The organism is Micromonospora sp. NPDC049366 (assembly GCF_044466625.1).
Classification (GTDB): Bacteria; Actinomycetota; Actinomycetes; order Mycobacteriales; family Micromonosporaceae; genus Micromonospora.
On sequence record NZ_JBITMV010000007.1, the window covers coordinates 230,687 to 287,009 of the forward strand.

General features: G+C 72.9%; 51 protein-coding genes, 1 tRNA gene and 1 pseudogene (1 of these 53 only partly in view). 21 read left to right on the plus strand and 32 right to left on the minus strand.

Annotated elements, in window-relative coordinates; translation table 11 throughout:
• Positions 1-26: pseudogene (locus ACIBTV_RS12975) on the minus strand (IS630 family transposase); its annotated part reaches 573 nt to the left of the window's first position; the annotation flags it as partial.
• 78 nt (positions 27-104) lie between these two features.
• Between ACIBTV_RS12975 and ACIBTV_RS12980 the strand changes: the two are divergent.
• From ACIBTV_RS12980 to ACIBTV_RS12990, 3 genes are all read left to right on the plus strand, one after another.
• Positions 105-2,075 (plus strand): acyl-CoA dehydrogenase, encoded by a 1,971-nt coding sequence (locus ACIBTV_RS12980; RefSeq protein ID WP_396704339.1) that lies wholly within the window; start codon positions 105-107, stop codon positions 2,073-2,075.
• A gap of 168 nt (positions 2,076-2,243) precedes the next feature.
• Positions 2,244-3,017: a hypothetical protein gene (locus ACIBTV_RS12985; RefSeq protein ID WP_396704341.1), complete on the plus strand. Its 774-nt coding sequence runs from the start codon at positions 2,244-2,246 to the stop codon at positions 3,015-3,017.
• Positions 2,995-3,399, plus strand: a complete 405-nt coding sequence (locus ACIBTV_RS12990; RefSeq protein WP_396704343.1) for a zinc ribbon domain-containing protein — start codon at positions 2,995-2,997, stop codon at positions 3,397-3,399. Before ACIBTV_RS12985 ends, ACIBTV_RS12990 begins: the two co-directional genes overlap by 23 nt.
• Positions 3,400-3,552: 153 nt before the next feature.
• On the opposite strand, the gene ACIBTV_RS12995 is transcribed toward ACIBTV_RS12990, so the two are convergent.
• Positions 3,553-4,203 (minus strand): LysE family translocator, encoded by a 651-nt coding sequence (locus ACIBTV_RS12995; RefSeq protein ID WP_396704345.1) that lies wholly within the window; start codon positions 4,201-4,203, stop codon positions 3,553-3,555.
• Between the two features lie 2 nt (positions 4,204-4,205).
• The gene (locus ACIBTV_RS13000; protein ID WP_396704347.1) at positions 4,206-4,952 is read right to left on the minus strand and encodes a metallophosphoesterase; all 747 of its coding nucleotides are present in this window, start codon (positions 4,950-4,952) and stop codon (positions 4,206-4,208) included.
• 91 nt (positions 4,953-5,043) lie between these two features.
• Between ACIBTV_RS13000 and ACIBTV_RS13005 the strand changes: the two genes are divergently transcribed.
• From ACIBTV_RS13005 to ACIBTV_RS13015, 3 genes are all read left to right on the plus strand, one after another.
• On the plus strand, positions 5,044-5,697 hold the full coding sequence (locus ACIBTV_RS13005) for a CGNR zinc finger domain-containing protein (protein ID WP_396704349.1): 654 nt from the start codon (positions 5,044-5,046) through the stop codon (positions 5,695-5,697).
• Between the two features lie 281 nt (positions 5,698-5,978).
• Positions 5,979-6,107, plus strand: a complete 129-nt coding sequence (locus ACIBTV_RS13010) for a hypothetical protein (RefSeq protein WP_396704351.1) — start codon at positions 5,979-5,981, stop codon at positions 6,105-6,107.
• 191 nt (positions 6,108-6,298) lie between these two features.
• Positions 6,299-6,451, plus strand: coding sequence for a hypothetical protein (locus tag ACIBTV_RS13015; RefSeq protein ID WP_396704353.1), 153 nt, complete (start codon positions 6,299-6,301; stop codon positions 6,449-6,451).
• Between the two features lie 33 nt (positions 6,452-6,484).
• Here the strand turns inward: ACIBTV_RS13015 and ACIBTV_RS13020 are convergent, their stop codons facing one another.
• The 3 genes from ACIBTV_RS13020 to ACIBTV_RS13030 all read right to left on the minus strand — a co-directional run bounded on the left by ACIBTV_RS13020 (position 6,485) and on the right by ACIBTV_RS13030 (position 8,727).
• Positions 6,485-7,306 carry an alpha/beta fold hydrolase gene (locus tag ACIBTV_RS13020; protein WP_396704355.1) on the minus strand — a complete coding sequence of 274 codons (822 nt, stop codon included), beginning with the start codon at positions 7,304-7,306 and terminating at the stop codon, positions 6,485-6,487.
• 19 nt (positions 7,307-7,325) lie between these two features.
• On the minus strand, positions 7,326-7,895 hold the full coding sequence (locus ACIBTV_RS13025) for a DJ-1/PfpI family protein (RefSeq protein WP_396704357.1): 570 nt from the start codon (positions 7,893-7,895) through the stop codon (positions 7,326-7,328).
• Positions 7,896-7,983: 88 nt separating this feature from the next.
• Entirely contained in the window at positions 7,984-8,727 is a 744-nt protein-coding gene (locus ACIBTV_RS13030; RefSeq protein ID WP_396704359.1) for a GntR family transcriptional regulator, read from the minus strand.
• Positions 8,728-9,039: 312 nt separating this feature from the next.
• On the opposite strand from ACIBTV_RS13030, the gene ACIBTV_RS13035 reads away from it, so the two are divergent.
• The 8 genes from ACIBTV_RS13035 (at position 9,040) to ACIBTV_RS13070 (ending at position 17,445) form a co-directional block, all read left to right on the plus strand.
• Entirely contained in the window at positions 9,040-10,419 is a 1,380-nt protein-coding gene (locus tag ACIBTV_RS13035; protein WP_396704361.1) for an extracellular solute-binding protein, read from the plus strand.
• Positions 10,416-11,366, plus strand: coding sequence for a carbohydrate ABC transporter permease (locus ACIBTV_RS13040; RefSeq protein ID WP_396704363.1), 951 nt, complete (start codon positions 10,416-10,418; stop codon positions 11,364-11,366). The genes ACIBTV_RS13035 and ACIBTV_RS13040 overlap by 4 nt, the downstream gene beginning before the upstream one ends.
• On the plus strand, positions 11,366-12,277 hold the full coding sequence (locus tag ACIBTV_RS13045; protein WP_396704365.1) for a carbohydrate ABC transporter permease: 912 nt from the start codon (positions 11,366-11,368) through the stop codon (positions 12,275-12,277). Before ACIBTV_RS13040 ends, ACIBTV_RS13045 begins: the two co-directional genes overlap by 1 nt.
• On the plus strand, positions 12,277-13,344 hold the full coding sequence (locus ACIBTV_RS13050; RefSeq protein ID WP_396704367.1) for an ABC transporter ATP-binding protein: 1,068 nt from the start codon (positions 12,277-12,279) through the stop codon (positions 13,342-13,344). The genes ACIBTV_RS13045 and ACIBTV_RS13050 overlap by 1 nt, the downstream gene beginning before the upstream one ends.
• Positions 13,344-14,420: an ABC transporter ATP-binding protein gene (locus tag ACIBTV_RS13055; RefSeq protein WP_396704369.1), complete on the plus strand. Its 1,077-nt coding sequence runs from the start codon at positions 13,344-13,346 to the stop codon at positions 14,418-14,420. The genes ACIBTV_RS13050 and ACIBTV_RS13055 overlap by 1 nt, the downstream gene beginning before the upstream one ends.
• Positions 14,421-14,568: 148 nt before the next feature.
• Positions 14,569-16,029, plus strand: a complete 1,461-nt coding sequence (locus ACIBTV_RS13060) for an NAD-dependent succinate-semialdehyde dehydrogenase (RefSeq protein ID WP_396704371.1) — start codon at positions 14,569-14,571, stop codon at positions 16,027-16,029.
• Complete coding sequence (locus tag ACIBTV_RS13065; protein WP_396704373.1) at positions 16,026-16,214, plus strand: hypothetical protein; 189 nt, start codon at positions 16,026-16,028, stop codon at positions 16,212-16,214. Before ACIBTV_RS13060 ends, ACIBTV_RS13065 begins: the two co-directional genes overlap by 4 nt.
• A gap of 1 nt (position 16,215) precedes the next feature.
• The gene (locus tag ACIBTV_RS13070; protein ID WP_396704374.1) at positions 16,216-17,445 is read left to right on the plus strand and encodes an iron-containing alcohol dehydrogenase; all 1,230 of its coding nucleotides are present in this window, start codon (positions 16,216-16,218) and stop codon (positions 17,443-17,445) included.
• Between the two features lie 166 nt (positions 17,446-17,611).
• Here the strand turns inward: ACIBTV_RS13070 and ACIBTV_RS13075 are convergent, their stop codons facing one another.
• Complete coding sequence (locus tag ACIBTV_RS13075; RefSeq protein WP_396704376.1) at positions 17,612-18,484, minus strand: HAD hydrolase family protein; 873 nt, start codon at positions 18,482-18,484, stop codon at positions 17,612-17,614.
• A 390-nt stretch (positions 18,485-18,874) separates the two neighbouring features.
• Here ACIBTV_RS13075 and ACIBTV_RS13080 point away from each other — a divergent pair, with 390 nt between their 5' ends.
• The 3 genes from ACIBTV_RS13080 to ACIBTV_RS13090 all read left to right on the plus strand — a co-directional run bounded on the left by ACIBTV_RS13080 (position 18,875) and on the right by ACIBTV_RS13090 (position 21,696).
• A complete protein-coding gene (locus ACIBTV_RS13080; protein WP_396704378.1) occupies positions 18,875-19,459 on the plus strand; it encodes a hypothetical protein in 585 nt (194 codons plus the stop codon).
• Between the two features lie 277 nt (positions 19,460-19,736).
• The gene (locus ACIBTV_RS13085) at positions 19,737-20,204 is read left to right on the plus strand and encodes a hypothetical protein (protein WP_396704380.1); all 468 of its coding nucleotides are present in this window, start codon (positions 19,737-19,739) and stop codon (positions 20,202-20,204) included.
• 1,027 nt (positions 20,205-21,231) lie between these two features.
• The gene (locus tag ACIBTV_RS13090) at positions 21,232-21,696 is read left to right on the plus strand and encodes a DUF1801 domain-containing protein (RefSeq protein WP_396704382.1); all 465 of its coding nucleotides are present in this window, start codon (positions 21,232-21,234) and stop codon (positions 21,694-21,696) included.
• Positions 21,697-21,903: 207 nt separating this feature from the next.
• Here ACIBTV_RS13090 and ACIBTV_RS13095 read toward each other — a convergent pair.
• The 9 genes from ACIBTV_RS13095 to ald form a co-directional block, all read right to left on the minus strand.
• A tRNA-Pro gene (locus ACIBTV_RS13095) sits at positions 21,904-21,977 on the minus strand.
• Positions 21,978-22,194: 217 nt separating this feature from the next.
• A complete protein-coding gene (der, locus tag ACIBTV_RS13100) occupies positions 22,195-23,598 on the minus strand; it encodes a ribosome biogenesis GTPase Der (protein WP_396704384.1) in 1,404 nt (467 codons plus the stop codon).
• Positions 23,595-24,275, minus strand: a complete 681-nt coding sequence (gene cmk, locus ACIBTV_RS13105) for a (d)CMP kinase (RefSeq protein ID WP_396704386.1) — start codon at positions 24,273-24,275, stop codon at positions 23,595-23,597. Before cmk ends, der begins: the two co-directional genes overlap by 4 nt.
• A gap of 190 nt (positions 24,276-24,465) precedes the next feature.
• Positions 24,466-25,236, minus strand: a complete 771-nt coding sequence (locus tag ACIBTV_RS13110; protein WP_396704387.1) for a pseudouridine synthase — start codon at positions 25,234-25,236, stop codon at positions 24,466-24,468.
• Positions 25,223-26,218 (minus strand): SMC-Scp complex subunit ScpB, encoded by a 996-nt coding sequence (gene scpB / locus ACIBTV_RS13115; protein ID WP_396704389.1) that lies wholly within the window; start codon positions 26,216-26,218, stop codon positions 25,223-25,225. The genes ACIBTV_RS13110 and scpB overlap by 14 nt, the downstream gene beginning before the upstream one ends.
• A gap of 5 nt (positions 26,219-26,223) precedes the next feature.
• A complete protein-coding gene (locus ACIBTV_RS13120; protein ID WP_396704391.1) occupies positions 26,224-27,414 on the minus strand; it encodes a segregation/condensation protein A in 1,191 nt (396 codons plus the stop codon).
• Positions 27,415-27,625: 211 nt separating this feature from the next.
• A complete protein-coding gene (locus tag ACIBTV_RS13125; protein WP_091589586.1) occupies positions 27,626-28,549 on the minus strand; it encodes a ParA family protein in 924 nt (307 codons plus the stop codon).
• A 218-nt stretch (positions 28,550-28,767) separates the two neighbouring features.
• On the minus strand, positions 28,768-29,760 hold the full coding sequence (locus ACIBTV_RS13130) for a site-specific tyrosine recombinase XerD (RefSeq protein WP_396704443.1): 993 nt from the start codon (positions 29,758-29,760) through the stop codon (positions 28,768-28,770).
• Positions 29,761-29,772: 12 nt separating this feature from the next.
• Positions 29,773-30,888: an alanine dehydrogenase gene (gene ald / locus ACIBTV_RS13135; RefSeq protein WP_396704393.1), complete on the minus strand. Its 1,116-nt coding sequence runs from the start codon at positions 30,886-30,888 to the stop codon at positions 29,773-29,775.
• A 294-nt stretch (positions 30,889-31,182) separates the two neighbouring features.
• On the opposite strand from ald, the gene ACIBTV_RS13140 reads away from it, so the two are divergent.
• Positions 31,183-31,458: a TM2 domain-containing protein gene (locus tag ACIBTV_RS13140; protein WP_396704395.1), complete on the plus strand. Its 276-nt coding sequence runs from the start codon at positions 31,183-31,185 to the stop codon at positions 31,456-31,458.
• Between the two features lie 65 nt (positions 31,459-31,523).
• Here the strand turns inward: ACIBTV_RS13140 and ACIBTV_RS13145 are convergent, their stop codons facing one another.
• From ACIBTV_RS13145 to recN, 9 genes are all read right to left on the minus strand, one after another.
• The gene (locus ACIBTV_RS13145) at positions 31,524-32,129 is read right to left on the minus strand and encodes an NUDIX domain-containing protein (RefSeq protein WP_396704397.1); all 606 of its coding nucleotides are present in this window, start codon (positions 32,127-32,129) and stop codon (positions 31,524-31,526) included.
• A complete protein-coding gene (locus ACIBTV_RS13150; RefSeq protein WP_396704399.1) occupies positions 32,126-33,865 on the minus strand; it encodes a CTP synthase in 1,740 nt (579 codons plus the stop codon). Before ACIBTV_RS13150 ends, ACIBTV_RS13145 begins: the two co-directional genes overlap by 4 nt.
• A 158-nt stretch (positions 33,866-34,023) precedes the next feature.
• Positions 34,024-36,573: a hypothetical protein gene (locus ACIBTV_RS13155; RefSeq protein WP_396704401.1), complete on the minus strand. Its 2,550-nt coding sequence runs from the start codon at positions 36,571-36,573 to the stop codon at positions 34,024-34,026.
• Positions 36,573-37,739 carry a glycosyltransferase family 4 protein gene (locus ACIBTV_RS13160; RefSeq protein WP_396704403.1) on the minus strand — a complete coding sequence of 389 codons (1,167 nt, stop codon included), beginning with the start codon at positions 37,737-37,739 and terminating at the stop codon, positions 36,573-36,575. The genes ACIBTV_RS13155 and ACIBTV_RS13160 overlap by 1 nt, the downstream gene beginning before the upstream one ends.
• Positions 37,736-39,433 (minus strand): murein biosynthesis integral membrane protein MurJ, encoded by a 1,698-nt coding sequence (gene murJ, locus ACIBTV_RS13165; RefSeq protein ID WP_396704405.1) that lies wholly within the window; start codon positions 39,431-39,433, stop codon positions 37,736-37,738. The genes ACIBTV_RS13160 and murJ overlap by 4 nt, the downstream gene beginning before the upstream one ends.
• Position 39,434: 1 nt before the next feature.
• Complete coding sequence (locus ACIBTV_RS13170) at positions 39,435-40,301, minus strand: hypothetical protein (RefSeq protein ID WP_396704407.1); 867 nt, start codon at positions 40,299-40,301, stop codon at positions 39,435-39,437.
• A gap of 49 nt (positions 40,302-40,350) precedes the next feature.
• Positions 40,351-41,292: a copper transporter gene (locus tag ACIBTV_RS13175; protein WP_396704408.1), complete on the minus strand. Its 942-nt coding sequence runs from the start codon at positions 41,290-41,292 to the stop codon at positions 40,351-40,353.
• Between the two features lie 27 nt (positions 41,293-41,319).
• Complete coding sequence (gene steA / locus ACIBTV_RS13180; RefSeq protein ID WP_396704410.1) at positions 41,320-42,498, minus strand: putative cytokinetic ring protein SteA; 1,179 nt, start codon at positions 42,496-42,498, stop codon at positions 41,320-41,322.
• Between the two features lie 119 nt (positions 42,499-42,617).
• Positions 42,618-44,375 (minus strand): DNA repair protein RecN, encoded by a 1,758-nt coding sequence (recN, locus tag ACIBTV_RS13185; protein ID WP_396704412.1) that lies wholly within the window; start codon positions 44,373-44,375, stop codon positions 42,618-42,620.
• A gap of 90 nt (positions 44,376-44,465) precedes the next feature.
• On the opposite strand from recN, the gene ACIBTV_RS13190 reads away from it, so the two are divergent.
• The gene (locus ACIBTV_RS13190; protein WP_396704413.1) at positions 44,466-45,446 is read left to right on the plus strand and encodes a helix-turn-helix domain-containing protein; all 981 of its coding nucleotides are present in this window, start codon (positions 44,466-44,468) and stop codon (positions 45,444-45,446) included.
• A 52-nt stretch (positions 45,447-45,498) separates the two neighbouring features.
• Here ACIBTV_RS13190 and ACIBTV_RS13195 read toward each other — a convergent pair whose 3' ends face one another.
• The 5 genes from ACIBTV_RS13195 to ACIBTV_RS13215 all read right to left on the minus strand — a co-directional run bounded on the left by ACIBTV_RS13195 (position 45,499) and on the right by ACIBTV_RS13215 (position 52,186).
• Positions 45,499-49,221, minus strand: coding sequence for a S8 family serine peptidase (locus ACIBTV_RS13195; protein ID WP_396704415.1), 3,723 nt, complete (start codon positions 49,219-49,221; stop codon positions 45,499-45,501).
• Between the two features lie 189 nt (positions 49,222-49,410).
• Positions 49,411-50,295: an NAD kinase gene (locus tag ACIBTV_RS13200; protein WP_396704417.1), complete on the minus strand. Its 885-nt coding sequence runs from the start codon at positions 50,293-50,295 to the stop codon at positions 49,411-49,413.
• A gap of 67 nt (positions 50,296-50,362) precedes the next feature.
• Complete coding sequence (locus ACIBTV_RS13205) at positions 50,363-51,217, minus strand: TlyA family RNA methyltransferase (protein WP_396704419.1); 855 nt, start codon at positions 51,215-51,217, stop codon at positions 50,363-50,365.
• A 14-nt stretch (positions 51,218-51,231) separates the two neighbouring features.
• Positions 51,232-51,573 (minus strand): hypothetical protein, encoded by a 342-nt coding sequence (locus tag ACIBTV_RS13210; protein WP_396704421.1) that lies wholly within the window; start codon positions 51,571-51,573, stop codon positions 51,232-51,234.
• Positions 51,563-52,186: a phasin family protein gene (locus ACIBTV_RS13215; RefSeq protein ID WP_396704423.1), complete on the minus strand. Its 624-nt coding sequence runs from the start codon at positions 52,184-52,186 to the stop codon at positions 51,563-51,565. Before ACIBTV_RS13215 ends, ACIBTV_RS13210 begins: the two co-directional genes overlap by 11 nt.
• A gap of 115 nt (positions 52,187-52,301) precedes the next feature.
• Between ACIBTV_RS13215 and ACIBTV_RS13220 the strand changes: the two genes are divergently transcribed.
• The gene (locus ACIBTV_RS13220; RefSeq protein ID WP_396704424.1) at positions 52,302-52,640 is read left to right on the plus strand and encodes an SCP2 sterol-binding domain-containing protein; all 339 of its coding nucleotides are present in this window, start codon (positions 52,302-52,304) and stop codon (positions 52,638-52,640) included.
• Positions 52,641-52,710: 70 nt separating this feature from the next.
• Here ACIBTV_RS13220 and ACIBTV_RS13225 read toward each other — a convergent pair whose 3' ends face one another.
• Together ACIBTV_RS13225 and ACIBTV_RS13230 are read right to left on the minus strand one after the other, a co-directional pair.
• Positions 52,711-53,730, minus strand: coding sequence for an HAD-IIA family hydrolase (locus ACIBTV_RS13225; protein WP_396704426.1), 1,020 nt, complete (start codon positions 53,728-53,730; stop codon positions 52,711-52,713).
• A complete protein-coding gene (locus ACIBTV_RS13230; protein ID WP_396704445.1) occupies positions 53,727-54,725 on the minus strand; it encodes a Replicase polyprotein 1ab in 999 nt (332 codons plus the stop codon). Before ACIBTV_RS13230 ends, ACIBTV_RS13225 begins: the two co-directional genes overlap by 4 nt.
• Here ACIBTV_RS13230 and ACIBTV_RS13235 point away from each other — a divergent pair.
• Positions 54,690-56,183, plus strand: a complete 1,494-nt coding sequence (locus ACIBTV_RS13235; protein WP_396704429.1) for a hypothetical protein — start codon at positions 54,690-54,692, stop codon at positions 56,181-56,183. The two genes, ACIBTV_RS13230 and ACIBTV_RS13235, sit on opposite strands and share 36 nt — an antisense overlap.
• Positions 56,184-56,323: the final 140 nt, after the last annotated feature.

The following is a 56,323-nucleotide window of genomic DNA, read 5'->3' on the forward strand; positions in this document are numbered from 1 at the left end:
CTCCTACACCGATTCATGAGGCGAATTCCCGGCGCACCGCCCTAGCGGCTCGATACCTTGACTGGGTACGAGCTGTACCCATGACGCTGTCACCCGAGGTAGCCATGAGTAACGTGCCCGGCCCCGTCGACCCGGCCCGCCTTCAGGACGTGCTCGACGGACCGTGGGCACGGGTCCGCGACGGGCACCGGGCGAAGCTCGACGCCCGCTTCCTCCCGGTGTACGGCGAGAGCGGCGACGAGGCCCGCGAACGGGTCACCCGGCTGCTCACCCAACTGCCGACCGAGTTCGGGATGCCGTCGGCCTATCCCCCCGAATACGGCGGCCGGTCCGACGTCGGCGGCTCGATCGTGGCCAGCGAGATGCTGGCGCAGGTCGACCTGTCGCTCATGGTCAAGGCCGGCGTGCAGTGGGGCCTGTTCGGCGGCGCCGTGCTTGCCCTCGGCACGCGGCGGCACCACGACGCCCACCTGCGCGACATCGCGTCGGGAGCGCTTCTCGGATGCTTCGCCATGACCGAGACCGGTCACGGCTCCGACGTCCAGCAGCTGCGCACCACCTGCACGTACGACCCACGGACTCGGGCCTTCGACCTGCACACCCCGCACGAGGCGGCCCGCAAGGACTACATCGGCAACGCGGCGCGGGACGGACGGATGGCGGTGGTCTTCGCCCAGCTGATCACCGAGGGACGCGGCCACGGCGTGCACGCGTGGCTGGTCCCGATCCGCGACGCGCAGGGCAACCCGATGCCCGGCGTGACCATCGGCGACGCCGGCCCCAAGGGTGGCCTGCTCGGCGTGGACAACGGGCGGCTCAGCTTCGACCACGTGCGGGTGCCCCGGGACATGCTGCTGGACCGGTACGGCCAGGTCGCGGAGGACGGCACCTACTCCAGCCCGATCGAGAGCGACACCCGACGCTTCTTCACCATGCTCGGCACCCTGGTCCGCGGTCGGGTCAGCGTCGGCGGCGCCGCGTCCGCGGCCACCAAGTCCGCGCTGACCATCGCGGTCCGCTACGGCGACATCCGCCGCCAGTTCGGCACGCCCGACGCCGACCGGGAGGTGCCGCTCAACGACTACCTGGCCCACCAGCGCAAGCTGCTGCCCGCCCTGGCCACCACGTACGCCCTGCACTTCGCCCAGGCCGAGCTGGTCGCCGCGCTCGACGAGGTGCACCGCGGCGACGGGCCCCTCGACGAGCAGCGGCAGCGGGAGCTGGAGTCCCGCGCCGCCGGCCTCAAGGCGGCGCAGACCTGGCACGCCACCCGCACCATCCAGATGTGCCGTGAGGCGTGCGGCGGGGCCGGCTACCTGGCCGAGAACCGGCTGCCCGGCCTGAAGGCCGACACCGACGTCTTCACCACCTTCGAGGGTGACAACACGGTGCTGCTGCAACTCGTCGCCAAAGGGCTGCTCACCGGCTACCGCGACGAGTTCGGCTCGCTGGACGGCTGGGGGCGCGCCTCCTTCGTCGCCGAGCAGGTCCGCGCCATGGTGCTCGAACGCACCGCCGCGCGCTCGCTCATCGAGCGGCTCGTCGCCTCCGTGCCCGGCCGGGACGAGGAGGTCGCCGTCACCGACCGCGGGTGGCAGCTCAAGATCTTCGAGGACCGCGAGAAGCACCTGCTCGACGGCGCGGTGCGGCGCCTGCGCAACGGCGCGTCCGCCAAGAAGGACCAGCCCTTCGACATCTTCAACGACGTCCAGGACCACGTCCTGAGGGTCGCCGCCGCGCACATCGACCGGATCACCCTGGAGGCGTTCGTCGCCGGCATCGAGAACACGGCGGACCCGGCGGCCCGCGCGCTGCTCTCGCGCGTCTGCGACCTGTACGCGCTCAGCGTCATCGAGGCCGACACGGGGTGGTTCCTGGAGCACGGGCGGTTCACGCCGGCACGGTCGAAGGCGATCACCGCCGTGGTGAACGGCCTGCTCAAGGAGTTGCGGCCGCACCTGCGTACGCTCGTCGACGCCTTCGCCATCCCGGACAGCTGGCTGAACTGCGCCGTCCTGCGCGAGGAGGCCGGCCGGCAGGACACCATGGCGGCCCACGACGCCGCGACGTCCTGACCGCCACCGCAACCGCCACCGATCCCCGTCGACGGGGTCGATGATCCTGCCGGCCAGCATCGTGATCTCGTCCTCGCGCGGCCCGCGCCCCAGCCCGATGAGCGCGGCGGTCAGCGCTGGTCGATCCGATGAGGGACCCTGAGGGAGGGCAGGAGAGGAGGCAGGGAGATGAGACAGCACACTCTGGACGCCGGCGGGGCCCCGGTCCCTTTCGGTGCGGCCACCGCCGATGCGCTCCGGCGTGCCGTGGCGACGCGACCCCGGCGGTGGCTGGTGGCGACCACGCTGCTGCTGGGCCTGCTGGCCGCCGTGGCGACGACCGCGGCGCCGCCCGAGGACATCACCTTCTCCACCGTCTCGGACCTGGTGCAGAGCCTGATGTCGGTGACGGTGCCGTTCCTCGGCGTCCTGCTGGCGCACGACCTGCGTCGATCACCCCGGCCGGCACGGCCCGGCCCCACCCTCTTGGCGGCGGTGCTCCTGGCCGCCGCAGTCGGAGTCTTCGGGATCCTGGTCAGCGGCGCCGCGATCGCGCTCGCTCCGTCCGGCACCGCGACGACCCCGTGGCAGCACGCCGCCACCATCGCGGTCGGCGGCGTGCTCGTGCAGATCGTCGCCCAACTGGTCGGCACCGGACTGGGCCTGCTCCTGCGCTCCACTCTCGTCGCGTGCCTCGCCACCATCGTGCTGCCGCTGGGCCTCTGGGCTCTGCTGGGCGCGGTCGACGCCCTCTCTCCCGCGCAGGCCTTCACCCCGTACGCCACGGTCCGGAACCTGCTCTCCGGTGAGATGAACGTGGCGAAGTGGGCCCAGTGGCTCGCCGTACTCCTCATCTGGGGCGTGGGGCTGAACGCCCTCGGGGTGGCCTGGCACACGCGGCGGCAGCCGGGAGACGGCGCAAGGCCAGAGGCCACCAGGCGTGACTCCGCACCGGCAACGTGACCGGTCAAGACAGGTCCGGGAGCCGGTCGCGCGCCGTCCGGTCGCTCGTCACGGCGGTGGCGCTGCTGTCACCGCCGCATCCCGGCCGGGCGGCGGCACGACCTGCGGCTGCACCTCATCCACCTGCCCCGCCTGCCAGCGGCGGATACCGAAACCACGTGGGCGCACCCTGAACCGCCCACACTGCACGTACACCGGGCACCGTGACCTCGTCGCGGCGGCCATGATCGCCACCCGCACCCCGGGCGGCGGACCCACCACCCCCACCACAACCGTGCTGCCCGGGCTGATCACGCACCGTCGAGCCGGCCGGCACCTCCCCGGCGCCGGCCAGTCCCGACGTGACCCCCGCCGCCCACCTGCGACGGCGCGAGCGGCCTAGGTATTTGCTGTAGTCGGCGATCACCGTCAACTTGGCCTGCCAATCGCGAAGCATCTCGGTACGCGGTTCGGTCGGCCACTGCCGGCCGGCGATCCGGAGTAGGGCGGCGGTGATCGGCGAAACTTCCTCTCCTCCGCACGCCGATCGTTTGGGTCAACCTGCTGCGGCGCGGATACCGAGACCGACCAGGAGCGCGCCGGTCAGCCGATCGAGCGCCCGGCGCACCCGGAGGGTACGAAGCAGCCGGGCCGCCGCGCCCGAGACAACGGTCCAGCCAGCGAGCCAGCAGGTGTGTAGCGTCGCGTGCGCCGAGGCCAGCACCAGCATCGGAATCAGCACCGAGCGGTGTGAGTCGAGGAACTGCGGGGCAAGGGTCAGATACACGGCGGCAGCCTTGGGATTGAGCACATTGCCGAGCAGCCCTTGGGCGTACGGGTGGTGCCCGCGCCACGGCAACTGCCGGGGCCGGCGGGTTGCCAGGTCGTCCAGCTTGGCCGAGTCGGTCGGGTGTCGGCGACGGGTCGCCGACCAGAGCAGCCACAGACCGAGCCCGACCAGATAGCCGGCGCCGACCAGCTTCACGATCCAGAACGCCTGTGACGAGCGCAGCACCAGCGCGGCGAGGCCGACGGCTGCGAGAGTCGCGTGCACGTAGATCCCGGTGACCGTACCCAGGATCACCCACCAACCCTGCCGCCGCCCGCCCGCGGCGACCCGTGATACGACCAGGGCCAGGCTGGTCCCCGGCGTCATGGTGATCGGCGCGAGGGCGACCAGGAAGCCGAGTACGGAGATCCCCTGCATCCTCAGACCACCACCCGATAGTGGGTGCTCAGCAGCCCCGCGTCGTCGTACACGTGGAACGCCACCCCTGGCGGCTGTCGCACGTCGACCAGCGGCCCGTCACCCTCCCAGGGCAGCCGGAGCGTAGAGACGACGCCGGGCGCGATCCGCAGTGGCCGACCGGCGAAGGTGCTCGCGGCGGCGGTGTGGAAGTGCCCGGTGAGTACCGCGACGACCTGCGGATGGGCGGCCAGCAGTTCGGCCAGCGGCTCGGCGGGAAACAGCCGCATCGAATCGATGACGGGGTGGTGCAGTTCGACCGGTGGGTGGTGGAAGGAGACGAAGGCCGGTGTCCCGGCCGGCACCGAGCCGAGTTGATCGGCGAGCCAGTCCATAGTCTCCGCGTCGAGGCGACCGTCGTCCTCGCCCGGAATCGACGAGTCCGCGAGCAGGAAGACAGCGCCGGCGACGTCGTACCGGGTGTTGATCGGGCCGCTGCCGCCGCTCTCGTCGCCGAGTAGGCCCTTGCGGTACGCGTCGCGGACATCGTGGTTGCCGGGGCAGACCATGACCGGCAGTGGGGACGCGAAAAGCTTCGCGGCGGTCTGGTACTCGGCCACCTCGCCGTGGTCGGCGATGTCCCCGCTGATCAGGATCGCGTCAACCGGTCGTGGTAGGGCGTGCAGGTAGTCCATCACCCGGGCGGTCCGCTCGGCCGAGCGGGGATGGCTGTCGATGTGCGTGTCACTGAGGTGTGCGATGACGAGCAAGACGCCCCCTAATGGCTATCTCCACCGTAAGCATTAGGGAGGCTACACTCGATCAAGCCGGGCAAGTCAAGGACGTACCAGAGGAGGCCCGATGTCACAGCAGCTCGCGCTCGCCTTGGCCAGCACCATCCGGCACGACGGCAACGGGGGCGTCGCCGACGACCTCGTCGACGTCGCCGGACTGACGACCTGGATCCGGGAGCACGCCGATCCGCTGCGGGAGTACGCCGCCGAGCCCGGGCCGAACGCCAGCACGCCCGATGAGCAACTCCGCCTCGACGTGGTCGCGCTGCGACGCGCCGTGCGTACCCTGTTCGCGCATGCGGTCCGCCCCGGGCCACCGAGCTGGGCCGACTCCTCGACACTGCTTTCCGTGCCGGACGCCGTCGATCAACTCAACCAGGCCGCCGGCCGGCTGCCGGTCCGGCCCGTGCTGAACTGGCCGGACGAGTCGACACCAACGGTTGCCTGGCGCTGCGCGCCGGCCGACGCCCGACTGCGCCTCACAGCGGGGCTGGCCCGGGCCGCGATCGAGTTTCTCGCCAGCCCGGCCCGCGCCCAACTGCTCGCCTGCCCGGCGCCACGCTGCGTGCGTTACTTCGTCAAGGAACATCCGCGCCAGGCGTGGTGCAAGCCGTCCTGCGGCAACCGCGCCCGCGTGTCCCGGCACTACCAGCGCCACGCGGCGAACCCATCAGATGACCCCAGCCGATCCACCTCTGCGAGAAGCGGCCCGACCTGCTGATCAGGCCCGCCTTGAAGTAGCGGTGCGACGGTTTAGGCCAGCGGAGCTGCCCCTCTCACGACCTGGGGATCAGAAGCCACGTATTGATGCGACGCGACGTGTCGGCTTGATCGTCAGAGCTGCGGGCCGCACGCCCTGCTGATTGTGTCGATCAAGAAGGCCGTAGGGCCTTTCCCACTCTGTCTTCACCGGCGTTCCCCGCAGTCATCTGGACCGTCTGGTCGCCGAACTGGCCGATCCGTTCCACGCCGCCCGGGAAGGACGGCTGTATCGCCGCCGGGGTGGACGAGACCGCCGCCGCCGGCCCGTTGCCGGGCATACCCGAAACGCTGACCCTGCGGGACCGGGTGCTGGTCACCCTGGCCTGGCTACGGCCGGCCCTGCCGCACCAGGCCCTGGCCCTGTGGTAGGGCGTGGACCTCTCCACCATCAGCATGGCCGCCGACCTGGAGGCCGCATGGTGAATCACCGCTCGACAGCCACCACTATTGATCCCCCGGTCGTTAGTGGAGACCGCACTAGTCAGCTGGCGACACGCGCCGCACCAGCGTGACTCGCGATTCAGCTCCGTTGATTCCATGGCGACAATGCCAGAGAAGGCTTGACATCTCGATACCCCGCATCCGCCCTGGGTCACCCGGGGGATCGGCGGTTCGACGACTTCATCCTCGACACCGAACCCCGCAAGCGGGATCTCCTCAAGCTGCTGGCCCGCGCCCGGGCGCACACGCTCGCGGCGACCGTCCGACGGTGAGGCCGTGCGGTCGAGCCGGACCCGCCGCGGCGGTTAGTGACCTCGGTCCCGGCGCAGGAAGCACGACAGTAGGTGCCGGAACTCGTGCGGGTGCTCGATCGCCGGCACGTGCCCGCATCGACCGAACACGTGCAGCCGGACATCGGCCAGGTGTGCGAGCAGGGGCTGGGCTGCCGTCCCGAGCGGAGTGACGCGGTCCTCGGCGCCGTGCACGAGCAGCACGGGCGCGCGGACCGCGGCCAGCGTCTGCGTCGAGAGGGTGAGGTCGTCGAACCATCGTGCCCTGGGCGGAGGGAACAGCGGCGCGTACCCGGCCGCCCCCGCCCGCATCGCGGCCGCCCGGGCGTCGACGGCCGCATCGGTCACGAGCGCCTGGTCGAAGACAAGGCGACTGAGCATGTCTCGTGCCCCGAGCGGGCCGGCGGGGGCGGCCCAGACCGCGTCAAGCTCGGCGGAGAGCGACGCCCCGGGGGCGCCCATCGTCGAGACCGCCACGACGTGGGTGACCTGCTGGGGGCGTGCGGCCGCCAACGCCAGCGCCACGGCACCGCCCATGGAGTGACCCACGACCGCGTAGTGCTCGATGCCGAGTGCCTCCATCAGGCCCGCGGCCTGCTCCGTCCACAGCCGCAGCCCGCCCTTGGCGCCCGCCGGGACAGGCGTACGGCCGAACCCCGCCTGGTCAGGAGCCACCAGGTGCCAGGACGTGCCCAGCGCCTGCGCCGTCGTCGCCCAGGCTCCGGACCCGGTCGTGCCGGGTCCGGAGCCGTGCAGCATCAGCACCGCAGGCCCGGCGCCGCCCTCCAGGACGTGGACGGGGGAACCGTCGACGGTGATCGTCCGAAGTGTCGTCACCGAGGCAGGCCAGGTGTGGTCACGCCGATGCGGAGTTGACGGACTTCGAGAAGACCTCCATCATCACCCGGCCGAACTGCGGCATGTCGGGCCACCCCCGGCAGGAGACGAGGTTGCCGTCGACGACGTCCGGGGCGTCGATGACGGTCGCGCCCGCGTTCTCCATGTCACCCGTGATGGGCGGGAAGCACGCCGTCTTTCGACCCTTCAGCAGCCCGTACACCGCCGGCACCTGCGCGCCGTGGCAGACCAGCGCGATGGGGAGGTTGCGGGCGAAGAAGTGCTCGGTGATGCGCCTGACGTCGGCATCGACCCGGATCCACTCGGGGGCACGTCCGCCGGGGATGATGAGGGCGTCGTAGCGCTCGACGTCGACCTCGGCCCAGGGCACGTCGACCGGCAGCTTCCGGCCGTTCTTCTCCACATAGGCGTCGGAGTTGGGGTCGAACTCGTGGATGACCAGCTGCACGTCACGCGTCGTCCGTGACGAGACGTCGACGTCCCAGCCGCCCTCCTGCACGCGGTAGTAGGGATACATGGTGTCGAGTTCCTCGGCGGCGTCGCCGGTCAGGAGCAGCGCTCTGGGCACCTGCTTCTCCTCGCGTCTGGTGGTGGGTGAGGAAGATCCAATCCGATCCGATCCGGTGGCGTTAGCATTCCTCGGCCCAGTTCCACCGTCAAGCCTCTACCGCCAAGGGCTGCGCATCCTCGGCGTCGTCGAACACGCGCCGGAAACGCTCGCCGGAGCGCAGGATGTGCCGCCGCATCGCGTAGGCGGCGGCGTCCGGGTCACGCGCGGCGATCGCGGCCACGATGTCCTCGTGCTCGGCCATGGCCAGGTGGGTGACCTGGGCGTCGCGGTGCAGCCGGAAGAGGTGCACGTGGCTGTGCAGGCGAGCGAGCGCCTCACGGATGACCTGGTTCTCCGCGCTCAGCGCGACGAGATCATGGAAAGCGGCGTCGCGCAGCCCGAAGGCGCCATAGGCCATGGGCCCGCTGCCTCCCTCCAACTCCGCCATCTCCTCCAGCATTCGTCGCAGACCGGCCACCTGCTCCGACGACGCGCGCTCGGCGGATCTGCGCGCCGCCGCCGGCTCGAGGAGTAGGCGGACCTCGAGCATGTCCTCGAATCGGCGACGGGTGATCTGGGGCGGAATGCGGTAGCCGGCGTGCGGCACACGCACGACCAGGCCCTCGGCCTCCATGCGGTTGAGCGCGTCGCGGATCGGCGTCTGCGAGACCCCCAGCTCTCGTGCCAGGACGTCGATCGTGACGCGCGAGCCAGGCTCGATCCGTAGCGACATCAGCTGTCCGAGCAGCGTGTCGTACACCTCGTCGGCAAGCCGACCGCGAGACCTTCCCGCCGGCGTTCCGCCCGTCACGGCCCTGCGGCCCCGCGCGGTCATCGCTTCGTCGTCCATCGTGACGTGAGGTCCTTCCTTGCGCCTTGGTGAAGCTGTTGACATCAGTGACATCACTGCGACATGCTGACGCCCCAACTGGATCGTATAGGAAATGTGACGATCGCCAGCCATCCCGCACATCGCGGCGTTACTCGTGACGCCGGGCCGCGGGTCGCCCCCGGCGACCGCCCGGCAACACGCCCGAACAACCCAGCACCTGCTCGGCGAAGCAATAGCGAGGCCCTAGAAGTCCCCATCCAGAAAGCAGGCCAGATGATGCGATACCCGAAGCAAATAGGACGATCGCGCGTTCCCCGCCGAAAGGCGCGGTTGGCGACGGCGGCCATGCTGCTGGTGGCCACGACCGCGGCGGCGTGCGGCGGTGGGCAGGACGACGGCGGGAAGGCGAGCGCCCCCAAGGCGCCGGCGACCATCCCCCAGCTCACCAACGACCCGCTGACCCTCAGCTTCATCTGGTTCGACTGGCCGCCCGCGCAGGCACTGGAGGCCTTCGCGAACGCGGAGTACAAGAAGGAACGGCCGAACGCGACCATCAAGGTCAACACCGTGCCGAACGCCAACTGGCACGACGCGATGTTCACCCAGTTCGCCGCACGCAAGACCGACTTCGACATCGCGATCCTCGACTCACAACACATCGGCGAGGCCGTGACCAACGGCAACATCCTCGACCTCACCGACTTCATCAAGAACAACATCGACGTCCAGGCCTACAACCCGTACCTCCTGGCGGCCTACGGCCAGTTCCCCCAGGCGGAGACCGGCAAGCGCGACGAGAACGCCAGCCTGTACGGGCTGCCGCTGCTCGGCGACACCTGGACGATGATCTACCGCAAGGACCTGATCGGCGACAAACCACCGCAGACCTGGGACGAGATGATCTCAGTCGCCGAGAAGTGCCAGACGGACAACCCGGGCGTCAGCGGGTTGGCCTTCCACCAGGCCAACGGCTCCGACGCCGCGGCCGTCACCTACAACACCGTCAACGGCGTCTACGGCGGGAACCTCTGGGACCCGAAGACCCGCAAGATCGACGGCGTCCTCAACGACGCCGCGGGCCAGGAGGCGATGGACGTCCTGGTCAACAAGATGAAGCCGCTGACCGCCAAGGGCTCCGGCAACTGGTTCATCGACGAGGTGAACGCGGCGGTCGCCCAGGGCAAGGCCTGCATCGCGTTCAACTGGATCGCCGCGAGCGGCGGCCTGCTCGATCCGAAGCAGTCGACGCTCGGCACCACGCGGGAGCAGATCCTCGACAAGCTGGGTTTCGCCACCCTGCCGAGCCAGAAGACGAACCTCGTCCCGCTCGGCGGGATGGGGATGCACATCTCGGCCTACTCCTCCGCGGCGAACCAGGCGGAGGCGCTGAACTTCATGAAGTGGTTCGAGCGGGCTGACATCCAGAAGAAGTGGGCCGCGGCCGGTGGGGTGCCGGCGCGTACGGACGCCCTGGCGTCGCCCGAGTTCCTCAACGCCGGGCCGTTCAACCAGGTGTACGCCGACTCGGTTCCGCGGATGCGGGACATGTGGAACGTGCCCGAGTACGCGCGCCTGGTCGACATCGAGAACACCAACGTGAACGCGGCCCTCAACGGCGCGAAGAAGCCGAAGGAGGCGCTCGACGACATCGCCAGGGAGCAGCAGAGCGTGCTCGACTCGAGCAACCGCAAGGGCGGCGGCGGACTGTGAGTGCGCCCGTCCCCCTGACGACCGACGACCCCGGGCAGGTGGCGTCCGCGACGCCGCCCGCCCGGGGGCGGTCCCGCCGGCTGAGCGACCGTGGGCTCGCCGTGGCCTTCATCTCCCCCGCGTTGCTGCTGCTGCTCGCCATGTCGGTGTTCCCGCTGCTGTGGGCGTTGTACCTGTCCTTCACCGACTACTCGGCCACCCGCGGCGGGCCCGCCAACTGGGTCGGGTTCGGGAACTACACGGCCATCCTGACCTCGGCGCAGGTCCACACGCGGGCCCTGACCACGTTGATCTACGTGGTCGGCGCGGTCTCCCTGCAGACCGTGCTCGGGTTCGGCATCGCCTACCTGATCTCCCGGCGCACGCACGGGCGGGGACTGCTGACCACCCTGTTCCTGGTGCCGATGATGCTGTCACCGGTCGTGGTCGGGCTGTTCTGGCGATTCATGCTCGACGCCCAGTTCGGCGTGGTCAACAGCATGCTCGGCTCGCTCGGCCTCGGGCAGGTGGAGTGGCTCACCCGGCAGCGGACGGCCCTGCTCTCCCTGATCGTGGTCGACACCTGGCAGTGGACGCCGTTCATCATGCTCATCGCACTCGCCGGCCTCAGCGCGGTCCCCAAGTACCTCTACGAGGCCGCCTCGATCGACCGGGCGTCCGAGTGGTTCCGGTTCCGCACCATCACGCTGCCGCTGGTGTGGCCGCTGCTGCTCATCGCCGTGATGTTCCGGGCCATCGAGGCGTTCCGACTGTTCGACCTCGTCTACATCCTCACCAACGGAGGCCCGGGCGTCTCCACCGAGACGTTGTCGTTCCACATCTACAAGGTCGCGTTCCTGGGCTTCAACACCGGAACCGCCTCGGCGTACGGAATCCTCATGGTCCTCGTCGTCATCGTCCTCACGCAGCTCTATCTGCGCTACCTGAACAAGCTGAAGGAGGGCTGATGGCCGTCTCCGTCGACGAGGCCGTGTCCACCGGTCCGGCCCGGGATCACACGCCTCCCACGCGCCGCTTCGGCGCCCGGGGCCGCTCCGTGGTGGAGGTCGCGCTGCTGACCGCGCTGGCCGCCGTGATGCTCTTCCCGGTGCTGTGGATGATCGAGACGTCCATCAAGGAGAACCGGGACGTCTACGCCATCCCGGCCAAGTTCTTCGACTTCACAGTCACCCTGGACCACTACCGGGACGTGTTCGTCGCCCCCGGCGACGGTCGCACGGCCGTGTCCGTCTCGTTCCTCAACTCCGTCGTGGTCGCCGGGGTCTCCACGGTGCTGGCGACCGTGCTGGGTGTCCCGGCGGCTTGGGCCTACTCACGCTTCGCGGTGAAGGCCAAGAAGGACCAGCTGTTCTTCATCCTGTCCACCCGCTTCATGCCACCCGTGGTGGTCGTGATCCCGATCTTCCTCATGTACCGCCAGGTCGGCCTCATCGACAACAAGATCGGCCTGATCCTCATCTACGCCGCGTTCAACGTGCCGTTCACGATCTGGATGATGAAGGGGTTCGTCGACGAGGTGCCCGCGGAGTACGAGGACGCCGCCATGCTCGACGGCTACACCCGTCTGCAGGCCTTCTGGCGATACACACTTCCCCAGCTCGTGCCCGGCATCGCCGCGACGGCGGTCTTCGCACTCATCTTCTCGTGGAACGAGTTCGTGTTCGCCATCTTCCTCACCTCCAGTGACAGCGTCCGGACGGCTCCGCCCGCCATCGCCGGCCTCATCGGCGGCACCACGACGGACTGGGGTCTCGTGGCAGCCGCGTCCGTGGTGTTCGCCCTCCCGGTGCTCGTCTTCGCCTACCTGGTGCGCAAGCACCTCATCGCCGGTGTGACGCTCGGGGCGGTGCGACGCTGATGGCGGGCATCGAGGTGAGCGCGCTGCACAAGCGCTACCCGGACGGGACGGTCGCGGTCGATCGCGTGGACCTGTCCATCGGCCACGGCGAGCTGTTCGTGATGCTCGGCCCCTCGGGCTGCGGCAAGACGACCACGCTGCGGGCCATCGCCGGCCTGGAACGGCAGACCAGCGGCGACATCCGCATCGGCGACACGCTGGTCAACGACCTGCCGCCCGCCGAGCGCGACATCGCCATGGTGTTCCAGTTCTACGCCCTCTACCCGCATCTGAGAACCCGCGACAACCTGGCGTTCCCCCTGCGCGCCGAGGGGCTGCCCAAGCAGGAGGTACACGCGCGGGTCGACGAGGCCGCCCGGCTGATGCGGCTCGGTCCGCTCCTGGACCGGCGACCGCGCCAGCTGTCCGGCGGGGAGCAGCAGCGGGTCGCGCTGGCTCGCGCCCTGGTGCGTCGACCGCGCGCCTTCCTCATGGACGAGCCTCTCACCAATCTGGACGCGGAGCTGCGGACGGACATGCGCACGGAGATCAAGCACCTGCAGGGCGAGCTGGGGGCGACGATGGTCTACGTCACCCACGACCAGGTCGAGGCGATGTCGCTCGGTCACCGGATCGCCATCCTCAACAAGGGCCGCGTCGAGCAGATCGGTACGCCGCTGGAGGTCTACGACCGCCCGGCGAGTCTCTTCTGCGCCGCGTTCATCGGCTCCCCGCCGATGAACCTGATCGACGTGGAGGTGGCCGACGGCCGGCTGCACAGTCAGGGCGGACTGGTCCTCACGCCACCGCCGGGCCTGCCGCGCGACCGTTCCCTGGTCGCCGGCGTCCGACCGGAGGCGCTGGAGGTCACCGCGCCAGGGGCGGACGGCTCGATCCCCGCCCGGGTGGTCTCGGTGGAGTGGCTGGGCGACGAAATCATCTACGTGGTCGACCACGGCGGCCAGCGCGACGTACGGGTGCGGATGCCACCGACTGTTCGTTTCGCCGCCGACGCCAAGGTCGGGCTGCGGCACACCGGCGGAACCCCGGCGGTCTACGACGTGAGCACGGAAGAGCTGGTGGCCTGATGGGAACGGTGGCAGCGCACGGGCTGCGCAAGTCCTTCGGCAAGGTCCAGGCCCTGGACGGGGTGACGCTGGACGTGCCGGACGGTTCGTTCTTCGTCGTGCTCGGACCCTCCGGGGCGGGTAAGACGACGACCCTGCGGGCGATCGCCGGCCTGGAGAAACTCGACGCCGGGTCGGTGCACCTGGACGGCCGGGACGCCACCGGTGACGCCCCGGCCGCACGCGACCTGGCCATGGTGTTCCAGAACTACGCCCTCTACCCGCGACACACGGCGTACGAGAACATCGCCTCGCCGCTGCGGGCCCGTCGCTGTTCGTCGAGCGAGATCGCCGCCGCCGTCGAGCGGATGTCGAGCCTGCTGCACATCGAACGTCTGCTGCAGCGTCGTCCCGCGCAGTTGTCAGGCGGTGAGATGCAGCGCGTCGCCCTGGCCCGGGCGCTGGTCCGCCGCCCGCGCGCGTTCCTCATGGACGAGCCGCTGACGAACCTCGACCTCAAGCTCCGCGTCGAGATGCGTACCGAGCTCACCCGCATCCACCGGAGCCTCGGCGCGACCTTCGTCTACGTGACCAACGACCAGGTCGAGGCCCTGTCCATGGCCGACCAGGTCGCGGTCCTCAAGGAGGGGAAGGTGCAACAGGTCGGAACGCCCACCGAGGTGTACGAGCGGCCCGCCAACCAGTGGGTCGCCGGGTTCGTGGGGAGCCCGCCGATCAGCCTGCTCGCCTGCCGGGTCGAGGGGGATCGTCTGGTCGGTACGGACGGCTGGACGCTACCTCGACCCCGCTGGACCACGGCTGAGGACGGTCGTCCGCTGCTGCTGGGCGTACGCGCGGAGGACCTGTCCGTCGAGCAGCGTGGGAGCGCCTCGTTGTCGGGTGAGCTCTACGGGCTCGAGCCGCTCGGTGACCGAACGGTGGTCGACGTCCGCGTGGGGACGGAGCTGCTCAAGGTCAAGGCACGACCCACCATCACCGGTACGCCGGGCGAGCGGCTGTCGGTCACCGTCGACCTGGACCGCGCGCACCTGTTCGACGCGGACACCGGGTTGTCGCTGTCCGAGGCCGGGCGGTGACCGCGCCGGCAGACCGGACCACTGCCACCGTCGACCCACTCGGCGACCTCGCCCCCCGACGAGGGCGGGTGACCCGTCCGGCTACGCGCCCAGCACGGTCGCTGAGGCACGCCGGGCATCACCACGGAAGATCACAGGAGGCGACGCAATGAGTGATCCGATGACCGTCCTGGCCCCCGAGCACCGGCGGCTCCGGATCGGCGACGCCTGGCGCGACGCCGCGAGCGGAGCCACGTTCGCCGTCGAGGACCCGGCCACCGGCATGACCATCGCCGAGGTGGCGGACGCCGACATCGTCGACGGGCTCGCCGCCCTGGACGCGGCGGACAAGGCGATGGCGGAGTGGGCGGCGACCCCGCCGCGGAAACGGTCAGAGTTGTTGACCGCGACGTACCGGGCGCTGACCGAGCGATCCGAGGAGGTCGCCCGGCTGATAACGCTCGAGATGGGCAAGCCGCTCGCCGAGGCTCGGGCGGAGGTGACCTACGGCGCCGAGTTCTTCCGTTGGTTCGCCGAGGAGGCGGTACGCGTCGAGGGGCGCTTCAGCGTCGCTCCCGCCGGTGGATACCGCATCCTCACCGTGCCGAAGCCGGTCGGCCCGTGCGTCTTCGTGACGCCCTGGAACTTCCCGTTGGCCATGGGCGCTCGCAAGATCGCACCCGCGCTGGCCGCGGGCTGCACGACGATCACCAAGCCGGCCGCCCAGACGCCACTCACCATGCTGTTGCTGGCCAGCATCATGGAGGAGGTCGGCGTACCCCCGGGTGTCGTCAACGTGGTGACCACCAAGCGTGCCGGCAGGGTGGTCTCGGCGCTGCTGGCCGACGGCCGCACCCGCAAGCTGTCGTTCACCGGCTCGACCGAGGTCGGGCGCGTGCTGCTCCGGCAGGCCGCGGACAACGTGCTGCGTACCTCGATGGAGCTGGGCGGGAACGCGGCTCTGATCGTGTGTGCCGACGCCGACCTGGACGTCGCCGTCAACGGCGCCATGGTGGCCAAGATGCGCAACATCGGGGAGTCCTGCATCGCGGCCAACCGGATCTACGTCGAGGAGCCGGTGCGCGAGGAGTTCACGGCGCGCTTCGTCGAGCGGATGGGCGCGCTCTCGGTGGGCCACGGTCTCGACGACGGCGTGGACGTCGGGGCGCTGATCAACGAGGACTCGGTCACCACGATCGACGAGCTCGTCGCCGACGCGGTCGATCGCGGTGCCCGGCTGCTGGTGGGCGGTAAGCGCCCGGACGGGCCCGGCCACTTCTACCCGCCCACCGTCCTCGTCGACGTGCCCGACGACGCGCGGATGCTGAAGACGGAGATCTTCGGCCCGGTGGCGCCGATCATCTCGTTCACGTCCGACGACGAGGTGCTGGCGAAAGCCAACGACACCGAGCACGGCCTGGTCGGATACATCTTCACCCGTGACCTCCAGCGGGCCCTCCGGTTCACCGAGGGGCTGGAGACGGGGATGATCGGCATCAACCGTGGCCTGATCTCGGACCCGTCAGCTCCGTTCGGCGGCGTGAAGCAGTCCGGCATCGGCAAGGAGGGGTCACACGAGGGCATCCTCGAATACCTCGACCTCACCTACGCGGCGATCGACCTACCGTGACCGGCCTGCCGCTGCGGGCGCCCACCGGGGATCAACGCGCCCTCCGCACACCTGACCTGACCGGCCTGCCCCCGGGGGACGCGCGCGTCCCCCGGGCGGCCGACCTCGCCGACGCCGTCCCGGTCCCGCAGGTGACCTGGACGTGCGCCCAGCACATCGCCGCCGACGTTCCGGGGAGGCACTGACATGCTTGAGACCGTCCGCGGGCCACGCCAGCTGATAGTGGGCGAAGGGGTCGCACAGAACATCCCACGAGTGGTGGCCGAGAGTGGCTCCCGAGTGCTCATCGTGACCGACCAGGTTCTTGTGGCGCAGCCGGGCGTGGCCGAGATCGTGGCCGCCGTGCGGGAGAAGGTCGAGGCCGTCGCGGTGTTCTCCGACGCGACCTCGGACGTGCCACTCACCGATGTCGCCCTGGCCGTCTCGGTCGCCGCCGAGGTGGACGCCGACGTGATCCTCGCCATCGGGGGTGGCACGGTCATCGACCTCGCCAAAATCGTCGGCGTCATCCGGCGCCACGGTGGGACGCCACGCGACTTCTACGGCGAGTCGAGGGTGCCGGGGCCGACACTCCCCCTCGTCGCGGTCCCGACGACGTCAGGCACCGGCTCCGAGCTCACACCCGTCTCGGTGCTGACCGACCCGGACCGGGAACTGAAGGTCGGCGTCTCCAGCGTCCACATCGTGCCCGACTTCGCCATCGTCGACCCCGAACTCACCTACACCTGCCCGGCGACCGTCACCGCCCACTCCGGCATCGACGCGTTCTGCCACGCGGTGGAGAGCTACACCGCGCGACCCCGGCCCCACGGACCGCGCGATCCGGTGGAGCAGGTCTTCCTCGGCCGCAACCCCATCACCGACCACTACGCGCTCCTGGCCGCGGAGCGGATCGCCCGCAGCCTGCGACGTGCCGTCAAGGACGGGGGTGACACGGACGCGCGCGCGGACATGTCCTACGGGTCCATGCTCGCCGGGCTCGCCTTCTCCCACGCGGGCAACGCGGCCCCGCACGCTCTCCAGTACCCCATCGGCGCAGCCACGCACACGCCGCACGGCCTGGGCGTCGGGCTGCTCCTGCCGTACGCGCTGGACGCGGCCAGGGACGCCATCGGCGACCGGTTGGCCACCCTCGCCAAGGTGTGCGGGCTCGACGTGGCCGACGCCTCGGAGGCCGAGGCCGCGGACGCCTTCCTCACCTGGCTCGACGAGCTCCTCGCCGACATCGGCATCCCCCGCACCCTGGCGGACATCGGCGTGGCCCGCGCCGACCTCCCGCGCTTCGCGGAGATGGCCAGTGGCGTCACCCGCCTGATCCAGAACCATCCGGGCCCAACCGACACGGCCAGCCTGACCGCGATCCTCGAAGCGGCCTGGACCGGGGACCGGGCCCGGCGCGTCCCGACTCCGAGCTGAGACGGTCACCAGCCTTCCACCTGACGCGGCTTGCCTGTCGCCGCCGGCGGCGACACGCCACCGTGGCCTGCGGCGTTCCCGACGCACGGAGGGGTTGCCGGGCGTACGCCCGGCGACCCCTCGCCGGGTTCCCACGAACGGCGAAAGGGCCGACCCGGTATCCGGATCAGCCCTGGGATTGCAGCGCAGGGGCTGATGTCAAGGTCGCGGCGATCCAGCGGGCCACGCCGTCGTCGGTGTTGGCGCCGATCACCTGTGTGGCGGCCGCCCGGACCTCGGGTGCAGCGTTCGCGACCGCGAGCGCGGTATCGGCGACCGCGAACATCGGCAGGTCGTTGAGCTGGTCGCCGAAGCACGTCACCCTCTCTGCGGCTACTTCGGCCGTCAACGCCGCAACCGCGGCGGCCTTGGTGCCGGAGGTCAGCTCCAGCCACCATTGCCCGGCTGAGTAGATGTCCTCGGCGAGGACGAGATGGCAGCCGTTCGGCGTGTCAGAGAGTTTCTCGTAAAGCTCCTGCAACGACTGCCGGTCGCCGATCAGGGAGACATAGAACACCGAGGCGGCATCGATGTCGTCCCGGGTGGAGAGGGGGAGCAGCCGGGGGTCACCGGGTCGGGCACGCAGGAAGTTCGCCACTCCTGGTGTGATCCGGTCGGCCATCCAGCAGGCGCGGTCCCTGCCGTCCCGGATGACGTACGCAATCGGTTGCACGAGCCGTGACCCGTCGGTAAGACGAAACACCTCCTCGACCAACGCGGCCGGCAGGAACTGCGCCTGACGTGCCCGTCCCGTCACCGGGTCCACGACGACCACACCGCCGTACGTCATGACCGGAAGCCGCAGCCGCAACGGCGCGGTCACGCGCGCGGCACTGGTGTAGGAACGGGCGGTCGCGTAGGTGAACAGTCCACCACCGGCGATGTACTCGTTGATGACGCTGACCGTGAACGCACTCAGGGTCGCGTCCGGTCGAAGTAGCGTTCCATCAAGGTCGGAGACCAGCAGCTCTCGATGGTGTCGGCGCCCCAGCCCTGACATGTGTGGACCCTAGCAGCATCGGCCCGGTGCTCCTGAGCGGCGCCGTCGCCATGGACCGGCCCTTCGACGCTGAGGCGTGGTCACTCAGTCAGTCACCCAGCTACGACGAAGGGCACATCCGTCGGCTGGATGTGCCCTCTGAACTGGCCAGGACGGCCCTCTGAGTGGTTCACCGCACCGTCATTCTGAACGGACGAAGATCACGGCCGCGAAGCACGTGGTGGGCCAGATCAGTGCATGAACGCGAGGCCGTTCGCGCCCCCCGATGACCGCCCGGCGCACTGGCTACTGGCACGTGGATGGCACGGGCAGCGCCATGCAGATGCGCGTTGTAGCGTGCGCTGTCATGACGCTGACGGCGGTGCGCGTCCTCACGCGGAGACCCCTGTGATGCGCCGTCGGCTGCTCCTGGCCGCCACGCTCGCTGTCGCACTGTGCGCCGGGTATCTGACGGCCACCCTCGGCCATCGCCTCGATCACGGCAGCTCGTGGTGGCACGGAGCTGACGCCCAGTCCCGCACGGAAGGGCCGACGACCGAGGTGCGGTTCACCTTCAATCCCGGAGACCAGATCACGTTCGGCGCGTCCATCCGCAATCCCGGTCCGTCGCCGGTCACGATCAGCGACATCGCGGTCGATGACGGTCCTGCCGATCAGCACGTGTTCAAGGTCGCAAGCTTGGCGGCGAACCATGCCGTCGATGAGTCCACTGCCGTCGTGTTCGACCCGGTCACGGCGGCACCGTTCCAGCCGGTCAGGGTGGGAGCGGGCATGCAGCTGCCGGTCTTCGTAACGATCACGATCCCGGACGTGCAGCAGTCGCCCGGAGCAGGGCTTTACTTCGATGACCTCGCGGTCGACTACGACGTGCTCGGCCTGCCTCGCCACCAGCGGGTACGGATGGGCTTCCGCCTGTTCGTCCACTCTCCGAACGGATATGTGCCCACCGAAGGCCCGACGCGGCCTGGGGATTAGAAGAAGATCGCGGCCGGCTGGGCAGGTGCCCGCGGCCCTGGTCGGCCCGTCTGGCGTTGTCGGATGGCGTCGGCGTCAGCCGGTGGTCTTGGCTGTACGGCTGGCTGTACAGCCGCCACGCTAATGGCACGCCACGGCCTGGCCTCCCGCTTGAGCCGAACGGCCCCGCCGGACAACGGCGGATCATGGGTTGACCGGTATCGGTAAGCCTCGCTAGAGTCGGCCAGTTATTGATCATGACAACGCCCCCACTCAGAGGTGGGGTACGGAGGCCACCGTGGGTGCCGAGAAGGCGAGACAGCGGCTCATCGCGACGGCGTCGCCGATCCTGCAGGAGGGCGAGCGTGTTGAGGTGGCCAGCGTGGCGATCGTCGGCTCTGTCTCGACATCGGACCAGGTCGCCATGGGGGTAGCGACAGCTGTCTTGTCGGGCGGCCTGTTCACCGCGTTCTCCGTCGCAGTGAAGCAGTATGTGCTGTTGACTGATAGGCGTCTGCTGTTCTTCGCAATGAACCAAGTGACTGGCCGACCGACCCGGAACGTGCTCGGTGAGGTGCCGCGTTCCATCCTGCGTGCATCCGATGTTCGCGGTCGGTTGACCCGTGTTGTCGTCTTGACGGCAGACGGTGAAGCGGCGGATCTCAAGCTGCGCTTTCCGTTGCCTGCACGTCGCGATGCGGAGGCCCTAGCCGCCGCGCTGACGCCGCCCGCGAGAACTGGCGGTGGTCCGGCCACCGGAGACTAGTCTCTGGTTGGTTGCGGGTTCTGAGCGCGTCCAACGATCGCCGCGCTGGCAGCAAAAGCGTCCGGTGTGGAACTGGACCTCCTCGTCGGGCAGCCTCCGACCGTCCAGCCTCCCCGTACGGTGACAAGGTGACTCGCCAGAGGCGAGCGCGTGGCGGCTTGGCCTTGACCTGGCCGGGGTTCTCGGGCAGCCCTGGTGGTACCCGAGCGAGGATGCCCGTTGTGGTCCGAGGGAGGGCCGGGGTGGGGGCAGCGCCCCGCCGAGGGTGGGTGGAGGGATGATCCTCTCGTGAAGAGCCTTACCGAACTTGCTCTCGACCTCTGCGCTGACCCGGATTATCCGGAGCGACCGGGCAGTCACCTCAATAAGGTCCATCGGACTTCATCGAGGTGCTGACCTTCGCGGACGCTGATGCGATCATCGCGATGATCGACGAGACGATTCCGCGGACCTCACCGGGGATCTTCCGGTCTGGGCGCGGAATCTCGCCTATCGCCTGGCATGCCTTCAGCGGCCCCACGACGCGGAACTGCTACGCGCGCCCGGCGTGAACCTCTACTTTCACGGGCCGGACTGGGACGACCACGCCGAAGAGTTCAGGCGTGGAGCCGACGGGTTGGTCAACTCCTTCCAGGCTGGCCTTCCGCCGGCTACGTCAGTATCCCGTCAGGGGGTACTGCGCTGGCTCGGTTGGGTGCCGTCGCTGCGGTTGGAGTTGGACGCACCGGTTGTCGCGCAGCAGTACCCAGCGCACATCGACGCGGCGGCGGGCGAGCGCGATCAACGCCTGCTGACGCTCGCGTCCCTCACCGCGTTTGCGCTGGCAGTAGTCCCGATTCGCGGCGCGGGTGTCAGGGGGCGTCGACACTATGAGCCCGAGCTGCCCGTCCAGGTGGTGGGCCGTGCGGCGAGGTGCGTTCCAGGAGTACACGGCAAGCATCGGTCACGATTCGAGAAGCGCCGGCCTCCGCGGCACCGCTAGCGTTCCGGAAAGTATCTACCGACAACCACCAGGGAGGAGATAGCGATGGGTGCGACCCGCAAGGCGAAGAGCACGAAAAGCACCGACACCTTCTCTGAGGAGGAGCGTGCCGCTATCAAGGAGCGCGCTGCGGAACTGAAAGAGGAGGCGAGTCGCGGTCGCGGCAACAAGGCAGCCGCCGACGAACTCGACGTGCTGTCGAGGATCGCGGAGATGGAGACGTCGGATCGCGCGGTGGCCGAGCGCATCCACGCCATCGTCACCACCAACGCCCCAGAGCTGTCGCCGAAGCTGTGGTACGGACAGCCGGCCTACGCCAGAAAAGGGAAGGTCGTGTGCTTCTTCCGTAGTGGCCACGTGGACAAAGAGCCGTACTCGACCTTCGGGTTCACGGCCGAAGCGAACCTCGGCGACAACAGCGGCCTGTGGCCCACGTCGTTCGCCGTGACCGAACTGAGCGACGAAGCCGCGAAGAGGATCACCACCCTCGTCAAGAAGGCCGTCAGCTGACCCACTGCCTCGACAGCGGCGGGACCGCCGACCACCGCTGCGCAGACTGGCGCCGGCCTGCTCGTTGAACATGAGTCCGTACCGCTGCGGCCTTACGTCGTTAAAGAGCGCGCCACTGAACGACGCACTTGACCGACGCGGCCCCAGAAAGCCGGAAAGGCCAGCCCGATGTCTCGGACCAGCCTTCTGGCCTGCTATTTCAGCCTGTCGGGACGGCCGGATTCGAACCGACGACCCCTTGACCCCCAGTCAAGTGCGCTACCAAGCTGCGCCACGTCCCGATGCTTTCGCGTGAACTTCCCCGCGGCAGCCGGTACAGCTTAGCGCAGCCTCGCCCCCTCGTCCGCACTGGCCCCACCGGTACCGCGCCGCATCAGGACGAGCGGGCCGCCCCACACCCTCTGCGGCGTCCTAGGAGGGTGGGTGGGGGGTGGATGTGAGGGCGGGCCGGGTGGGGATGAAAGCTCCCCTGCCCGGCCCGCCCTCGCAGTGCCGTGGTCAGCCGTGCGCCTTGCCCCGGCCGCCGGGGCCGAGCTTCTTGCGCGGGCGTACGGAAATCTCGATCGGACTGCCCTCGAAGCCGAACTCCTCGCGGAGCTTGCGCTCGACGAACCGCTGGTAGCCCGCGTCGATCGGCCCCGTGGTGAAGAGCACGAACCGCGGCGGCGCCACGCCGGCCTGGGTGGCGAAGAGGATGCGCGGGGCCCGCCCGCCCCGCACCGGGTGCGGGGTGGCCTGCACGAGCGCGGTGAGCCACTGGTTGAGGTGAGCCGTCGGTACGCGGGTCTCCCAGCTCGCGAGGGCCGTGCGCAGCGACGGGGCGAGCTTGTCGACGGCGCGGCCGGTCATCGCCGACAGGTTCAGCCGGATCGCCCAGGGGATGCGGCGCAGCTCCCGCTCGATCTCCTTGTCGAGGTAGTACCGGCGGTCGGCGTCGACCAGGTCCCACTTGTTGAAGGCGATGACCAGGGCCCGGCCGGCCTCGGTGACCATGGACAGGATCCGCTGGTCCTGCTCGCTGATCGGCTCGCTGGCGTCGAGCAGCACCACGGCCACCTCCGCCGCCTCGATCGCGGAGGCGGTGCGCAGGCTGGCGTAGTACTCGGTGCCGCTGGCCTTGCCGACCCGCTTGCGCAGGCCGGCGGTGTCGACCAGGTACCAGGTCTCCCCGCCGATCTCGACGAGGCTGTCGACCGGGTCGACGGTGGTGCCGGCGACCGAGTCGACGACGGCCCGCTGCTCCCCGGAGAACCGGTTGAGCAGGCTGGACTTGCCCACGTTCGGCCGGCCCACCAGCGCCACCCGGCGCGGGCCGCGCGGCCGGTTCTCCACGATCGCCGGGGCCTCCGGCAGCGCGTCCAGGATGGCGTCGAGCAGCTCACCGGCGCCGCGACCGTGCAGCGCGGAGATCGTGTGCGGCTCGCCGAGACCGAGCGACCACAGCGAGGTCGCCTCCATCTCGATGGAGGCGTTGTCGGCCTTGTTCGCCACCAGGATCACCGGCTTGGCGCTGCGGCGCAGCATCTTCACCGCGGCCTCGTCCACATCGGTGGAACCGACCATGGCGTCAACCACGAAGAGCACCACGTCGGCCGTCGCCACGGCGGTCTCGGCCTGCGCGGCGATCGCCGCGGCCCGGTCCTTCGCGTCCGGCTCCCAACCACCGGTGTCCACCACGGTGAACGCCCGGCCGGACCACTGCGCGTCGTACGGCACCCGGTCGCGGGTCACCCCGGGAATGTCCTCGACGACCGCCTGCCGGCGGCCGATGATCCGGTTGACCAGCGTGGACTTACCGACGTTGGGTCGGCCGACCACGGCCACGACCGGCTGCGGGCCGCTCGGCTCGGTCTCCTCGATCTCCGGTTCCCGCAGCTCGACCCAGCCACCCTCGTCGCTCATGCCACTCCCCGCTCGCTGAGCAGGTCACGCAGCCGCTGGACGACCTCGTCGATGCCCAGCTCGGTGGTGTCGAGCTCGACGGCGTCCGCGGCCTGCTGCAGCGGCGACGTCTTACGGGTCGAGTCGAGCCGGTCCCGGCGGGCCAGGTCGGCGGCGGTGGCCGCCGCGTCGGCGGCGTCCTCGGCGCTGCGCCGGGCCGCCCGGGCCGCCTCGGAGGCGGTCAGGTAGACCTTCAGGTCGGCGTCCGGCGCCACGACGGCACCGATGTCGCGGCCCTCGACCACGATCCGGCCCGCGTTCACGATCATCTCCTGCTGACGGGCGACCAGCAGCGCCCGCACCGCCGGCACGGCGGCCACGGCGGAGACCGCCCCGGTCACCTCCGGCCCGCGGATCTCGGCGTCGACGTTCACGCCGTCGGCGGTCACGCCGTACCCCTGCGGGTCGGTGCCGATGCGCAGGTCCACCTCACCGGCGACCTTCGCCACCGCCTCGGCGTCGGTGAGGTCGACCCCGGAGCGCAGCACCGCCCAGGTGATCGCCCGGTACATCGCCCCGGTGTCCAGGTAGCGGGCACCGATGCTGGCGGCGAGCCGCCGCGAGACGGTGGACTTTCCCGAACCGGACGGCCCGTCCACAGCGACCACACATCGCCCGGTCCGCACGTTTTCCTCCACCGTCGTCCTCCTCAGCCCGTACCTCACGGATCGCCGGTCCTCCGACGCCGCGAGCGGATGTCCCTCAACCATGATGCCCGCCGTCCCCGTCCGGGACACGGGCGATGCCGCCCGGCGCGACCCACGCCACCGCGTGGCCGCCGCTCGGCCGTCACGGAGCCTACCGGCAGCCGTACCCCGTCCGGAGGGGTCAGTCACCCACCGCCTTGAACAGCGCCGCGACCTCGGCGTTCGTGAGGCGCCGGGTCCGCCCGGAGCGCAGGTCCCCGAGCCGGATCGGCCCGATGGACGTACGCACCAGCCGGGACACCGGGTGGCCGACCTCGGCCAGCAGCCGCCGGACGATGTGTTTGCGCCCCTCGTGCAGGGTCAGCTCCACCTGGGCGGTCCGTCCCAGGGTGTCCACGACCCGGAACGCGTCGACCGTCGCCGGGCCGTCCTCCAGCTCCACCCCGGCCATCAGCTTCTTGCCGAGGTTACGCGGGATCGGGCCGGCCACCTCACACAGGTACGTCTTCTGCACGCCGTAGGAGGGGTGCATCAGCCGGTGCGCCAGGGTGCCGTCGTTGGTGAGCAGCAGCAGGCCCTCGCTGTCCGCGTCGAGCCGCCCGACGTGGTAAACGCGCTGCTCCACCCGGTTGCCGAGGAAGTCGGCCAGCGCCGTGCGGCCCTTCTCGTCGGCCATGGTCGACACCACACCGCGCGGCTTGTTCATCGCCAGGTACACCAGCCGGGTGTCGGCCTGCAGGCGCTCCCCGTCGACGTGGATCACGGCGGTGGCCGGGTCGACCTTGTCGCCGAGCTGCGCGACCCGCCCGTTCACGGTCACCCGGCGGCGGAAGATCAGGTCTTCGCAGGCGCGCCGGGAACCGACGCCGGCGGCGGCGAGCACCTTCTGGAGGCGCTCGGCCCCCTCCGGGGCGACGGCGTCGGGACGGGGGGTGCGGTTATCGCGAGGCATCGGTCAGCTCTTCCACATCGTCGGGCAGGAACGGCGCGAGCGGCGGCAGCTCGTCGACCGTATTCAGGCCCAGTTTCTCCAGGAACAGGGTGGTCGTCCGGTAGAGGAACGCGCCGCTCTCCGGCTCGGTGCCGCACTCCTCGACGAGGCCGCGGGACACCAGGGTACGGATCACGCCGTCGCAGTTGACCCCCCGGATCGCCGAGATCCGTGACCGGGTGACCGGCTGCTTGTAGGCGACCACCGCGAGGGTCTCCAGGGCGGCCTGCGTCAACCGTACGGACTGCCCGTCCAACACGAACCGCTCCACGTACGTCGCGTATTCCGGCCGCGTGTACAGCCGCCACCCGCCCGCGGCGCGCCGCAGCTCGAAACCGTACCCGGCGTCGGTGTAGCCGGCCGCGATCCGGTCGAGCATCGCGCCGACCCGCTCCGCCGGCTGCTCCAGCACCTCCGCGAGGGTCAGCTCGCTGACCGGCTCGTCCACGACCAGCAGGATCGCCTCAAGCGCGCCGCGCAGCTCGGCGTCGTCCAGCTCCGGCGCGGGCTCCGGCTGGGCCTGCCCCGCCCGCCGCCGACCCCCGGCCCGGTCGCCCGCGCCCGCGTCAGCCGTCGCGATCTTGGTACGTTCCGGCCCCTCCGGGGGCGCATCCGTACCAAGATCGGCAGGCCCCTCGGCCAGGTCCGTCGCGATCTTGGAAGTCTGGGGCCCCTCCGGGGGCACCGAGCTTCCAAGATCCGCCGACGCCTCGGGCGCCGGGGTCTCGGAGGCCGGCGTCTCGGAGGCTGGCGTCTCGGAGGCTGGTGCGGCAGACGCCGCTGCCGGAACCGTCGCGATCTTGGAAGATTGGGGCCCCTCGGGGGGCGTTTCGTTTCCAAGATCTGCGGCGGCGTCCGGGGCCGGCGGGGTGGGGCGCTGCCACGGGGGGACCCAGGCGGCGGCCTGATCGGCCAGGGAGTCGCGGCGCTCCTCGTCGTTCATCGCGGTCACTCCTCGCTCGTCCCCGCATCGGGCACACCCGTCGTGGCTGCCCCCGGCCCGTCGGCCGTCGCCGGCTCCGGCACACCCGTCGTGGCACCCCCCGGCCCGTCGGCCGTCGCCGGCTCCGGCACGCCCGTCGTGGCTGCCTCCGGCCCCTCGGCCGACACCGCATGCCCACCGTCGGATGACGCCGTCGGGCCGCCCTCGGCCGTCGCCGACTCCGGCTCACCCGTCTGCGAGGGCCCGGGCTGAACCGTCGACGCCGGCTCCGGCGGAGCGCCGGGCGAGGTCGACGGCGGCTCGGCCGAATCGTTCGGTGGGGGCGTCTCCTCGGCGGGGGTGCCGGCGTACTCGTCGATTTGCAGGTCGGGGCCGCCCTCGGCGGGGCCGGTCCAGCGTACGGTCAGCTCCTCCAGCGCCTGCTCCTGCACGAACGCCACCAGGCCCTCGCGGTAGAGCTCGAGCAGCGCGAGGAACCGGGCCACCACCTCCAGGGTGGCGTCGCAGTCGGCGCAGAGCAGCGAGAACGTGGCGACGCCGGCGCGGCGGAGCCGCTCGGTGATGATCGCGGCGTGCTCCCGGACGCTGACCCGGACCATGTGCACGTGGGCGATGGAGACCTCGGGCACCGGTTTCGGGGTGAGCGCCCGGAGGGCCAGCTTGAGCAGCCGTTGCGGGCCGACGCCGAGGACCAGTTCGGGCAGCGCCTCGGCGTAGCGGGGTTCCAGGGTCACCGCGCGGGGGTAGCGCCGGCCGCCGACCGCCTCCAGCGCGCCGATGTGCGCCGCCGCCTCCTTGTACGCCTTGTACTGCAGCAGCCGGGCGAAGAGCAGGTCCCGCGCCTCCAGCAGGGCGAGGTCCTCCTCGTCCTCGACCTCGGCGGCGGGCAGCAGCCGAGCGGCCTTCAGGTCCAGCAGGGTCGCGGCGATCAGCAGGAACTCGCTGGCCTCGTCCAGGTCCCACTGGTCGCCCATCGCCCGGATGTAGGCGATGAACTCGTCGGTGACCCGGTGCAACGCCACCTCGGTGACGTCGAGCTTGTGCTTGCCGATGAGCTGGAGCAGCAGGTCGAACGGGCCGGTGAAGTTGGCCAGCCGCACGGTGAAACCGGCGGCCTCCGGCTCCGTCCCGTTCGCGGCCGCCGCGGCCGAATCCGGCTCCGGCTCCGGCTCCGGTTCCGACTCCGACGAGGACAACCCCGAAGACGAGGACGGCCGCGGCCCCGAGGACGAAGACGACGACGCCCCCGAGGACGGGGACGCGAGATCGGTGTGACCGGGCTCGGCGGAGCGCACGCTCTGCGCGGGGAGCGGCTGCTCGGACGCGCTGGGTGGGTCGAGGGGCGGGGCGGTCACCCGACGACCGTAGTCGACGGGCCGGACCGGCCGGCGCGACGGGGCACCGCGCCTACCGCTCGGCCTGCGCGGCGATCACCTCGCGGGCCAGCTGGCGGTAGTTGCGCGCACCGGACGACGCCGGATCGAGGGTGGTGATCGGGGCGCCCGCGACGGTGGACTCGGGGAACTTGACGGTCTTGGTGATCACCGTCTGGTAGACCTTGTCGCCGAACGCCTCCACGACCCGCTGGAGCACCTGACGGCAGTGCGTGGTGCGGCTGTCGTACATGGTGGCGAGGATGCCCTCGAGCTCCAGGTCGAAGTTGAGCCGCTCGCGGACCTTGTCGATGGTGTCGAGCAGCAGCGCCACACCGCGCAGGCTGAAGAACTCGCACTCCAGCGGGATGAGCACGCCGTGCGCGACGGTCAGCGCGTTGATGGCCAGCAGGCCCAGCGACGGCTGGCAGTCGATGAGGATGAAGTCGTATTCCTTGCGCACCGACCGCAGCACCCGCGCCAGGGCCATCTCGCGGGCGACCTCGTTGACCAACTGGATCTCGGCGGCCGACAGGTCGATGTTGGCGGGCAGCAGGTGCAGCCCGGCCACGTCGGTCTTGATGAGCACGTCCTCGGCGGTGACGTCGTCCTGCATCAGCAGGTTGTAGACCGACAGGTCGAGGTTGTGCGGGTTGACGCCCAGGCCCACCGAGAGCGCGCCCTGCGGGTCGAAGTCCACCAGCAGCACCTTGCGGCCGTATTCGGCGAGCGCGGCGCCCAGGTTGATGGTCGTGGTGGTCTTGCCGACGCCGCCCTTCTGGTTGGCCATCGCGATGATGCGCGCCGGGCCGTGCCGGTCGGTGGGCATCGGCTCGGGGATGGGCTTACGCATCGTGTAGGCGGCCGGATCGGCCGGGCCCAGGTCGTTGCCGAGCGCGGCCTGCTGCTCACGGAGCTCCGACGTCCACGTCTCGGCACGGTCACCGCTGCCAGCCATGTCCTCGTTGCCCCCTCCCGACGACCACCCGGCGTCGGAGCCGTCCGACGTCCTTCGCGGCGCCGCTGCGCACCCCGGTTGCCAGGCTCCCAGGAGGTCCGCGCCGATGCCGACTGTACGCCACCGACCAGCAGGCCGTTCGCTAGCCGTTCGGCGTGTCGGCGACCGCCGTCGCCGGAGCCCGCTGACGGGCCCGGGCCGGCAGGTCGAGGTGGGTGTCAGCCGCGCGCGCGGGGGTGCGCGGTGGCGTACACCTCGCGCAGCCGCTCGACCGTCACTAGTGTGTAGACCTGGGTGGTGGTCACCGAGGCGTGACCGAGCAACTCCTGCACCACCCGAACGTCGGCGCCGCCGTCGAGCAGGTGGGTGGCGTACGAGTGCCGCAGGGTGTGCGGGGAGACGGCGTGCGGCCCGTCGACCGGCAGTCCGGCGCGCTCGGCGGCCCGGCGCAGGATGGTCCAGGCGCCCTGTCGGGACAGCGCGCCACCGCGGGCGTTGAGGAAGACCGCCGGTGTTCCCCGTCCGGCGGCGGCCAGCGCCGGCCGGGCCCGGACCAGGTAGGCGCGCAGCGCCTCGACGGCGTACCCGCCGATCGGCACCAGCCGGGTGCGGCCGCCCTTGCCGCGCAGCAGCACCGTCCCCTCGGTCGGGTCCACGTCGTCCACCGCCGCGCCGACCGCCTCGGAGATGCGCGCCCCGGTCCCGTACAGGAACTCCAGCAGCGCCCGGTCGCGCAGCGCGAGCGGCGCGCCGTCGCCGGTCACGGCGACCGGGCCGGCCGTCTCCAGCAGCCGGACCACGTCGTCGACCGGCAGCGCGCGCGGCAGCCGGCGGGGCGGGGTGGGCGGGTGCACGTCGCGGCTCGGGTCGGCGCCGGTGAGCCCTTCCCGCAGGGCGAAGCGGTGCAGGCCGCGGACCGCGCTGGCGGCCCGGGCCGCCGACGACACGGCGAGCGGCGGGTGCTGGTCGTCGCCGGCGCGCAGCCGGGTCAGGTGCGACTCCACCACGCCGGCGCCGACGGCGGCGAGGTCGCCGATGCCGGCGGCGGCGAGGGTCGCGAGGTAGCGCTCCAGGTCCCGACGGTACGAGGAGAGCGTGTTCGCGGAGAGGCCACGCTCGACGGTCAGGTGGTCGAGGTAGCCGCGCACGGCACGGCGCAGGGCCGGCGCGGGCTCCTCGCCCGTGCCGGCCCTGTCGGGTGTGCCGGTCAGCCCGCCACCTCGTCAGGCCAGCACGTCCGCCAGCGGCCGGACGTCCATGCCGTGGGCCTCGGCGACCGGGCCGTAGGTGACCTGGCCGGCGTGGGTGTTCAGGCCCAGCGCCAGGGCGGGGTCGCGGCGCAGCGCCGCGCGCCAGCCGTTGTTGGCCAGCTCCAGGGCGTACGGCAGGGTGACGTTGGTCAGCGCGTAGGTGCTGGTGTGCGGCACCGCGCCCGGCATGTTCGCCACGCAGTAGAAGATCGAGTTGTGCACCCGGTAGGTCGGGTCGGCGTGGGTGGTGGGCCGCGAGTCCTCGAAGCAGCCACCCTGGTCGATGGAGATGTCGACCAGCACGCTGCCCGGCTTCATCCGGGATACCAGCTCGTTGGAGATCAGCGTCGGGGCCTTGGCGCCGGGCACCAGCACCGCGCCGATGACCAGGTCCGCGTCGAGCACGGCACGCTCGATCTCGTACGCGTTGGAGGCGACCGTCTGCAGGTGGCCCCGGTAGATGGCGTCGGCCTGCCGCAGCCGCCCGACGTTCTTGTCGAGCAGGAGCACCTCGGCCTGGAGGCCGAGCGCGATGGCGGCGGCGTTCATGCCGGAGACGCCGGCGCCGATGACGACGGTCTTCGCGGCGTACACGCCGGAGACGCCGCCCATGAGGATGCCGCGTCCGCCGCCCTGCGCCTGAAGGTGGTAGGCGCCGACCTGCGGGGCGAGCCGACCGGCCACTTCGGACATCGGGGCGAGCAGCGGCAGCGACCGGTCGGGCAGCTCCACCGTCTCGTACGCGATGCCGGTGACCTTGCGGTCGAGCAGCGCGTCGGTGCACTCCTTGGACGCGGCCAGGTGCAGGTAGGTGAAGAGCACCTGCCCCTCGCGCATCCGGTGGTACTCCTCGGCGATCGGCTCCTTCACCTTGAGCACCAGCTCGGCGGCGTCCCAGACCTCGTCGGCGGTGGGGAGGATCTTCGCGCCGGCCGCGGCGAAGTCGTCGTCGCTGATGCTGGACCCGACCCCGGCGCCGGACTCGATGAAGACCTGGTGGCCGCTGCGGGTGAACTCGTTGACGCCCGCCGGCGTGATCGCCACGCGGTACTCGTGGTTCTTGACCTCGCGGGGGATTCCGACCTTCACGATGCAGACACCTTCCTTCGGGGCGGCTCTCCCCCGACCTGCGCGGTGCGCGTCGGCTCCGTTGCCGTCGCGGTCCACCGGTCCCGTCGGCGGCAGTCTAGGCGCGCCGCCCGGCCGCGAGGACCAGCACTGTGACATCCGGTGCCGGCACGGGCTGACGGTCTGTCAGGTGTCGGGCTCGGGGATCGGCGGTGGACGTCGCCTCAGCCGTCAGGACAGTGTTCGTCCATTATCGTCCCGGCGTGGGGGTGGCGCTGCGGACAAGCGCGCAGTGGATCTATATGGTGTCCCGTCATGAGCACTCCTCCTTACCAGCCTGGGTACCCCCAGGGCCCCGGATACCCCCAGGGCGTTTCTGACAAGAGCAAGGTCGTCGCGGGCATCCTCGGCATCCTGCTCGGCACCTTCGGCGCCGGCCGCTTCTACACCGGACACACCAAGATCGCTGTGCTCCAGCTCGTCGTGGGTGTGTGCACCGGCGGCATCGGTGGTCTCTGGGGCCTGATCGACGGCATCCTGATCCTGGTCAACGGCGGCACCGACGCCCAGGGGCGTCCGCTGCGCGACTGACCCGACATAACGGAAGGGGCCGTGCGGCGTCGCCGCACGGCCCCTTCCGTGTCCCGCTCCCCCGCTCAGCGCGGCAGCGGCGCGTCCGCTCGGCGCAGCACCGACCAGCCGGTGTCGCGGGCGCGGGCCGCGGCGAGCAGCCCCGCCACGCAAGACGCGTTGGTGATCTCACCGGCCAGCACCATCGACACCGCCTCGTCCAGGTCGAGCCGGACGATCTGGAGGTCGGCCTCCTCGTCACGACGCTCGTGACGCTGCTCGGCCGGCACGTCGGCCAGGTCCCGGGCCAGGAACACCCGCACCAGCTCGTTGGTGAACCCGGGCGAGCTGTGCAGGTCGACGAGGACGTCCAGCCGGCCCGCGGTCAGGTCGACCTCCTCGGCCAGCTCCCGCGCCGCCGCGGCGGCCAGGTCCTCGCCCTCGACGTCGGTGAGGCCGGCGGGCAGCTCCCACAGATGCCGCCCCACCGGGTGCCGGTACTGACGGATCAGCACCACCTGACCGGCCTCGTCGAGTGCCACCACGGCCACGGCCCCGACGTGCCGGACGATGTCCCGCAGCCCGGTGCCGCCACCCGGCATGGTCACCTCCTCGGTGACCACGTCGAAGATCCGCCCCGACAGGCGCTGCTCGCGGGACACGACCTCGTAGTGGTGCTCGACGGCGCTCACGACGCGGACGCCGCCTTCGCCGACACGCCGTTGCGGGCCGCCTTGTCGGCGGCCGGCGCCTCCAGGTCGACCGGGAGCTGGTCGGCCTGTGAGTACGCGATCGCCGCCTTCACGAACGACGCGAACAGCGGGTGCGGCCGGGTGGGCCGGCTCTTCAGCTCGGGGTGCGCCTGGGTGGCCACGAAGAACGGGTGCAGGCCCCGGTCCAGCTCGATGAACTCGACCAGCCGGCCGTCCGGGGAGGTGCCGGAGATGTGCAGGCCCGCCTTGGTGAGCGCGTCCCGGTAGGCGTTGTTCACCTCGTACCGGTGCCGGTGCCGCTCGCTGACCTGGGTGCTGCCGTACGCCTCGGCGACCAGCGAGCCCTCGGCGAGCGTCGCCGGGTAGGCCCCGAGCCGCATGGTGCCGCCCAGGTCGCCCTTGCCGGCGACGATGTCCTCCTGGTCGGCCATGGTGGCGATGACCGGGTGCCGGGCGTCCTCGTCGAACTCCAGCGAGTTGGCGCCTTCCAGGCCGGCCAGGTGCCGGGCGACCTCGATGGTCATGCACTGGAGGCCGAGGCAGAGGCCGAGCAGCGGGATGCCGTTCTCCCGGGCGTACCGCGCGGTGCCGATCTTGCCCTCGATGCCGCGCACCCCGAAGCCGCCGGGGATCACGATGCCGTCCACGCCGGCCAGGGCGGCCGCCGCGCCGGCCGGGGTGACGCAGTCGTCGCTGGGCACCCAGCGCAGCTGCACCCGGGCCCGGTGACCGAACCCGGCGGCGCGGATCGCCTCGCTGACCGACAGGTACGCGTCGGGCAGGTCGACGTACTTGCCGACCACGGCCACGGTCACCGTGTGCCGCGGCTGGTGCACCCGCTCCAGCAGGTCGTCCCAGCTGTTCCAGTCCACGTCCCGGAAGGAGAGCCCGAGCCGGCGCACCACGTACGCGTCGAGGCCCTCCCGGTGCAGCACCTTCGGGATGTCGTAGATGCTCGGGGCGTCCGGGGCGGCGACGACCGCCTCCGCGTCCACGTCGCAGTAGAGCGACAGCTTGTGCTTGAGCTTCTCCGGGATCTCCCGGTCGGAGCGGCAGACCAGGGCGTCCGGCTGGATACCGATGTTGCGCAGCTGCGCCACCGAGTGCTGGGTCGGCTTCGTCTTCAGCTCGCCCGACGGCGCCAGGTACGGCAGCAGGGAGACGTGCAGGTAGAAGCAGTTGTCCCGGCCCAGGTCGTGGCGGACCTGCCGGATCGCCTCCAGGAACGGCAGCGACTCGATGTCGCCGACCGTGCCGCCGACCTCGGTGATCACCACGTCGGGCACCTGGCCGTCGGCGTCCGGGTCGGCCATGCCGAGGATCCGCGCCTTGATCTCGTTGGTGATGTGCGGGATGACCTGGACGGTGTCGCCCAGGTACTCGCCGCGGCGCTCCTTGGCGATCACGTCCGAGTAGATCTGGCCGGTCGTGACGTTGGCCTTGCCGGAGAGCGCCCGGTCGAGGAACCGCTCGTAGTGCCCGACGTCGAGGTCGGTCTCGGCGCCGTCCTCGGTGACGAAGACCTCGCCGTGCTGGAACGGGTTCATCGTCCCGGGGTCGACGTTCAGGTAGGGGTCGAGCTTCTGCATGACCACGCGCAAACCCCGCGCGGAGAGCAGATTGCCGAGGCTGGAGGCGGTGAGGCCCTTACCCAGCGAGGAGGCCACGCCCCCGGTGACGAAAATGTGCCTGGTCGTCCGTGCTGAAAGGGCCAAGGCCTGCTCCCGTGTCGTCTGTCGCGGTCGTGCAGACCGCCGTGCCGATCAGCAAAGTGATCACGCGATCCACGGGATTCCAGAGTAACACCACAGCTGAGCCGTACGCGGGCCGCTCCGAGGTCCCGGCGGCGCGGCCCGCGTGCCGCGACCCACGGTCAGGGTGTGCTCACCCGCTGCGCTGTCCGTACGGGCCGGCGCGGCGGCACGGTGGGCTCAGCACGCTCGCCGGCCGGGTCGGACGGGCCCGCCGTGGGCCGCGCCTCACCACCGGCGGAACCGGCCGGCCCGGCAGCCGGCCCGGGCCCCGGGCCCTCCCCCGCCCGGTCGTCCCCGTCACCGGCGGGGTCGTCCCGGTCAGCGTCCCGGTCCTCGGCGGGCCCGGTCGGGGCCGGGTCGGGAACGGCGCGGGTGCCGCCCGACTGCCGCGTGGACGTCGCGGACGGCCGTGCGTGCTCCCCGCTCGCCCCGGAGGGCCGGGGGCCGCCGGTCGGGCCGTCGTTCCCGCCACCGGTGCCCCCCGCGCCGCCACCGGTGCCGCCCTCGTCGCCGGCGCCAGGGCCGTCGTCACCACGGACACCCGAGCCGTCCGCGGGTGGACGGCCGGCGCCGGGCAGCGTCCGGTCGGTGGAGTGGTCGAGCACCCGCAGCGAGGCCAGGGCGGCCATCGGCACCACCAGGGCGACGGCGGCTCCGGCCACGTTCAGCGCGGAGGCGCCGAGCACGCCGCCGATGACCGCGGCCACGGCGGTGCCGGCCATCGCGGCGCGGATCGCCGGGTAGATGCCGAACAGCCGCATCAGCCCGCCCCAGGGCTGCAGCAGCGCGAACCAGACGAGCAGCGCGCCGGCCAGGGCCAGCAGGGTCAGCGGGCTCCCGACCAGGGTCTCGAAGTTGGCGGTGCTGGCGCGGTGCAGGGTGAGACCGCCGGTGCCGTCGCCCAGCGCGGCCAGGAACCGGCCGAGGCTGCCCCGCTCCACCGGAGGCCGGCGCAGATCCACCACCGCGTAGCCGATGGTGACCGCGAGCGCGGCCATCGTCGCCCAGGCGAGCCGGCTCACGGTCAACCAGCCGCCGGCGCTGATCACCGCGGTCACGCTCAGCCCGGCGGTGAGGGCGATCGCGCCGATCGGGTCGGCGCCGAGGTAGGGGCTGCCCACGATCACCACCGCGACGCCGCCGACCGCGACCACCGCCGCCGGGCGCCAGCCCCGGCGCAGCCGCTGGGCCAGCCAGCCCGCGGACAACAGCGCCCCGGCCACGAAGACACCCAGCCCGACCGTGCCCAGACCCGCGTACCGGCCGCCCTCCTGGGCGGAGTAGCCGACCACACCGTTGAGCTGGAGCCGGGCCCCGGTCAGCACGTCCAGGCCGACGGTGAGCGCGGCGAGCCCGGCGACCGCGCCGAGCGGGCCGAGGGTGCTGGCGTGCCCCGGTGCGAACCGGACCACGGCCGTGCCGACGGCCACCAGCAGGGCGGTCACCACGGCGAAGGCCCAGCCCGGCCGGTCGGCCCGCCACCACGGCACGAGGTCGGCCAGCAGCGCGGCGGGCACGGCCAGCGCGGCGGCCACGAGCAGCAGCTCCACGGCCGCGACGATCCGCCGGGAGACCGGTTCCGGCCCGTGCGGGCCGGCGTGCCGGCGGGCCCGGCGCAGCAGCGGCAGCACCGCGACCGCGAGCAGCGTCTGGGCGACGGCGAGGAGCGTGAAGAACCAGCCGGCCACGGACCGCTGGGCGGCGGCCTCCCGGTCGGCGTCGGCCGGCCGGGCGATCGCGGCGGCCAGGTCGGCGGGGCGGCCGTCGACCGCGACCGCCGGTCGGCCGAGGAACAACCGGTCCGGCATCGGCCGGCCCAGGGCGGCGAGCGCGGTCGGGGCCAGGTCGACCAGTTGCAGGTAGCCGTCCCGGCCGGTGCTCGCCGAGGTCAGCCAGCCCCGCTGCCAACCCGGTCCGTCGGCGACGGCCACGTGCAGCCGGGCCGTCGCGTCGGTGTCCGAGATGCCGGCCACCAGCACCAGCGAGCGCGGGGGCCGGGCGGCGAGCACTCGGGCCAGCTGCGCGTCGGCGGCCCGGGCGGCGGCGACGCGGTCCGCCTTCGCGGTGGCGTCGACCGTGCCGAGGTCGACGATGCTGAGCACGCACGAGCCGAGCAGGTCCGCCGGGTCCGCCGGCAGCGCCGGGGCGTACCGGTCGACGCGGCCGAACGGCCGGGCGGCGGCCACCGCGGCGCCCGGACCGACCGCCACCGAGCAGCGCACCGACTCCGACAGTGCCCCGGGTGTGGTGCCCCAGGGCAGCTGCTCCTGGTTGTGATGGACCACACCCTCCTGGTCGGGCAGGTTGGCCCCGATGCCGTCGGGCTGCTCCACGGTGACCGAGGCCGGCGGACAGCCGCCGGCCTGTCGGCTGCCGCTCCAGGCCGCGAAGCTGCCCGCGCCGAGGGTCAGCCAGCCGTCGACCGGGCAGGTGGGCCGGTGCGCGGAACGGACCGACAGCGAGCCGATCGCGCCCTGCTCGGCCATCCGCCACAGCGTGGGGGTGTTCTGCGGGTCCACGTCCTCCCAGCGCAGCCCGGCGACCCCGGCGATGACGACGAAGTCGGCGGTGCGCTGCGGCGTGCCGCGGTCCGGCCGGGCGGCCAGCGCGGCGATGCCGAGCGCGACCACCACCAGGGTGAGCAGGGCGGGGGCGAGTCGGCGCAGCATCACCGGTGTCCCGTCGACGACGCGTCCGCGCCCGGGCCGGTCGGGCCGCTCGGGTCGGCTGCCAGCTCGGTGTAGAGCCCGACCAGCGCGGCGACCGTGTCGGCCTCGGTGGGCCAGGTCGCCGCCCGCTCGGCGCCGCGCCGCCCCAGGTCGGCGCGGCGCGGCGGGTCGTCGAGCAGCGCGCGGACCGCGGTGTCGACCGCGTCGACGTCGCCGGCGGGCACCAGCTCCGCCGCGTCGCCGACCAGCTCCGGCAGGCCGCCGACGGCGGTGGCGACCAGCGGTACGCCGGCCCGCAGCGCCTCCTGGGCGAACAGTTGCCGGGCCTCCCAGTCGCTGGTGACGACCGCGAGGTCGGCGCCGGAGAGCAGGTCGGCCACGTCGGTGCGGTGACCGAGGAGGGTCACCGGCGCCCGGGCGGCGGAGATCCGGGCGGCCAGCGGAAGGTACGCGGGGCCGCTGCCGGCGACCACCACCACCGGCGCGGGGTCGCGCGTACGCCAGCGGGCGGCGGCGTCGACCAGCACGTCGTACCGCTTCTGCGGGTGCAGCCGGCCGACCGAGACGATCAGCGGCTGCGCGTCGGTGACACCGAACTCGGCGCGCACCGCGGCCCGACGGCGACGCGGTGCCGGCAGGGTGGGCGCGGCGACCGGGGCGAGCCGGGCGTCGGCGGCGCCCAGCGCGGCCGCCCGGTCGACCAGGTCGGCGGAGGCGCCGAGCGCGACCCGGGCGCCCCGCGCGACGACCCGCTCGACGACCCGGGACAGGGCGCCCCGCAGGCCGCCGGCGAGCACGGCGTTGTGCCAGGTGACCACGAGCGGCGCCGACGGTCGCGCGAGCACGGCGACCAGCCCGGCGCGCAGGCCGTGCGCGTGGACCACGTCCACCGGGGTGTCGGTGAGCGCCCGGCGCAGCGCCGTGACGGCCCGGGCGTCGGCGGGTGTGGGGCTGGCCGGGATCTCGACCGGCTGGAAGCGGGCGCCCACGCCGGTGAAGTCGAACTGTTCCTCCGTGGCGGCCGGGCCGCACACCAGCACGGACGCGCCGGCGGCGGTGAGGCCACGGGCCACGGACCGGACGTGCTGACCCACCCCACCGGTGCTGGAGGCGAGTACCAGCGCCACCGAGCCGGGCCAGCGCGGCGCCGACGAGGCGTCGGTCATGAGGAAACGGTCTCCTTCCCGTCGCCCCGCTCCCCGGGGCGCTGGTCCGCCTGCGTGCCGGCGGTGGCCGGCGGGCGTCGCCGGCCGAGGCGGCGGGTCACCGCCGCGAGCAGCGGTCGGAGGTCCCGCGCGTCGGTCAGCCAGGCGACGGCGAGGAACAGGGCGCCGACCACGACACCGGACAGCATGCCCTGCGCGAGCGCCCCGGATGTCGTCGGGGTCGAGTCGACGAGGCCGTCGAGCCAGCGGGCGACGGCCGCGCCGGCGATGCCGGCGACGACGGCGGCGAGCAGACCCGCGGCTGCGGCCCGGCCGACGCCGGCCAGGGCGTCCCGGCCGGCGGACCGGACGACGGCGGCGATCAGCAGGCCGCCGAGGAGCAGCATGCCGAGGGAGGTGGCGAGCGTGACCGCCAGCACCCGGTCGTCGAGGGGCAGCAGCCACCCGAACAGGACCGCCAGGGCCGGCACGGCCAGCCAACCGACCGCGGTCGCGACGGTCGCCGACCGGGTCGCGCCGCGGGCGTAGAGCGCCCGGGTGAGGACGGCGAACAGGCCGTAGCCGAGCAGGCCGGGCGCGAACCCGGCGACGGCGGCCGCCGCGGTCGACGCGGCCTGCGGGGACTCGGGGAAGAACAGGTGGCCCACCGGCTGCGCGGTGCCGACCAGCGCGGCGGCGCCGAGCAGGCTGAACAGCACCACCCCGCGGACGGCCGGCGCCAGAGTCTCCCGGTAGGTGCGCTCGTCGCCGGCGGCGCGCGCGGCCACCAGCGTCGGGTACGCGGCCACCGCCAGCGGCACGGCCAGCACCGACCAGGGCAGGAAGTAGATGGTCTGGGCGATGTTGTAGACGCCCGGGTTGGAGCGGGCCCCGTACGTCACCTGGTTCAGGGCGACGGCCAGCGCGATCTGCTGCGCGGTGACCGCGACCACCCCGGCGACGGCCAGCCCGCCGACCCGCGCCCGGGCGTCGGGCGGGAACCCGTACCCGGGCCGCAGGCGCAGCCCCAGCCGGCGCAGCGGGATCAGCAGCGACAGGGACAGCACGACCACGCCGAGGGTGGTGCCCCCGGCGAGCAGCAACTCCCCGCCCCGGCTCACCGAGCCGACCGTGGCGAGCCGGCCCTGCCAGGCGGTGAAGCCGAGGTAGACCGCGATCACGGTGACGCTGGACAGCAGCGGAGCGATCACCGGCCAGGCGAAGCGTCGGTGCGCCTGGAGCACCCCGGTGAGCACGATGCCGATGCCGTACAGCGGCAGTTGGGGGGCGAAGAGCAGCAGCATCCGGGCGCCGGCCTCCCGCTGCTCCGGGTGCAGGCCGTGGCCGAGCAGGCCGATCAGCGGGTGGGCCAGCAGGGCCACCGCGAGGGCCAGCGGCACGAGCAGGGTGAGCGTCCAGGTCAGCAGCGCGCCGGTGGTGGCGTTCACCGCCCGCCGGTCGCCCGCCTCCACCGCGCCGGCCAGCAGCGGTACGACGAGACTGGCCAGCGCTCCGCCGGCCACGATCTCGAAGACGATGTTCGGCAGGTTGTTCGCCACCACGTACGTGCCACCGAGGTCGGTGCCGGCCAGCGTCCAGGTGAACACGGACGTGCGGCCGAAGCCGGCGAGCCGGCTGACGACGGTGAGGACGGCGATGAGCGCGGCCGCTCCGGCCACCCGGCCGGCGCCGGCGAGGGGTGCCGGTCTGGTCACGTCAGTCCGACGACCGGCCCAGCGCGTCGAGCTCCCGCAGCCCCGGGGTCCGCTGGATCACCTGGGTGAAGCTGACCTTCTCGCTGGCCGCGGTGAGGGCGGCGAGGACGGCCAGGGTGCCGGCGCGGCCCAGCGGCCCGGTGCGGGCGGCGAGCGCGACGCCGAGCACCGCGCCGAGCGCGTTGGCCCCGCTGTCGCCGAGCATGACGTCCTCGCCGAGGTCCTCGGGGAGCAGCCCGGCGGCGGCGCCGACCGCGCCGGCGGCCAGCCCACCGTGCGGGCCGCCGGTGAGCGGCGCACCGAGCAGCAGCCCCGACTTGAGCGCCCGGCCGGGGCGCAGGTCGAGCAGGTTGATCAGGTTGGCGGTGCCGGCGACCACGCCGGCGCCGAGCAGCACGTCGACGCCCCGGCCGAACGCACCCTGCCGCTGGCGGCGCCGGTGCCCGGCGACCCGAGGGTCGGCGGCGAGCAGGGCGGCGGCGCCGAGCCCGGCCGCGCCCACCCCGACGATCTTGACGAGCCCGGCGGTGACGCGACCCTCGCGCAAAGCGGCGAGGTGCCCGGCGAAGCCCTTGGCCGTCTTCTGCTCGGGCCGGGCGCCCACCACGTCGTCGTAGAGACCCACCGCCCCGGCGCCCACCCCGGCGACCAGCGCGGCGGCGCCGGACGCCACCCCGGGGGCGCCGAGCGCGGCGGCGCCGGACGCGCCGACCGCGAGCGCGGGCCCGGCGGCCAGGCTCACCGTGCGGCCCCGGAAGTTGGTGCGCTCCAGCGCGGGCCCGGCCGGCGACGTCCGCACCTCGCGCAGCGCGTAGCGGGCGGCGGCCACCCCGGCGCCGGCGGCCAGCAGCCGCCCCAGGATCCTCACTCGGTCACCCCGATCGGGTCGTGGACGGACATCCGGGCAGAGGGTTCGCTCACTGGGGCAGTTTAGGCAGCAGCGACGCGGCGTTGTCGCCCACGCCGTACTGGCCGGCCTTCTTCTCGGTGAGCTGCTGCACCAGCGCCAGCGTGGTGACCAACTGGCCCTGGATGGTGTTGGCGTTGTCGACCGTGGAGATCGACTGGGACAGCACCGGGTCACCCCGCACGATCGCCACGAGGTTGCCGCCGGCCGAGCCGTTGCCGCCGACGACGATGGCCCCGGTGCGGTCGAACTGCTCGGCGATCTTGACCACGGACTCGTCCTTCTTCGCGGAGTCCTTGTCCACGTACGGCTGGCCGCTGATCACCACGACCGACTCGGCCGGGCCGGTGACCCGGTCCTCGGTGGTCAGGTAGCCCGCGTTCGTGTAAGCGGCCACGATCGACCGGCGGTCGGCCTCGCTGACCGGGGCCATGCCCTGCGCCCGGTCCAGCAGGACGCTGGCCAGCAGCGCGCTGGACGTCTCCACGCCGTGCCCGTTGCCGGGCAGCCCGGTGGTCTGCGCGCTGGTCGGCCGGGCCGCGGTGACGGCCAGCTCCAGCAGGTTGTTGTTGTTGTCCGGGTTGATGAACTTGTCCTGCAGGTCGACCCGGCCGGTGATGTCGGCCCCGGCGAGCTGAAGCATCTTGATGACGCCCTCGGTGTGTTCACGGCCGGTCGGCAGGCTCACCACCAGCACCCGGCGGCCGGCGAGCTTGCCGGGCAGGAAGACCTGCGCCATCTCGGCCGCGAAGCCCTCCTCCGACTCCAGCTGCTTCTCCAGGTTGTCGACCGTCTGGCGCCAGTGCTGGTTGTCCTTGCGCAGCCCGGTGACCTGACCCTCGAGCGAATCGGCCACCGGGCCGTTGAGGGCGGCTGTGCCGACCACCAGCCCGATGGCCAGGGCCAGGAAAACCGCGGTCAGCGACACCACGTGGTACCGAAAGTTGATCACGCTTGCAGCCTCTTGATCGTCGGAGAGCTAGAAGAGCTGGCCCAGCTGGAACACGAAATTGTCCCACCACTCGGAGACCACGCCCAGGTACGCCTTCCCGACCGTGGACACGGCCACCGCGGAGGCCATCGCGGCGATCGCCGAGAGCACGAGCAGCAGCAGGGACGAGCCGGAGATGCTCTGCCGGTAGAGCCGGCTCACGCCCTTCGCGTCGACCAGCTTGCCGCCGACCTTTAGCCGGGTGAGGAACGTCGAGGCCATGCCGCCGCGGCCCTTGTCGAGGAACTCGACGAGGGTGGCGTGGGTGCCGACCGCGACCAGCAGCGAGGCGCCCTTCTCGTCGGCCAGCAGCATCGCCAGGTCCTCGCTCGTGGCGGCGGCCGGGAACGTCACCGCCGGGACGCCGAGACCGGCCACCCGGGGCAGCCCGGGCGCCCGACCGTCCGGGTAGGCGTGCACGATCACCTCGGCGCCGCAGCGCAGCACGTCGTCGGTGACCGAATCCATGTCGCCGATGATCATGTCAGGGGTGTAGCCGGCCTCGACGAGGGCGTCCGCGCCGCCGTCGACGCCGATCAGCACCGGCTTGAACTCGCGGATGTAGGGCCGCAGCACGTCCAGGTCGGCCTTGTAGTCGTAGCCGCGGACGACGATCAGGCAGTGCCGCCCCTGGATCTGCGTCTGGATCTCCGGCACGCCGACGCCGTCGAGCAGCAGGTCCCGCTCCTGCTTGAGGTAGTCCATCGTGTTGGCGGCGAACGCCTCCAACTGCACCGACAGGCCCTCGCGGGCGTCGGCCATCGCCTTGGCCACCGTCTCCGCGTCCTGCAGGCTGCCGTGCGCCACCGGCTCGTCGCCGACGTAGACCGTGTTGCCCTCGATCCGGACGGTGTCGCCCTCCCGGATCTGCTCGAAGACGCTCTCCCCCAGGTCGTCGAGGAGCGGGATGCCCGCCCCGATCAGCACCTCGGGGCCGAGATTGGGGTAGCGGCCGGAGACCGACGGCTTCGCGTTGAGCACCGCCGCGACACCGACGGCGACGAGCGAATCCGCCGCCACCCGGTCCAGGTCGACGTGGTCGATCACCGCGATGTCGCCGGGACGGAGCCGGCCGACCAGGCGTTTCGTCCGGCGGTCGAGGCGCGCGGTGCCGAGGACACTGCCCGGTACCGCGTTCCGGGTCCGGCGCAACGTGGGTAGACGCATCGTGACCATCCTGGCATGTGAGGCAGGCTTTTCTGTCGCGACATGCCTGAGCAGGGCCGCCTACCCAGGGAAGCACACCGGAGCGCAGGCTGGTGTGCTTGCGCTCACAATACCGGCGGTCACGCCCGCCTTTCCTTGGCCGCCACGGCCAGAAGCTCCTCGGCGTGGGCGATACCCAGATCCGAATCCGGCAAACCCGCCAACATGCGGGCCAGCTCCCGCGCCCGCTCGGTGTCCTCCACCACGCGCACGCCGCTGGTGGTCACCGCGCCGCCGGTGTCCTTGGCCACCACGAGGTGCCGGTCGGCGAACGCGGCGACCTGCGGCAGGTGGGTCACCACCAGGACCTGGTGGCTGCGCGCCAACCGGGCCAGCCGACGGCCGATCTCCACCGCCGCCTGGCCGCCGACACCCGCGTCGACCTCGTCGAAGACCAGGGTGGGTGGGCCGCCGGAGCCGGCGAAGACCACCTCGATCGCGAGCATCACCCGGGACAGCTCACCGCCGGAGGCACCCCGCTGCAACGGCAGCGCGGGCGCGCCCGGGTGGGCCAGCAGCCGCAGCTCCACCTCGTCGCCGCCGTCCGGGCCGACGCCGACCTCGACCCCGCCCACCGACAGCGCCGGCTCGCCCCGCCCGGCCGCCCGGGGCAGCACCGCCACCTCGATCCGGGCGTGCGGCATGGCCAGCCCCGCCAGCTCGACCGTGACGTCCTCGGCGAACCGGGTCGCCGCCTCCCGGCGGGACGCGGTCACCCGACCGGCCAGGTCGGCGACCTCGGCGGCCAGCCGCTGCCCCTCCCGCTCCAACTCGTCGAGGAGCTCGTCGGAGGTGTCCAGATCGGACAGCCGGGTGCGGGCCCGCTCGGCCCAGGCGATCACCCCGTCGACGTCGTCGGCGTACTTGCGGGTGAGCGCGCGCAGCGCGGCGCGGCGCTCGTAGACGACCTGCAACCGGGCCGGGTCCGCGTCGAGCGTGGCGAGGTAGGCCGACAGCTCGGCGGAGACGTCGGTGACCAGGGTCGCCGCCTCCTCCAGGCGGACGGCCAGGTCGCCCAGCGCCGGGTCGGTGCCCGCCTGCGCCTCCAGCGTGCGCCGGGCGGTGCCGAGCAGCGAGGTCGCGTCGGGGGTCTCGTCGGCCGCCTCGGCGCCACCGGCCACGCACTGCTGCGCGAGCTGCGCGGCGGTGCGCAACCCCTCGGCGTGCTCCAGCCGCTGCGCCTCGGTCTTGAGCTCGTCGTCCTCGCCGGGCTGCGGATCGACCCGGGTGATCTCGTCGAGGCCCAGCCGCAGCAGGTCGGCCTCCTGGTTGCGCTCCCGGGCGTTGCGCCGCCGGTCGGCCAGGTCGTCGACCACCCGACGCCAGCCCGCGTGGGCCTCGCGCAGCGCGTCGAGCAGCTTCTCGTGCTCCGGCCCGGCGAACCGGTCGAGCGCGGCCCGCTGCTCGGCCGGACGCAGCAGTCGCAGCTGGTCGGACTGGCCGTGCACCGCCACCACCTGCTCGCCGACCTCGCCGAGCATCGACACCGGCATGCTGCGCCCGCCGACGTGGGCCCGGGACCGACCCTCGACGGTCACCGTGCGGCTCATCAGCAGGGAGCCGTCGTCGTCGGGCTCGCCGCCGGCGTCGGTGATGCGGGCGTGCACCGTCCCGGCGACCCGCCCGGCCAGCCGCAGCCGCCCCTCCACCACGGCACGGCCCGGGTCGGCCCGCACCCGCCCGGCGTCGGCCCGGCCGCCGAAGAGCAGGCCGAGACCGGTCACCACCATGGTCTTGCCCGCACCGGTCTCGCCGGTGATGACGTTCATCCCGCCGGTCAACGGGAGCGTGGTGTCCTCGATGACGCCCAGTCCGGTGATGCGCAGCTCTTCCAGCACAGCACCTGACAGTAGACGCGGGGCCCGACAGTTGACCAGCCGGCGACGCCGCGTCGTGACCCGCGCGGTGGCGTCGTACAGTTCAGCCCCGTGTTGGACGTGATCGGCCTGACCCCGGACGACGAGGAGCTCTACCGCTGCCTGGTCCGGCTGACCGTCGCGTCGGTCGACGAGCTGGCCGAGCGGCTGGACCGACCCCGCGCCGCGATCCTCGGCGGGCTCGACGCGCTGCGGGCCAGGGGCCTGGTCGTGCCCGCCGGCCCGGAGCCCGACGCGCCGCTGCGCCCGCTCGCGCCGGACATCCCGCTCGGCGCGGCGCTGCTGCGCCGGCAGGAGGCCCTGGAGGCGGCCCGCGCGGCGGTCACCCAGCTCACCGAGGAGTACCGGGCGGGGATGCGCCGGCACAACGCCGACCACCTGGTGGAGGTGATCACCGGGGCGCAGGTCCTCCGCGAGCGCCTGCGCGACCTGCAGAACGGCGCCCGCACGGAGGTGCTCTGGTTCTGCCGGGCCAACCCGCTCGCCATGCACGGCGAGGACAACCTCGAGGAGTTCGACGCGCTGGCCCGCGGGGTCCGCTACCGGGCCATCTACGAGCGGAAGATGCTCCTCGAACCGGGCGCGCTGGAGGACGTCGACCGGGGCGTCCGCGCCGGTGAACAGGCCCGGGTGCTCGACCGGCTGCCGGTGCGGCTGGCCATCGTGGACGGTACGACGGCGGTCTGCCCGCTGGTGCCCGACCGCGGCAGCGGCGAACCCGGCGCCGCGGTGATCGGCCGCAGTCAACTGCTCGACGCGCTGATCGCCCTGTTCGAGAGCCACTGGCTGATGGCGACCCCGGTACGTTCCGCCGCCCTGCCCGACGACGACGGCGGCGGCTACCGGCCGGACGCCGACGAGACCCGCCTGCTCTCCCTCTTCGTGGCCGGGGTGCCGGACAAGTCCATCGCCTCCCAGCTCGGGGTGAGCCGGCGCACCGTCCAGCGCCGCCTCGCCGACCTGATGGCCGTGGCCGGCGTCGACACCCGGCCCGGGCTGGCGTACCAGGCCGCCCGGCGCGGCTGGATCTGACCCGGCGGACGAGGGGGCGGGGCGACCCGCGGCCGCCCCGCCCCCGCCCGCGTCAGCGCAGACCGTACGCGTCGATGACGGTCTGGTCGACGCTGTTGCCGGCCCGGTCGCTCGCGTGCACCCGGAGCGACACGGTCCCCTGGCCGGCCGGCACCGTGGCGGTGTACCGGTCGCCGTGGCCCTGCACGGACGCCGTGCGCCAGGTCCGCCCGCCGTCGAACGACACCTCGACCCGCACGCTGGTGCCGGTCGGCGCGGACACCCCGGTCGGCTGGCGCAGCGTCAGGCCGAGCTTGTGCGACCGCTTGCCGGGCACCTCACCACGCAGGTCGGCGGGCACCTGGTAGTCGACCTGCAGCAGCGGCAGCGCCGTGGCCTTGTCCCCGGCCGGGCGGGCCGAGGTGAACTGCCAGGCCGTCTCGGTGCGGGTGGCGTACCGCCAGTCGGCCGAGGACCGTGCCGTGGTCACGTCCAGGCGGTAGCGGGCCGGCCCCGCGGTGGTGGGCACCGGCGCCCACCCGTCGGAGAGGTCCGCGATCTGCGTCCCGTCACGGCTGACCCGGGCCTCGACGATGTCCGACTCCTCGCTGCGTCCGGCCACGGCGTGGTGACCGTCGGCGTCGACGAACTCGGGCACCCACAGGTCGAGGTTGTCACCGGTGCGGGTGGGCACCCGCGCGCCGGTCGCCGGCACCGCCGGCCGGATCACCGGGGTGTGCCAGCTCTCGGTCACCCGGTCGTCGGCGTCGTAGCGGCGGGGCGCCTCGGCGAGGCCACCGTCGAGCTCCCCCCACTGCATGAACATCAGCTTGTGCAGCACCCGATGCTGCCACCAGGTGTCCCCGGCGCTGACGAACTCCTGCCGCGTCGTGCCGGTACGCACCATCCGCTGGTCGTCGTTCCAGGAGAACTCCTGCCACGGCAGCCAGCCGAACCGCTGCTCGGTGGCCCAGTCGGCGCCGGTGGCCGCATAGCTGGCGGTCACCTCGGCGGTGTTCTTCGGGGTCACCGTGTGCACGATCCGCTCCGGCACCCGCCCCTTCGACACCTGCCACACGTCGTACAGGTAGGGGCTGGCCACGGTGAGCGTCAGGTCCAGCGTCGCGCGGCCCGTGCGGGCCGCCGCGACCAGCCGCTGCCCGTCGTCGTACGCGACCACCATCGCCGGGATCGGCAGGCGGTCGCCGATCGGACGCCACACCGTCCAGGCGCTGATGTCCGCCGGCCGGACGATCAGCACCGCGGCGGCGCCGGCGGCCGCGGCGGCGGCCACCTGCTGCTCCTCCGAGCGCTCCGGGTCGGCGGTGAGCAACGCGGCGGCGCCCCGCGCCCGGGTCAGCTCGGCGGCGGTCCCGGTGCCGGCCCAGACCAGCGGCAGCTTCCGCCGACCGGTCGGCGCCGGCGACGTGCCCATCAGGTTGATGTCGGACGGCTCGGCGACACCGCTGATCTTCGCGTCCACCATCGGCGCCACGAGCTGCCAGCGGGAGGCGAACGCGAACTCGCCCGTCCGCACCGGCCGGGTCGGCGTGACGTTGACCTGCTGCACCGTGCTGAAGGCCATCACACCGTGGTCGATCTGCCGGCCGTTGCCGAGCACCCGGTGCATGTAGTAGCTCAGCGTGTCCCGCTGCTCGGTGGGCTTCGGCGTCTCGATCCGCACCGGCGTGGCCTTGCGGGCGTCGAGCACCACGGTCATGTCCCGGTCGACGACCAGCTCCGGCTCGACGACCTGGGTCAGCTGCTCGTCCAGCGGGGCGCCGTGCTCGACCAGCGCGGTCAGCACGTACGTGCCCTCCTCGGCCAGCAGGGTGGCCTCGCCGGGCCACCAGCCCCAGTAGTCCGACTCGGGCTGCTCGCCGTTGAAGGTCAGGCCCGGGGAGAGGGCCGGTTGGCCCTGCCGGTCCAGCAGCTTGACCGTGACCTCGTGGATCGGCCCGCTCAGGGTGAGCCCGACCGGCGTACGCACCGTGACGCCGTCGGCGCCGGTGCCCACCAGCCAGCCGCCGTGCGGCCCGCGGGCCAGCTTCGCCGGGTCGGCGCGCAGCGGCACGGCCACGCTGCCGCCGGCCGGGACGGTGACCGTGCCGGACCCGACGGTGACACCGTCGGTCTCGGCCACGCCGGTGTCCGTGTTGCGCAGGTCCAGGGCGAGCCGCAGGGTCTGCGGGGCCGACGTGCCGTTGGTGTAGGTGACGCTCCGCTCGATCGCCCCGCCACCGGCGGTGATCCGTCCGAAGTCGACGGTGGCCGAGGCGTACACCCGCTGACCGAGGGCCCGAGCCACGTCGACCCGGCCACCGCCCTGCTCGAAGACGGTCAGCGACGGGTTGGCCTTCGTGGTGCTGACCAGGGCGTCCTTGAGCTTGCCGGCGGCCCAGTCGGGGTGGTCCTGGGCGAGGATCGCGGCCGCGCCCGCCACGTGCGGGGTGGCCATCGAGGTGCCCGACGCGGCCGTGTAGCGCTCGTCCACCAGCCCGCCCATCGCGGTGCCGGCGGCCCGGGCGGCGACGATGCCGACGCCCGGCGCGGTGATCTCCGGCTTGAGGCCGTTGTCGCCGACGCGCGGCCCGCGGCTGGAGAAACTCGCCAGGTTGTCGTCGCGGTCCACCGCGCCGACGGTGAGGGCCGAGGTGGCCGCGCCCGGCGAGCCGACGGTACGCGCGTCGCCGGCGTTACCGGCGGCGATCACGAAGAGCGCCCCGGTCTCGGCGGTCAGGTCGTTGAGCGCCTGGCTCATCGGGTCGGTGCCGTCGGTGGGGTCGCCACCGAGGCTCATGTTGATCACCTTGGCGCCGGCGTGGGCGGCCCACTCCATGCCCGCGATGATGTCGGAGTCGTAGCCGCCGCCGCCGTCGTTGAGCACCTTGCCGACGAGCAGCCGCGCGCCGGGCGCGACGCCCTTGCGCAGCCCGCCGGACGCGGCGCCGGAGCCGGCGATGGTCGCGGCGACGTGCGTGCCGTGGCCGTGGCCGTCGCGCGCGCTGCCGCTGCCGGAGAAGTCACGTGCCTCGACGATGCGGCCGGCCAGGTCCGGGTGGGTGTCGTCGACGCCGGTGTCGAGCACAGCCACCGTGACGCCGCTGCCGTCGCGGCCGGCCGCCCAGGCCGTCGGGCCGCCGATCTGCGGCACGCTGTGCTCCAGGGCCGGGCGGACCCGGTCGTCCAGCCAGAGGCTGGCGATGCCCGCGCCCAGCCGGGGGGTGGCGGCGGTCGTCGTCCGGGCTGCCGGCGCGCCGGCCAGCTCCGTCCACAGGCCACCGAGGTCGCCCTTGTCGACGCGCAGGGCGGCGCCGTTGATGCTCTCCAGGGGACGGGCCTCGGCGGCCGCGGCGAGCGGCCGGACCCGGCCCGCGGCCGGCTCCTGGTAGCGGACGATCAGCGGCAGGACGCCCTGCGCGGCGTCGCCGTAACCGTCGGCGGCCAACTCCTGCACGTCGAACAGGTTGCCGTCGACCACACCGGCGGAGACGTAGGGCAGGACGTCGCTGGGGACCACCCGCAGCCCGCCGTCGACCTCCAGGGTCTGGAAAGTGATCCGTTCCCGGCCCGGGGCCGGGCGGACGGTGGCGGCGACCCGGCCGGGGGCCGCCGGGGCGAGGTCGACCTGATCGCCGGTGATCAGGGTGATGCGGGTGGACGCGGTTCCCGGGGCGGTCGGGCCCGGGTCCGGGCCGGTGGGCCGGGCGGGCGGCTCGGCGGACGCCGGTGCGGCGAGTCCGACGACCAGCGCGCCGACCGCGCCGGCGGTCAGCCAGCGTGGGGGCCTGTGCATGCGATGTCGCTCCTCTACTCCAGGGCCGGTCTCCCAGAGATCGACCGATCGGAGTTTGCGACGTGGCTCACCGCACGGTCACTAGCTGGAGCACGCCGCACCGGCGACATGTCGCCAGGTGGACATCCGGCGGGCACCTGACGTCCGGTAGGTGTCCGGACGGTTACCGCCGGGTGAGAGGAGCGCCGGTCAGCGGCGGGAGCCCCGCCAGCCCTGCACCGGCAGGTCGAACTTGGCCACCAGCCGGTCGGTGAACGGCCGGTCGCGCAGGCGGACGATCCGCACCGGCAGCGCGCCCCGGCGCACGGTCACCCGGGCCCCCGGCGGCAGGTCGTAGACCCGTCGGCCGTCGCAGCAGAGCACCGCCAGGGTGGTGAACGGGTCCACGGTGATCGCGAAGGTCGACGTCGGGGCGGTCACCAGCGGCCGGCTGAACAGCGCGTGCGCGCTGATCGGCACCAGCAGCAGCGCCTCCACCTCCGGCCAGACCACCGGGCCGCCGCCGGAGAACGCGTACGCGGTGGAGCCGGTGGGGGTCGCGCAGACCACCCCGTCGCAGCCGTAGCGGGACAGGGGGCGGCCGTCCACGTCAACGAGGAGTTCGAGCATCTGCGCCCGCTCCCCCTTCTCGACGCTGATCTCGTTGAGCGCCCACGACTCGATCGTCGGCCCGCCGTCGAACTCGGCGGTGACGTCGAGGGTCAGCCGCTCGTCCACGGTGTAGTTGCGGCCGACGACGTCGCGTACCGCGCTGTCCAGGTCGCCGATCTCGGCCTCGGCGAGGAACCCCACCTTGCCGAGGTTGATGCCGAGCAGCGGCACCTTGGCCGGCCGGGCCAGCTCCGCCGCGCGCAGGAACGTGCCGTCGCCACCCAGCGCGAAGACGATCTCGGCGCCCTCGGCGGCCTGCGGGCCGGTGACCGGCACCACGCCGGGCAGGTCCAGGTCCTCGGCCTCCTCGGCGACGACCCGCACCTCGAAGCCGGCGGTGATCAGGTCGGCAGCCACCGCCCGGGCGTGCTCGGTGCTGCGTCGGCGGCCGGTGTGGGTGACCAGCAGGGCGGTCCGGCTCACCGGGCTCGACCTCCGCGCCCGGAGCGGCGGCGGGCCACGCCCGCCGTGTGACGCCCGCTGTACGCGCTCACCCTGCGACCTCCTCCGCCGCCGCGTCCGGCACCTCGCCGGCCGTCGCGGGCCCCTGCGGCCCCGCCGCGACCACCGCCCGCACCCGTTGCGGGTCGGCCTGCGGCGCGTCCCGGCGTAACCATACGAAGAACTCGACGTTGCCGCTGGGCCCCGGCAGCGGGCTGGCCGCCACGTCGGCGAGGCCCAGACCCAGCTCCGCCGCGGCGGCGGCCACGTCGAGCACCGCCTCGGCGCGCAGCTCCGGGTCACGCACGACCCCGCCGGCGCCCACCCGCTCCTTGCCGACCTCGAACTGCGGCTTCACCATCAGCGCCAGGTCACCGTCGGCGCGAGTGCAGCCGGCCAGCGCCGGCAGCACCAGCCGCAGCGAGATGAACGACAGGTCGGCCACCGTCACGTCGACCGGCCCGCCGATCGTCTCCGGGGTGAGCGAGCGGACGTTGGTGCGCTCGTGCACCCGCACCCGGTCGTCGGTGCGCAGCGGCCACGCCAGCTGCCCGTAGCCGACGTCGACGGCGACCACCTCGGCCGCGCCCGCGCGCAGCAGCACGTCGGTGAAGCCGCCGGTGGACGCGCCCGCGTCGAGGCAGCGCCGCCCGGCGACGTCCAGCCCGGCGAACGCGGCCAGCGCGCCGGCCAGCTTGTGGCCGCCGCGGGAGACGTACTCCGAGGTGGGGTCCTCGCCGGTCACCAGCAGCGCGTCGGCGGGGTCGACCATCGCGGCGGCCTTGCGTGCCGGTACGCCGCGCAGCTGGACCCGGCCGGCCTCCACCAACGCGGCGGCCTGCTCGCGGGAGCGGGCGAGACCGCGGCGGACGAGTTCGGCGTCCAGCCGGTTGCGACGTGCCATGGGTTCTCCGGTGTTCAGGCCTGGTCGATGGTGGCGAGGGTCTCGCGCAGCGTCTCGTACGCCGCCTCGTACTGCGCGATCTGGTCGGCCGGCGCGAGCGACGCTGCGTTGATCATCGCTTGGACCGCCGCGTCGACCGCGGGGTGGCTCGGTGTGTCCAGATCGTCCACCGGCGGCAGCGGACGGCCACCCGGCGGTGGGCCGGGACGGGCCGGGACACCGCCCGGCGGTGGGCCGGGACGCGGCGGGGTGCCGCCGGTCTGCGGCGGGCCGGGCCGGGGCCCGTGTGCGCCACCCGGCGGTGGGCCGGGCCGGAACGGGCCGGTCACGACCGGCTCCGCGCGCTCACTCGGCACCGCCCGGCTGCTGCTTGCGGACAACCTTCTTCGCCGGGTGGGCGGGCTCGGCGTCGCCGGCGGTCGGCGTGAGCGCCGCCGGTGAGCGACGGATCACGGCCTTGCCCGGCTCGGCCTTCTTCGCGACCGCCTTCTTCGCGACGGCCTTCTTGGCCACCGCCTTTTTGGCCACGGCCTTCTTCGCGGGCGGCTGGGAGACCGGCGCCGACACGTCGCCGCCGGTCGGCATCGGGCCGGCGGTCGTGGTGGGCTCGGGGCCGGACGGCACGGGCTCCGCCGGGCCGCTGCCGGGGCCGGTCGCCGGGGTGGCGGCGCGCGCCTCGCGCAGCTGCCGCTCCAGCTCGTGCACCCGACGGGTGAGGTCGGCGACCTCCTCGGCGGTGGCCAGGCCGACGGCGCCGAGCGCCCGGTCGACCTCGAACCGGACGAGCTTGGTCAGCGCGTCCCGGTTCGCCATGCCGGTGGAGACCAGCTCCTCACCGAGCGCCTGGAGCTGGGCGGCCGTCGCGCCGCCCGACCCGGCGAGCCGACGCACCACGTCCTGGGCCTTCTTCCGGGGCGCCTCCGTCAGGCCCATGGCCAACTCGAGGTAGGCGCGCCACGCGTCCTGCATGCCTGAGTCCTTCCGCGGGGCGGGGTGTGCAGGTCTCACGCTACCGGGCACCCCGGACCGCCCTGTGCGGTACGGTGCCGGGGACGGCGTGGCGCGCGGCAAGGAGGCGTACAGGGTGGCCACCGTGGACGAGTGTCGGCAGGCGTTGCAGGATCTCGCCGCCCGGATGGACCGCAACGCCGAGACGGTGCGGGACCGCATCGACCTGGACCGGACGCTCGCCTGCCGCATCACCGACCTGGAGACGGCCTTCCACGGCCGGCTCGCCGGGGGCCGCCTGACCGACCTGACCGACGGCGACGACCCGAAGGCCAAGATCGCGTTGAGCACCAGCAGCGAGGACCTGCTCGCGCTGGTCCGGGGCGACCTGGACATCGCCCGCGCCGTGGCCTCGCGGCGAGTGTCGATCAAGGCGAACCCGCTCGACCTCATGAAGCTGCGCAAGCTGCTCTGACCCGGTCCCCACCGCGTCCGCTCCGCCCCGGGGCTTCCGCCGCCGCTGCGGGGCGGCCGGGGGGTGCCGCTCAGGCGGGCAGGCCGAGCGTGGCCAGCGCCCGCGCCGCGTCCGGTGAACCACCCCGGATCGGCGGGACCGTCGGCGCCGACCACGCCGCCGCGCAGAGCGCGGCCAGCGCGTCCAGCGGGCGTCCCGCGCCGGTCAGCTCCAGAGCGCCGTCACGCGCGTCGACCGACCAGCCGCCGGCGTCCGTCGGGCCCGGGACCCGGACCACGGCCGCCGGGTCGAAGAGCCCCGCCAGGTCCCGCGCGACGTACGTGGGCCGACGCTGCGGGGGCGCGGCGAGCAGTTCGGGAACGTCGCTGACGCCGGTGAGCACCAGCAGGCTGTCCAGTCCGGCCCGCCGCGCGCCCTCGATGTCGGTGTCCAGCCGGTCCCCGACCACCAGCGTGTGCCCCTCGTCCACCCGGCGGGCGGCCGTGGCGAACAGCGCCGGCTCGGGCTTGCCGACCACGATGTCCGGCTCCCGGTCGAGGGCGGTCCGCAGCACCGCGACCAGGGATCCGTTGCCGGGCAGCGGGCCCCGCCCACTGGGCAGCGTCCGGTCGGTGTTCGTGGCGATCCAGGTGGCGCCGCCGCGGACCGCGACGGTGGCCTCCGCCAGCTCGGTCCAGCCGACCTGCGGCCCGTACCCCTGCACCACCGCCTGCGGCGACTCGTCGGCCCGGTCCACCGGGCTGAGACCGACGGCGGCGACCTCGGCGCGCAGCGCCTCGGCGCCGACCACGAGCACCGGGGCGCCGGCCGGCAGCCGGTCGCGCAGCAGTTCGGCGGCCGCCGCCGCAGAGGTCAGCACCTCGTCCGGCCGGGCCGGCACGCCCATGCCGGTGAGCAGGGAGGCGACGTCGCTCGACCGCCGGGAGGCGTTGTTCGTCGCGTACGCGACGGCCCGCCCCTCGCCGTGCAGCCGACCGACCGCCTGGACCGCGCCGGGGATCGGCCGGTCGATCAGGTAGATGACGCCGTCCAGGTCGAAGACGACCTGCGCGTACCCGTCGACCAGCCGGGCCCCGGCGCCTCCGGTCACCGGGCTACCGGGCCCGTCTCGTCGTGGCCCGCCGGGGCGTCGCCCCCGGCCCGGACGGCGAGGTCGGGATCGTCCGCCCCGCCGCTGCCGACGGCGTCGTCGTGGGTCACCGTCTTGAGGTCGTCGTCCTCGCGGTCGTCGTCCTCGCGGTCGTCGGCCTCGTCCTCGGCGTCGTCTTCCGCGTTGTCGTCCTCGGCGTCGTCGGCGTCCTCGGCGTCGTCGATGTCGTCGGCGTCGAGGGCGGCGGTCGCCGCCGGGGTAACCGCTGCGGGGGCCTCCGGGTCACCGGCGTCCTCGCCACCATCCAGGTCGGTGTCCGGCCGGGCCGGAACGCTCCCCGGGGCACCGGGACCAGCGGCGATCTCCTCCACCGACCCCTCGTCGTCCTCGTCGCCCTCGATGACCACGCCGTCGAGTTCGAGCAGCCGCTCGGCCGCGTCGGTCTCGCCGTCGGCGTCGACCTCGGCGGCACGGGCGAACCACTCCCGCGCCTCCTCACGCCGGTCGACCGCGAGCAGGGCGTCCGCGTACGCGTAGCGCAGCCGCGCGGTCCACGACTCGGTGGCGTCGCTGGTCAGCTCACGCACCTGGAGCATGGCGACCGCGGCGTCCTTCTGGCCCAGGTCGCCGCGCGCGCCGGCCGCGACGATCAGCAGCTCGATGGCGGTCGCCGGGTCGAGCGCGTCCCGGTCGGCGCCGCGGAACAGGTCGATGGCCCGTTCCGGCCGGCCGAGGGCGCGCTCGCAGTCAGCCAGGACGGCGAGGTGGCTCTGCAGGCCCGTCATCCGGTGGTACGTGCGCAGCTCGGCGATCGCGGTCTGCCACTCCCCGGCGTGGTACGCGGCCAGACCGACCGCCTCCCGCACCGCGGCGATCCGCGACGCCAACCGGCGAGCGGCCAGCGCGTGCGCCAGCGCCTCGGCCGGGTCCTCGTCGATCAGCTGGCCGGTCGCGACCAGGTGTCGGGCGACCGTCTCCGCGACCGGCTTGGCCAGCGAGAGCAGTTCCGCGCGGACGTCCTTGTCGAGGTCGGTCGCGACGATCTCGTCGGGCAGCGCGGGCGCCTCGGTACGCTCGCCCACGCGCTCAGCCCGCGGCGCGCGCTCGTCGCCGTCACGGCGGAAGCCGGTGCCCCCGTCGCGGCGCCGGTCGTCGAACCGGCGCTCGCCGCCACGGAAACCACCCTCGCGACGGTCCCCGCCACGCTCACGGTCCCCGCCACGGAAACCACCCTCACGGCGGTCCCCGCCACGCTCACGGTCGCCGCCACGGAAACCACCCTCGCGACGCTCACCGCCACGCTCACGGTCGCCGCCACGGAAACCGCCCTCACGACGGTCCCCGCCACGCTCACGGTCCCCGCCACGGAAACCGCCCTCACGACGCTCACCGCCACGGAAGCCACCGGGCCGGTCCCCGCCACGCTCACGGTCCCCGCCACGGAAACCACCCTCACGACGGTCCCCACCGCGCTCACGGTCGCCACCACGGAAGCCCTGCTCACGGTCGCCACCGCGGAAGCCACCCTCGCGGCGCTCACCGCCACGGAAGCCACCCTCACGGTCGCCGCTGCGGAAGCCACCCTCACGGTCACCGCTGCGGAAGCCACCCTCACGGTCACCGCCACGGAAGCCGCCGGGGCGCTCCCCACCACGGGAACCGCCCTCGCGGAAGCCGCCCTCGCGGCGGTCGCCACCGCGGAAGCCGCCGGGCCGCTCACCGCCACGGAAACCGCCCTCACGGTCACCGCCACGGAAGCCACCCTCGCGACGGTCACCGCCACGGAAACCGCCCTCACGGTCACCGCCACGGAAGCCACCCTCGCGACGGTCACCGCCACGGAAACCGCCCTCACGGTCACCGCCACGGAAGCCACCCTCGCGACGGTCACCACCGCGGAAACCGCCGTCGCGGTCGGCAGGCCGGAAGCCGCCGGGGCGGTCGCCGGCGCGGAAACCGCCCTCGCGGTCACCACCCCGATATCCACGCTCGCGGTCGCCACCACGGAAGCCACCCTCGCGACGGTCACCACCACGGGCGCCCTGGTCGCGGTCACCACCGCGGAAGCCACCCTCGCGGCGCTCACCACCACGGAAACCGCCCTCGCGGTCGCCGCTGCGGAAGCCGCCCGGCCGATCGCCGCTCCGGGCGCCACCGTCGCGGTCGCCACCGCGGAAGCCGCTGGGCCGGTCACCGCCACGGAAGCCGCCCTCACGGCGGTCACCACCGCGGAAACCGCCTTCGCGGTCGCCTCCCCGGTAGCCCTCGCGGCGGTCGCCGCCCCGGGAGCCGCCCTCACGGTCGCCGTAGCCGCGGGGCCCGCCGCGGTTGTCCCGGTCGCCGCGGTACGGCGGCCGGTCGCGGTCGTCACGCCGAGGCGCGCGGTCGCGGTCGCCAGACCGGTCGTTGCGGTCCTCGTAACGACGGGGGCGGTCGCCGCCCTGCGGTCCTGAACTCACGGGGTACATCCTTCCTCAGTGCGCCACCTCAGGCGCTACGCAGTCGAGGGCCGACCCGGATGGGGCGGCCCTCGACTGGAAGATTGTCCGGCGGTGTCCTACTCTCCCACACCCTCCCGAGTGCAGTACCATCG

What these genes read in the sequence shown, in the direction of transcription:
- scpB (WP_396704389.1), bottom strand. Translation starts at nt 26,218, where the DNA reads ATGAACGACGAGGAGCGCCGCGACTCCCTGGCCGATCAGGCCGCCGCC.
- ACIBTV_RS13070 (WP_396704374.1), top strand. Translation starts at nt 16,216, where the DNA reads ATGCTTGAGACCGTCCGCGGGCCACGCCAGCTGATAGTGGGCGAAGGG.
- ACIBTV_RS12985 (WP_396704341.1), top strand. Translation starts at nt 2,244, where the DNA reads ATGAGACAGCACACTCTGGACGCCGGCGGGGCCCCGGTCCCTTTCGGT.
- ACIBTV_RS13160 (WP_396704403.1), bottom strand. Translation starts at nt 37,739, where the DNA reads ATGACCGACGCCTCGTCGGCGCCGCGCTGGCCCGGCTCGGTGGCGCTG.
- ACIBTV_RS12980 (WP_396704339.1), top strand. Translation starts at nt 105, where the DNA reads ATGAGTAACGTGCCCGGCCCCGTCGACCCGGCCCGCCTTCAGGACGTG.
- ACIBTV_RS13205 (WP_396704419.1), bottom strand. Translation starts at nt 51,217, where the DNA reads ATGGCACGTCGCAACCGGCTGGACGCCGAACTCGTCCGCCGCGGTCTC.
- ACIBTV_RS13075 (WP_396704376.1), bottom strand. Translation starts at nt 18,484, where the DNA reads ATGTCAGGGCTGGGGCGCCGACACCATCGAGAGCTGCTGGTCTCCGAC.
- ACIBTV_RS13125 (WP_091589586.1), bottom strand. Translation starts at nt 28,549, where the DNA reads ATGGCTGGCAGCGGTGACCGTGCCGAGACGTGGACGTCGGAGCTCCGT.
- ACIBTV_RS13055 (WP_396704369.1), top strand. Translation starts at nt 13,344, where the DNA reads ATGGGAACGGTGGCAGCGCACGGGCTGCGCAAGTCCTTCGGCAAGGTC.
- ACIBTV_RS13080 (WP_396704378.1), top strand. Translation starts at nt 18,875, where the DNA reads ATGCGCCGTCGGCTGCTCCTGGCCGCCACGCTCGCTGTCGCACTGTGC.
- steA (WP_396704410.1), bottom strand. Translation starts at nt 42,498, where the DNA reads ATGCGTCTACCCACGTTGCGCCGGACCCGGAACGCGGTACCGGGCAGT.
- ACIBTV_RS12995 (WP_396704345.1), bottom strand. Translation starts at nt 4,203, where the DNA reads ATGCAGGGGATCTCCGTACTCGGCTTCCTGGTCGCCCTCGCGCCGATC.
- ACIBTV_RS13090 (WP_396704382.1), top strand. Translation starts at nt 21,232, where the DNA reads ATGGGTGCGACCCGCAAGGCGAAGAGCACGAAAAGCACCGACACCTTC.
- der (WP_396704384.1), bottom strand. Translation starts at nt 23,598, where the DNA reads ATGAGCGACGAGGGTGGCTGGGTCGAGCTGCGGGAACCGGAGATCGAG.
- ACIBTV_RS13140 (WP_396704395.1), top strand. Translation starts at nt 31,183, where the DNA reads ATGAGCACTCCTCCTTACCAGCCTGGGTACCCCCAGGGCCCCGGATAC.
- ACIBTV_RS13060 (WP_396704371.1), top strand. Translation starts at nt 14,569, where the DNA reads ATGAGTGATCCGATGACCGTCCTGGCCCCCGAGCACCGGCGGCTCCGG.
- ACIBTV_RS13110 (WP_396704387.1), bottom strand. Translation starts at nt 25,236, where the DNA reads ATGCCTCGCGATAACCGCACCCCCCGTCCCGACGCCGTCGCCCCGGAG.
- ACIBTV_RS13215 (WP_396704423.1), bottom strand. Translation starts at nt 52,186, where the DNA reads ATGCAGGACGCGTGGCGCGCCTACCTCGAGTTGGCCATGGGCCTGACG.
- ACIBTV_RS13030 (WP_396704359.1), bottom strand. Translation starts at nt 8,727, where the DNA reads ATGGACGACGAAGCGATGACCGCGCGGGGCCGCAGGGCCGTGACGGGC.
- ACIBTV_RS13195 (WP_396704415.1), bottom strand. Translation starts at nt 49,221, where the DNA reads ATGCACAGGCCCCCACGCTGGCTGACCGCCGGCGCGGTCGGCGCGCTG.
- ACIBTV_RS13045 (WP_396704365.1), top strand. Translation starts at nt 11,366, where the DNA reads ATGGCCGTCTCCGTCGACGAGGCCGTGTCCACCGGTCCGGCCCGGGAT.
- ACIBTV_RS13050 (WP_396704367.1), top strand. Translation starts at nt 12,277, where the DNA reads ATGGCGGGCATCGAGGTGAGCGCGCTGCACAAGCGCTACCCGGACGGG.
- ACIBTV_RS13005 (WP_396704349.1), top strand. Translation starts at nt 5,044, where the DNA reads ATGTCACAGCAGCTCGCGCTCGCCTTGGCCAGCACCATCCGGCACGAC.
- ACIBTV_RS13155 (WP_396704401.1), bottom strand. Translation starts at nt 36,573, where the DNA reads ATGCTGCGCCGACTCGCCCCCGCCCTGCTCACCCTGGTGGTGGTCGCG.